The following is a 41,145-nucleotide window of genomic DNA, read 5'->3' as shown; positions in this document are numbered from 1 at the left end:
TTTAATAAATTTATTCTGAATCCTTTGCTTCTTCTTTATCTTCTCTGTCTTCACTGACTTCTTTATCTTTCTTTTCACTTTCCTTTTTGCTAATTATTTGGCGAGCTTCTTCAGAAAGATCAGTGACCTTTATGGAGTCGTCAATGTCTATAGACTCTTCTTCCAATTTTTCTCCATTAAAGATCTTTTCAAAATCATTGGCATAAATTGTTTCCTTTTCCAAAAGTGCATCGGAAAGTGCCAAGAGCTTGTCTAAGTTGTCGCTTAAAAGTTCCTTACACTTTGAGTAGCCTTCATTTATAATTCTAGCAACTTCTTCGTCGATTTCTGCAGCAGTTCTTTCAGAATAATCCTTTGACCTGCCAAGGTCACGACCGATAAAGACTTCATTTTCAGATGAATCATAATTTATGGTGCCAAGTCTGTCGCTCATTCCATATTGAGTTACCATGGCACGGGCAATTTTTGTAGCCCTTTCAATGTCATTTGATGCGCCAGTAGATATGTCATCAAGGACAAGGGACTCTGCAACTCTTCCTCCAAGTAGAGATACAATGGAAGCTTCCATTTTTTTCTTTGTCATAAAGGAAACATCATCTTCTGGAAGATAGGCAGTGAAGCCGCCAGCCATTCCCCTTGGAATAATTGTTATCATGTGGACTGGATCTTCTTCTGGCAGAAGCCTTGACACAATTGCGTGTCCTGACTCGTGAACTGCAGTTAGCTTTCTTTCCTTTTCTGAAACTACACGAGATTTTTTTGCAGGACCTGCTTGCACCTTAATTGATGCTTCGTCAACATCTTCCATGGAAATTTCGCTGTCATTTCTTCTTGCAGCAAGTAGGGCAGATTCATTCATCAAGTTTTCAAGATCTGCTGGAGTAAAGCCAGGAGTTCTCTTGGCAATGACTTCAAGATCAACGTCCTTTGCAAGTTTTTTGCCCCTTGAGTGAATTTCAAGTATTGCCTTTCTGGCACGGACATCAGGCTTTCCTACATAGACAGTTCTGTCAAATCTGCCTGGTCTTAAAATGGCAGGGTCAAGTATGTCTGCCCTATTTGTTGCAGCCATTACTATTACGCCTTCGTTAGTGCCAAAGCCGTCCATTTCAACTAAAAGTTGGTTTAAGGTTTGCTCTCTTTCGTCATGTCCGCCGCCGAGGCCTGCCCCTCTTCTTCTTCCAACAGCATCAATTTCATCTATAAAAATTATACATGGTGCATTTTTCTTTGCATTTTCAAATAAATCTCTTACTCTTGATGCACCAACGCCCACAAACATTTCTACAAAGTCAGATCCACTCATGATGAAGAAGGGAACGCCTGCTTCGCCAGCAACTGCCTTAGATAGATAAGTCTTACCAGTTCCTGGAGGTCCCACCAAGAGAACTCCCTTAGGTATTCTTGCCCCCATGTTTATAAATTTCTTAGGATTTTTTAAGAAATCAACAATTTCTCCAAGTTCTTCCTTCTCTTCTTCAAGACCTGCAACATCTTTAAACTTTACAAGATTTTTTGAATCTTCCTTATTTATGAGTTTAGCCTTGCTCTTGCCAAAGGAATTCATCTTTCCTCCGCCACCGCCAGCTTGTTGCATCATCTTGTACCAGAAGAAAATTAATACTCCCAACATCAATAGAGTTGGAATCCATTCAACAAGAAAAGAAGTTTGCTTAGTTGGTGTGGAGATTACATTTATCTCGCCAGCATCAGATTTTTCCTTTAAATAATCCTTATAAAAAGTATCTGATGCCTCCTTAGGTATTACAGTCCTAAAGGATTCATCGCTTTTTAATTTAACGCTGGCAATAGAGTCAACTCCATTTTGTAGTGTCACACTCTTTACATTTCCCTTGTCCAGTTCTGTGACAAATTCAGTAAAACTTTTTTCATCCACTGTATTTACTGGTGGGCTGAAAAATTTTATTGTAAGCACTAATACTAAAATTAGTACAATATAAAAACCTGCTCCTCCAATTTTTTTATTCAACTATATCACCCCTTCTTATTTTGAATATACAGACTCATCTAGTATTCCAATATAAGGAAGAGCCCTGTATTTTTCGTCATAATCCATTCCATATCCTATTACAAAATAATCTTCAATTTCAAATCCATTGTATTTAACAGGTAAGTCAATTTTTCTTCTACTTGGCTTTGAAAGCATAGTGACAATTTCAATGGAATTTGCACCTCTTGACTTTAACACCTTTGTTAAATAAGAAAGGGTTATGCCAGTATCAATTATGTCTTCCACAATTAAAATATCCTTGCCAACAATTGAAGTAGATATGTCCTTTAAAATTCTAACTTCACCCATGGATCTTGTGCCTTGATAGCTGGACACATCCATAAAATCATATTCAAGGTCTAGGTCTATTTTTCTCATAATATCTGCCATAAAGGGAACGGCGCCCTTTAGTATGCCAAGTAAAAATAGATCCTTGTCCCTGTAATCTTCAGTTATTTTTTCTCCAAGTTCCTTAACCTTATTTTGAATTTCTTCTTCAGTAATAAGAACTTCTTTAATATCTGACATTTTTAACCTCCAAAACGAGTTTATTTAAAGTATTTTCATCTATCTTGACATCTTCAGAAATATCCATGCCAAGAACGTAGATAATCTTTTCATCATCGCAAATAAGACCTATTTCATCCCTCTTTAACCTGTCAACTTTTCTGTCTATAAAATAGTCCTTTAACTTTTTATTATTTTTCATGCCGAGAGGCTTAAACCTGTCGCCCCTTTGTCTCCTTCTAATAAAAAGGCTTCCCTTAATTTTATCACAGTCTATAGTTTTTATAAAGCAGTCTCCCTTAGAAATTGCCCCATCTTTTGAAATAAAAATTTCACCAAAGTCTGTGTAATTATTACCCAATTTTAAGCTTGCTTCTCTCTTAACTGATTCACTTTTTTCCTCTTCAACAAAAACTTTGTCGTAGGATTTTCTGGCAGAGATTTTGCTGCCAAGGTTGATGACTCTTCCGCTTTCACCCAAGATCAAGTCGTAGATACCTAAAATATTGTCCCTACTTAAAATATTTTCACTGTAAAAGTTTTTTGCCAAGTATGATTTAATAATTTCGCAAGCTAGGAATTTGTTAAGCTCTTTCATTTCTTCTACAATAAAATAATTATCCCTGATGCACTTACTATAATTTTCTTCTACAAGTTCTTCTATAAAATCAGAGGCGTCAGAAGCATTTTCTGAAAGTCTGAGAAGGGCGTCAATAATATTTGGATTGAGTTCACTTAATTTTGGTATGAGGCTAAGCCTAATTTTATTTCTCGTGTAAATTTCTTCAAAGTTTGTCTCGTCCTCAACATAGGGCAAATTATTTTTATGTAAATAGTCCTCTATGTCACACCTTTTTATGTCAATGAGAGGCCTGTAAATGTCCTCATTAACCTCACTTATTCCAACTAGACCCCTAATACCTGTTCCCCTAATAATGTTAAATAGGAGAGTTTCTGCACGGTCATTGGCATTGTGGGCAGTTAAAATTTTTCTCCCAAAAGAATTTTCCCTAAAAAATTCATACCTTAAAATTCTTCCAGCTTCCTCTGATGAAAGTTTATAAAGTCTTGCAAATTCATCCATATTCACAGTCTTTGTAAGGCATTTTACCCCATAGTCCCTGCAAATATTTTTTACAAAGTCCTCATCTCTTTTGGCAGTCTTACGAATGCCATGGTTTAAATGACAGACTATTATGTCTAAATCAAAGTCATCTCTTAAATCCATAAAATTGTAAAAAAGATACATGGAATCGGCTCCACCAGAGACTGCAAGACAGAGCTTGTCGTCTTTTTTTATAATATTTAATTTTTTTAAATTTTCAAAAAATAACTTGTCCATAATAAAAAAAGTGGTAGAACTATCAAAGGATAGTCAACCACTTGCTAATTTCTAGAATTCCTCTTCTTTGTCTTTTGATTATATCTAGCTCTCGCTTCATCAAGTTTAGTATTGCTTTCCTTTAAGAATTTGCTCAAAATATCTTCAAATCTTTCATCAACTTTTTCATCCTTGGGCTCTTCCTTTTTTTCAAGGGCATCCTTAATTGATAGGGCAATTTTTCCCTTTTCGTCAATGCTAAGAACCTTGACCTTGACTTCGTCGCCCTCTTTGATGTGATCCTCAATATTTTTAACAAAAGTATCTGCAATCTCTGAAATATGTACTAAACCACTTTTGCCTTCCTTTAAATCAACAAAGGCTCCAAATTTAGTTACCTTGCTAACTACACCTTCAACAATATCGCCTGGCGATAAATCCATAACTTCCTCCTATTTATTTAAATCTTTATTTTTATTATTAGAAACTTTTTCTTCGCTGACAAATTTATCTTTATTTGAAACTTTTTCCTTGTCTTTATCTACATAGATAACCTCTCTAGGTTTAACCATGCCCAATTCTTCCCTGGCAACTTTTTCTACAAAATCTGCAGAAGAAGAATTTTCAAGTTCTGAATTTAAATTATCTATTTCAAGTTTTAAATTAGAAATTTCTTTTTTGTTCCCAGAAATAATTTCAAGTTTTTGGTTTCTTATGGAAATTGATTTGCCGATTTTCACAGAACCATATACAACAGAAAATAAAATTATTAGGGCAAGAGCCACTGGGAATTTTTTTCTTTTAGCCTTCATAAATTCTCTCCAATTTAAATCCAATTACCTTCAGTCAATTCTATCGTAAAGAGTTTCTGCATCCTTTTTGCTGTTGACATCAGAAATGTCCTTAACCTTGACTTTGATTTCTCTTTCGCCAAGTTTTAAAGAAAGAATGTCGTCTACATTGACATCATCTGCTGGCTTAGCAACTTTGTCATTGATTTTGACAAGTCCCTTTTCGCAAGCTTCCTTTGCGATAGTCCTTCTCTTAATAAGTCTTGAGTTTTTTAAAAATTTATCTAATCTCATAATTCACTCCACTATGAATATATCAAAAAAACTAGAATAATTCAATACTTATAAGAAATTTGAGTATAAAAAAAGAAGGCCTCGCCTTCTCTTTTATTACTTATTAACAGCTTCTTTAAGAGCTTTACCTGATCTGAAAACTGGTGCTTTAGATGCAGGAATTTTAATAACTTCTTCTGGATTTCTAGGGTTTCTTCCTTCTCTAGCTTTTCTTTGTCTAACTTCGAAAGTTCCAAATCCAACTAATTGTACTTTTTCTCCTTTAGCAAGAGCTTCTTGAACTGAAGAAATAAATCCGTTTAAAGCTTGTTCAGCGTCCTTTTTAGTAAGACCTGATTTTTCAGCAATGTTTGCTACTAATTCTGATTTGTTCATTTTATATCCTCCTTGAAGATTTTTTATAATCTTTTCTTAGAATTGCAATGTTTCAGAAAACATTAGGCACTCATTGGGCGCGCAAACCTAAGACTGTTACAATTATAACTCATGTTGCGTTTATTTTCTACATTTATTTTAAAAAAATCGCTATTTTATCCAATTTTTTATATATTTCTTCATAAATTTGTCTTAAATCTATTAGACCATCCCTGTCCTTTAACAAAATTAAGAAAAATAAGAGGGATAAAAGATCTTTTTCCTCTTCATAGTCCATGGAAATCGACTTAGATTTTTCTAAAATTTCTTTTTTTATACTTTCAAAATTTTCATCATCTAAATAAATATCTTTTTCACTAATAATAGAAGAAATTTTATTTAAAATCATATTAAAATTTTTGCCACAACTTCTTGGAATGTAGACACAGGACTGGTGGTTGTAGTCATCAAGTCTTGGAAGCTCATAAATTTTTACCTCTCTAAGGATCTCATCTGGGAGGCCTGCATTGGTAATAACATAGGCTAAATCCTCTTCATCATAAACTTCTTGCAGCAAGAGAGATAAATCTGATGCAATTCTCTTGTTGTAAACTTGAGTGATTAGGGTGTCCCTTCTTGTATCAAAGTCAAACTTATCTGCATCTGAATCTAAAAACAAAAGTCCATCTACTGCATCCCTTCCCACTGCTGCCAGAACCGGCTCAATAAAAGAAATGCCATTAACTATATTTATTTCAACTTCTCTTTCTATTAGGAACTTCACAGTTTTTTCTGCAACAAGAGGAGTACCGGGCACAAAATAATTTATGTCTTGATCTTTAGATTTTTCAATTAAAATTTCTACGATTTTATTATAAACTTCATCGAAGCTTTCCATTTCATCGTAGAGATAGTCAAAGGACTCATAATTTATCTTATTTTCTTCAAAAAAAGAAAGAGAGTCATGCCTTTCTGTCCTCAAAAAATTTTTATTTCCATTTTTCATAATTTTTACTGCCTCAAGAGTGAGATCTTTGGCAGAAGTAGACCCAAGTCCAACAACATTTATCATTTTTATCACCTCTTACATTATATCAGCTGTGCTTAAAAAAATCTTTTATTGTCTACACTTTTAGGCATAAAAAAGAGAGGTCGCCCTCTCTTTAAATCTTTATAAAATTTTCTTCGATAAACTAAAAATTAATCAAAGCCAAATTTTTTTCTCATTATTTCAAGTTCTTCATCAGTTAAGTCGCTTTCGTCTACAACTTTTTCTTGTTCTTCTTCAGCCATTTGTTTTTTTCTTTCTTCAACGATTTTGTCATGTTCAGCAATTACGCTGGCAACAACATCTTGTGGAATGTCAATTGATTTCTTTTCTACTTCAGATAGTTCAACTTCTCCACCTACACAAAGCTTTTTGCCATTTTCAAATTCGTAGACAAAAACTTCAAGTTCACCTGCTGGGTTCTTAATGGAAATTTTATAATCTTCATCAAGACCATCTATATCATCTTCAAGATAATTTATTACTGCAACTGTGCCTGAACCGCAAGAAGATTCTCTAAATAAGGTGTCTGAACCTTCTACATAGACAAAGGGTACGATTTCTAGCTTTTCCTTGTCAAGGAAAATTACTCCATAGGCTTCGTCCTTGTAATCTTTTTTAAGAACTTCAAGGGCATCTTGGACAAATTTTTCATCTTCTTTGCCTTCAACAATTAGATGACTTATTCCAGGTAGTTGAATGAGTTTGTAGTCCCCACCCTTAACTTTTACAGTCTTCTTTGCAAGGGGAGCATCCATTGCTACATAAGCCTTTTGATTTTTCACATCAGCTATTACATCAGTAGTTCCTTCATGACCACTTACATAGACTTCAATGTCAACAAGTCCATCAGTGTCATAGAAACCTGCAGAATAAAGTCCATAGGCCCTAGTTGCGTTGGCACAAAATTCTCCACCCATCATGTCCATTCTAAGTGGTGCGCCTTCATAGGCTGGTGAAATAAATCCAACTTGTTCAACATCCTTATCTATTTGTTCAATTATACACTTTGTATAAGCTTTTCTATAGCCTGGATAAACTGGTGCCACTACAAATCCAGTAATATTACCACAAGGGTTAGCCCTAAAATATTTAAAACTTTTCTTCATAATCATCCTCTTCTCGAATCTAAACTTTAACTTACATTTTTATTATAACATACTAAGTTAGTGTTTTTTACTCAACAAGCTTTTTGTACCCGATTTTTTCTTTTTAACTCACTTATTTATTTTAAATATTTTTTTAAATCTTCTACCCTGTCTGTCTTTTCCCATGGAAGATCTAAGTCATCTCTTCCAAAGTGACCATAGGCTGCAGTTTGTCTGTAAATTGGTCTTAGAAGGTCAAGGTCACGAATTATTGCAGCTGGTCTCATGTCGAAGTTTTCCATAATAATTTTTTCGATTTCTTCGTCAGATAATTTGCCAGTGCCAAAAGTTTCTACATAGACTGAAGTTGGTCTGGCAATACCAATTGCATAGGCAAGTCCAATTTCAACCTTGTCTGCAAGTCCTGCTGCCACAAGATTTTTTGCAATGTATCTTGCATAATAGGCTCCAGATCTATCTACCTTTGTTGGATCTTTACCTGAGAAAGCTCCTCCTCCATGTCTTCCAAAGCCACCGTAAGTGTCTACGATTATTTTTCTGCCAGTAAGCCCAGCATCTGCCATTGGTCCACCAATTACAAATCTGCCTGTTGGGTTGATGAAAAATTCTGTGTCCTTGTCAATTAAGCCTTCAGGCACAACTTTTTCTACAACTTCTCTTATTATATCTTCTCTAATTTGTTCCATTGGAACTTCTGGTGCGTGTTGTGAAGATACTACAACATTTTTAAGTCTTAGAGGCTTGTCGTCTTCGTATTCAACAGTTACTTGAGTCTTGCCGTCTGGTCTCAAATAGTCCAGTGTGCCATTTTTTCTCACTTCAGTAAGTCTTAGTGCAAGCTTGTGGGCAAGAGAAATTGGAAGAGGCATTAACTCTTCAGTTTCATTGCAAGCAAAGCCAAACATTATTCCTTGGTCTCCTGCTCCAAAGGCGTCAAGTTCATCAACTCTAGCTTCCTTAAATCTGTCAACGCCCATGGCAATGTCAGAAGATTGTTCTTTAATTGCAGATAAAACTGCACAAGTTCTTCCGTCAAAGCCATACTTAGCTCTGTTGTAACCAATATCTTCTAGGACTTCTCTTGCTGTCTTTTCAAAGTCAACATAAGTGTCTGTTGAGATTTCTCCAGTTATAACTATCATTCCAGTGGATGCCATAGTTTCGCATGCCACTCTCGCCTTTTTATCTTCTGCTAAAATTTTATCTAATATAGCATCAGATATTTGGTCACAAACTTTGTCAGGATGTCCTTCAGTAACGGACTCTGAACTAAATTGCCATTTTTTCATTTTTAATTCCTCCATTTTAAATACCTTTGATTTAATGTATGAATTAATTTTTTGCCTTTATATTTATTTTGAAATACTAATCCATAAAAAAATCCTCACGCAAAAAGTGAGGACCATTAAACCTCATCTTTCAGATAAAAATCTGTGGGATTTAGCACCAACTAGGTTGCCGGGTTTCAAAGTGCCCATTCACTCCACCACTCTCAATAAGGTATTATTTTTATTTGTAGCTTGATTATAACATCAACATTTACTTAGTGCAATAGATTAAAATAATTCATTAAAGAAATTCCTACAGGATAGGTAATAATACTCATGATAAAACTTAAAGTTATTACCTTTGATGCAAATTCATAGTCGGATTTCATTTGCTTTGTGAAAATAAAACAGTTTGCCGCACAAGGTGTCGCCCAAAAGACATAGGCTATGCCCAGTTCCATGTTTGTAAAGCCAAGCTTAACTCCAATTGGTATAAGCAGTGCCGGAGCTATAACTGTCTTAATAAAGGCAGAGATAAACATGAGCTTAAAGTCGGACTTTGAAGATTCAAAATTTAAACTTGCCCCAATTAGTATAAGAGACATAGGCGTTGAAATTTTTGCCACCATCTCTATTGCCTTGTCCACTCCTTGATATACAGGAAGCTGCAAGAAATTAAAAATTGCACCCACAACAACGCCGGCAATCATTGGATTTTTTAAAATTTTTATAAAAATATCAATAAAGGAAATGCTCTTGTCCTCTGCTTCGCTGTAATAAGTTAAGAGAATTATTGCAGATATGTTATAAAGGGTGAGGCCAAAGGCAATTATGACTATCATGTGCTCCATGGAATGCGCACCATTATAAATTATGTCTAAGATTGGAAAGCCAACATAGACAAAGTTTGAGCGATAGGCGCAGTGGACAAAGGCAGATAATTTTTTCTTGTCCTTAATCCTCAAAGCCTTGGCAATAATTATTGAAATAAAAATTACAAAAATTACTCCCAAGAGTATATATGCCACATATTTTGGATGCAGGGAGACAATCCTTGCATTTTTTATGTCGTAAAATAATTTAAAGGGCAGGGCTAGGTAAAAGACTATCCATGTACCCTTGTCCACAAAGTTATTATCTATGTATCCCCTTTTTTTTGCGAAGTAGCCCAGGAGCAAGACAAAAAAAACAGGTGATACAATATTAAATCCCATTAATAAGTTTTCCATTTCATCACCACTATAAATTATAGGTTAAATATTTTCTCTTGTCGAGAGCCATCTTTTAAAATACAATAGACTTGGGAGGTAATAATATGAAAAAAATTCTAGCTGCTGTAGTTTCATCACTTATTTTATTTTCAAGCATAAATGTCTTTGCTGGCGCAAAAGTTTCTAGCCAAAGCATTGTGCTTGACGGCAAAGACACTGGCGTTAAGGGCTACAATATTGAGGACAACAATTATTTTAAACTAAGAGATGTTGCTGCACTTCTTGATGGAAAAGATGCTGAGTTTAGCGTTAGCTACGACCAAGAGAGGGAAACTGTCATCATAAACAGCAAGTCCGACTACACAAAAACTGATTCTGATTTAAGTCCCCTAAAGGATAGTGACAGCGAAGTAAAAAAATCCTTTCACAATATTATTGTAAATGGAGTGAGACATTCTCTTAATGTCTACACTATTGACGGCTACAATTATTTTAAGCTTAGAGAGTTGGGACAAACTATTGGCTTTGTAGTTGACTACGACCAAAAAAACAATAAGGTGACAATTGACTCAAGGTCGATTGAACCCAAGGCCATTTTAAACAATCAAGTTGAAATAAAAATACTTGATTATAGAGCAAGCTATGGAGATAAAAGTCTGGACATCTTAAAGGATCCAATCTTAGATATTGATAAATTTTTAGGAAATATCAATAATAGTATTCTAGCTACCAAGGATGAAGGACAAGTTAACGGCGAGGCGAAATACATTAAGTCAGAAAATATTGTTGAAGTTCTTCCAACTTCAACTAAGTATAATGGCAAATTCACTTACAAGCCTTATATTCAAGTAAGTCAAGGTGAAAAATCTGAAGTCTTCCCTTATGAAGGCAAATTTGAAGTTGCAAAAACTTTGGCTGCCAAGGGTTTTGATTCTACAAGTGAATTTGAAATCTCTCTTGGTGGAAAGACTGAAAATAATTTTATTAAATACTCATCTTTTAAATATAAATAAGATTGGGTATAATCTAATAGGAGGTGTTTACATTGGAAATTAAAAAAGAAATGTTAATTGGAGAAATTCTTTCAAAAAAGCCTGAATCAATTGGCACTTTAATGAGCTTCGGCATGGGCTGTATTATGTGCCCATCTTCTCAAATGGAATCTCTTGAAGAAGCTGCCATGGTTCATGGTATAGATCCTAATATGCTTGTAGCTGCACTTAATAAAGATAGCAAAGAAGAAGCAGAAGCTTAATTTAAGCTAAGTTGAAGGGGCAGAGGCCTCTTCTTTTTTTACATAGATACTTTAATACTTTAATAAGGAGAAAAATATGAATAAGAAATTAATTTTAGCTAGCACTTTACTTTTACTTACAAGTACTTGTTACGCCAGTGTAAATAGAGACCATGCAGTAAATGAGGTCTCCAAATATATTGAAACAGATGAGGCAGTGACCCTTGAAGTTACAGAGGCTGAAAAGAAAAAAGTTGAAGAAATCAAAAAGATTTTTGACATCACTGGAGATTATGAAAGCTTTACTATTTCCAGTGACCCAATGAATAGTGATAGTGGAAGTGAATACTTAAATAAGCTCATAAAAAATAAGTCCATTACTACTTACAGGTGGTCTGACGAAAAGTTAGGCGAAGTCAGCGTCTCCTACACTAGCGATGGAGAATTTATTTCCTATAATAAGTGGAGAAATTCTAGTGATGAGAAAAATAATAAGGAAAAATATTCAAAGGATGAAGCTCTAAAGGCAGCAGAAAATATTTTAAAGAAGGCAATAAAGGATTTTGACAAGAAATATATTTTATCTGACTACAGCATCTATCCTGGCAGCAAAAATATAGATTTTTCTTACCAAAGACTTTTATCTGGCATCCCTCTTGCTGATAATTATTTGAATGTCAGCTTTTCAACTGAAACTGGCGAAATTACTGACATGATGCTCATGGGTTACAATGCCTATGCAAGTACATTTTTAAAGGACAAGGACTTTAAAGAGAAGGCAAAAATTAGTCCTGAAGATGCTGAAAAAATATTTTTAGAAAAATCACCTCTCACTCTCTCCTACAAGGTAAGTAGAGACGGCAAGTCTGTAGAAAAAGTTTTTTCAAGTGAAGTAGTTGATATTGACGCCCTTACTGGCAAAGTTTTTAAAAATGATTTTGTAGATTCTTATGTGCCTTATGCAACTGAAGAAGCAAAGGATTCAGCTGGCTTAAGTGAAGTTGAAGTGAAAAAAATTGACGGTCTTAAAGACTTAAAGAAGAAGTCTCAGGCAAAAAGTAAGGCTCTTGAAATTGTGGGCAAGTCTTATACAGTTGAAAGTATTGCCCTAACTTCTGACAAGGACAATTATTATTACAGAATAATTCTTGAAAAGGAAAAAAATAATGGCTCCATAGTATTAAATGCCAAGACTTTAAAATTAGTGGGCTTAGATATTTGGGCTGACAAAAGGGATGTCAAGACTGTGGTAACTGATGAAGAAGCTAAAAAAATTGCCCTAAGCTTCCTAGAAAAGTATGGCGACAAGACTCAACTTAATTTAGAAAAAATTGATGTAAAGAAATTTGACTACACTACTATCCTTAACATACCAAGGTATGCGAACTCTCTTCCAGTCCTAGATGAAGGCTTAACCATTGCTGTTGACGACGAGAAAAATGTTGTAACTTATCAAAAAGATTTTTCAACAGCAGATTTTAGCAAGGCAAAAGATATAGCTCTTACAAAGGATGAGGCAAATAAAATCTATCTAAATTCTAAAAACTTTGGTCTCAAGTATGAAATGACTGAAAAGGGTCCTAAGCTTCTCTATGGAAAAATAAAAAATGTTGTGCCAATAATTGGCGAAGATAAAATTTTGCGAGACAAATTTGGAGATATAGTTAACTTTAAAGACCAAATATCCTATGAAGACTTTGATAAGGCAAGGGATAAGGATGCAATTAATTCCTTAAAGGACATGGAAATTGGAACAATCGGCAAAAAATTATCTGACAAAATAACTTACAAGGAATTTTTAGGTCTCCTCAATGGAAGATACCAAGGCGACTATTTCGACTTTGACCGCTATGATTTAGATGAGGATAAGGTTAAGGACAAGAAAATTCCTGAAAAAGATGCCATAAAAATTTTAGTAATATACAGGGGCTATGAAGACTTCACAAAGGCAAAGGGAATTTTTAAGGAGGACATCTTTAAAAATCAAAAATCTTTAGGCGACTATGAAAATTATTATATAGTGGCAAAGGGCCTTGGCTACATTGATAAGGAAATAAATCCAGACAAAGAACCAAGTCTTGAAGAAATTTTATACCTTATCTATAACTCAATAAAGTAATTGTAATTCTTTTGTAATTGCAAGTTTACTCCCACTGATGTATATTATCAGTGGGAGGTTTTTTATGACCCAAACAAATTACGATGCAAAGGCTTATGCAAATAAAAATTCAAATTATGATAAGAGAAAAAAATTAAGAAGGCAAAAGGCTAGAAGGCGAAAGAGAATAAGACAGATAATTTCTATTTCAATTTTTGCCCTAATCCTTATTTTTATATTTTCAAAGATCTTTTCTGCCATAAAGAAACCAAAGGATGAAATTTCTCCTGCCCTTATGTGGTACTATGCCAACGAAATAAATAAGGACAGACCGAGAAAATACTATTATGATCCAGAATATATATCAAATGTTGCACTGGATCCCCTCCTTCGCATGGAAGATGAATTTATAGTCAAGGGGTCCAACCACTTGAAAAAAGCTGACAAGTATGCCTATGATGCAAAGGAAATTCGCCACTACATTACGAAAAATAATTATGGCGGGGACAAAAAAATTGTATTCTTAACCTTTGACGATGGACCAAATAATTCTATAACTCCACAAGTTTTGGACATCCTAAAAAAAGAAAATGCTCGCGCAACTTTCTTCTTAGTAGGCAAGTCCATAGGAGATAAAACTGCAGGTCAAGTTCGCCAAATTTTAAGAAATGGAAATTCCATTGCCACTCACTCCTTTAGTCACGACTACGACTATCTCTATCCAGGAAGAGTAGTTAGCCCTGAAAGAGTTTATGAAGAAATTACAAAAACAAATGAAAGGCTAAAAAATATTCTAGGACCTGACTTTCACTCCAGCGTCTTTAGGTATCCTGGCGGCGAAATGTCTTGGCAAAACACAGAGGCAAGTAACGCCCTCTTGGAATCCAATGGCATACACTGGATTGACTGGAACTGCCTTGTCGGCGACGCAGAAAAAAAATCTGTGAGACCAACTACAGTAAATGGTTTTGTAAATTATTTGGACAAGAGTCTTAATGAAAATAAAAATACAAAGATTGCTGTTGTTCTTGCCCACGACGCAAGAAATAAACAGCTAACTGCTGACTCACTAACTTCTGTAATAAAATATTTCAAAGACAGAGGCTATGAGTTTGGAGTTTTAAAATAATTCAAATTTTCTCAAGAACTTCATAAAAAATAAGAGGACTGATTTTTATTTTCAGTCCTCATTTTTATTTCTCTTAAATTTTATCTACTTCAAATTAAAGTGAATTTTTAATTTTTTCTGCTCTTTCAATTAGTTTATCCTTTCCTAAAAGATAAATAATATTTTGCATTTCTGGTCCGTGAACATTTCCAGATATTGCTGCCCTTACTGGCATGTAAAGTTTTTTACCCTTTACTCCAGAGTCCTTTTGAACTTCCTTCATTAGTCCCTTGGCAGTTTCCATGTCTATTTCGTCATGAGATTCTACAATCTTTATAAAAGATTCAAGTAGTCCCTTTACATGATCTTGCCCTAATTCTTCCTTAGCTGAATCTTCTGTTATTTCAATGTCGCCAAATAAGAAGTCAATGTGTTTTGGAATGTCTTCTAATTTGTCGCAGGCTTCTCTTACTGTGTCAATTAAAATCTTATACCATTCAAAGTTGCCTCTTATTTCTTCTTCAGTCAAAAGTCCAGATTTTGTCACAAAAGGAATTGAAAGTTCAGATAATTTTTCTAAGTCATAGGACTTCATATAGTGAGAGTTGACCCAGTTTAGTTTGTCTGTGTCAAAAATCCCTCCAGACTTCCCTACTCTTTCAAAGGAGAACTTTTCTATTAATTCATCCATGGACATAATTTCTTCGCCATCTTCTGGTGACCAACCAACAAGAGCAAGATAATTTACAATTCCTTCAGGTAGGTAGCCCCTATTTCTAAAGTCTTCAACTGAAACATCGCCTTGTCTCTTTGAAAGTTTTTTTCTGTCCTTGTTTAAAACTGTTGGTAGGTGAACAAATTCTGGCGCATCCCAACCAAAACATTCATACATAAAAACATGCTTTGGAGTTGATGGTAGCCATTCTTCTCCCCTTACAATGTGAGTGATGCCCATTAGGTGGTCATCCACAATTACAGCCAAGTGATAAGTTGGAAATCCGTCAGATTTCATCAAAACTTGATCGTCAATTTCGTCTGTGTTTATTGTAACTTTTCCACGAACTGCATCGTGAAAAGTTATGTCCTTGTTTTTAGGAAGTTTTAGTCTAACAACATAGTCTTCGCCAGCTGCAACTCTTTTCTTTGCCTCTTCAAGAGGAATGCCACGGCAAAGTCCATCGTACTTAGGCACCTTTCCCTTAATTCTTTGTTCTTCACGAAGATTGTCTAGTCTTTCCTTAGAACAGAAACAATAATAGGCGTAACCCTTTTCAATTAGTTCATCAACATATCTTTGATAAATTTCTAGTCTGTTTGATTGGATATAAGGACCGCAGTCGCCTACATCTGTAATCTTTCCATCTTTTACAAAGACACCTTCATCGTGAGTGATGCCTGCCCATTCAAGGGATTCAATTAGGTTTTCTATGGCACCTTCCACATATCTTGTCCTATCTGTATCTTCAATTCTCAAAACAAACTTGCCGCCATTTTTCTTGGCAAATAAATAATTGTATAGGGCAGTTCTTAGTCCACCAATGTGTAAATAACCTGTTGGTGATGGTGCAAATCTTACTTTAATATCTGACATTTTTTCTTCCTCTCTCCTTATTTTGCTGTGATTTCTATTACTTGATAGTAGGCCCAATGTTTTCTATCTATATCTTTAAATGGGTTCTTTGAATATTTATCTAAGAAAGATTTATTTATCTTTCTATCTAAAACTTTGTTAAAAATTGTGGCAGCCTCTGCCCTTGTGATCTTATCATTTGGTTTAAATTCATTTTTAGATTTACCAACCATGATGCCCTGACTTGAAAGTGTGTTAATGGCATCTCTTGCCCAGAAGTTCTCCTTTACATCCTTAAAGTCAATGGGATTATTGCCCATTGGAAGCTTCAAATAATTTGCCATCATGCTGGCAAATTGTGCCCTTGTCATGGCTTCCCTTGGTCTAAAAGTTCCATCATCATAGCCAGAAATTAAACCAGCCTTTTCAATAAAGACAATATTATCGTAAAACCAGTCGCTTTCCTTTAAATCTCTAAAGGAAGAAATATCATTGGCAGATGCCTTGTCATCTATTACCCTTTTTAGAACTGAAGCAGCTTCAGCCCTTGTGATTTTTTCGTCGGGAGCGAATTTATCCTTAGCAATACCTGACATATATGGAAGTCTAATTACTTCAATGGACTTTTGAAGTTCCTCAAAGGATTTATTTATTTCATCAGAGGACACTTCACTTTTTACAACAACATATTCAGCTGATGCAATGGCAGCGCGAATTCTTCTTTCATTTTGAATGCTTGCCTTTGCTGTTGAAAGATTTTTTGCAAAATCAACATAATCTGTCAATTTTTCAAGAGTCTTAATAATGCTGTAAAGTTCCTTTTCATCGTTGTTGTCATTAACAAGTTCAGTGGATTTCTTTGACTCAAGCTTTGCCTTGACAATGTAATCTAAGCTCGCCTCTTTTTCCTTATTTGCAGCAACAATTCTAATTAAAGAACCTTCTTTCAAATCTAAATTTTCAATTTTAAAATTGCCTTCCCCATCAGAAATAGCGTTGGCAACAACTTTTTTGTCAATGGCAAGTCTAACCATGGCATTTTTTTCAGTCTTTCCAACAATTTCACTGGAGCCATCGTAAACATCCTTTATAGAAAGAACTCCATTTTGCGTCTTAGTAGAAGACTCAAGATTTTTTTGGTCGCTCTTAGTTTCTCCTGCCTTGTCCACAAAACTTAGGACAAAGGAATTTTTAAGATTGGAACTTGAACCAACATCATTTTTAACCCTAGTGTCGATTTCAAGATTTAATTTGTCACCCTTGATGACAGAAAGGTCGTTGGCATTTATAGTGACAATATTTTGGTCCTTGCCCTTAATAGAAGTCTCTCTAATGTCGAGTTTGCCTTGAGACTCCTCTCCCTCTAAAAGCTTTGTGCCCTTAACCTCAATTGCCTTGTCAAACAAAAGAGTAACAGAGAAAGAAGAATACTTTTCCTTGTAATTATTTGGCAAATTGACAATTAAATTGTACTTCAAGGAGTCGCCACTCTTCACTTCAGAAAGAGCAGGTTGCTCCAAGACAACTTGAATATCTTCAGCTGCAAAAACATTTACAAAAAGTGTAAAAGCCATAAGTATGTATAAAAACATTTTTTTCATTAAAAACGCCCCCTTAATACTTTAATTATACTAAAGGGGCTTAAACAATTCAATAAATGTGTGTTTAAATGTCATTAGCTTAAGTTTTAAAATAAAATTTTAAAGATTTTCATAGTGAGTCCACATACTAATAATTTTTACGACCTTCTCCTCTTCATAAACTTCATAGACAAGTCTATGCTGGATGTTAATTCTTCTGGATATAAGTCCATCAAGGTCGCCCTTTAATTTTTCAAAGGATGGCGGACTTTCATAAGGATTTTTAGAAATTAGTTCAATTAAATTTTTTACTTTACTTTCTAAAGCCTTGTTTCCTTTAATTTTTTCCTTGTCCTTAAGGGCAGCTTTGGTTATTAAGATTTTATAAGTCACCACTTAAGCTCCTGGCAGTCATCAAGGCTTGCCTTTTTTCCATCAATTAATTTTTCCTTCATACCAGGAATTGACAATAAATAGACAGTTTCTACTAAGGAATTATATTCATCTTCGCTTATTACAATAGCATTTCCATTTTTTGTGCTGATATTTATTACATCGCCAAAGGAAACTGCTGAGTTTAAGTATTCAAAAATATTTTTTCTAAAATTCGTTGCATTTACATTTTCCATATAATCACCTCGTACACTTTCATGTACATTATATAAAATTTAAAATTTTTATTCAATATTTTACTTCATCATTCTAAAAATTCTTCAAAAAAAGACCTTAGCAGTAATTGCTAAAGTCTAAAAATTAAAGATTAAAAAGGTAGTATTGGTCTTAAATATCTAAGTGTAAAAATAAGTGCCAAGATATACATTACAGGGCTAACTTCTTTTCCACGACCTGTTGCTACTTTTAATATTACATAAGAAATCATACCAACTGAAATACCTTCTGCAATTGAATAGGCAAAGGGCATTGTAACCATTGTCAAAAAGGCTGGCACTGATTCTGTGTAGTCGTCTAATTTTATTTGGTTAATTGGACTGATCATAAATAGTCCTACCATTACTAGGGCAGCTGATGTTGCTTGGGCTGGCACAATAGAAAATATTGGGAAGAAAAATAGTGACAAAAGGAAGAAGAAGGCACAGGATAGTGATGTAAGTCCAGTTCTTCCTCCGTCAGCTACACCTGATGCTGACTCAACAAAAGTTGTAACTGTAGATGTTCCCAAGAGTGCTCCCACAACTGTACCAATGGCATCAGATAATAGGGCACGACCAACTCCTGGGAGGTTTCCATCTTCGTCAATTAAATCTGCCTTTGTTGCAACTCCAGTAAGAGTTCCCACTGTGTCAAATAAATCTACGAATAAAAATGTAAACATTACTGAAAACATGTCAAAGGTAAATAAATCGCCCCAGTGAAGTTTAAAGGCAACAGGAGCAAGTGATGGTGGAAGTGAAAATAACATTCCTCCTGGAAGATGTGTGACTCCTAAAATAAGTGCAAGAACAGTTCCCGTTACTATTCCATATAAAAGAGCTCCCTTGACATTTTTTGCTGTCAAAAGTGCCATGACCATAAGTGATACTATAAAAACAAAGGATGGTCTTGATGCAATTTCTCCAAGGGCAACAAGAGTTGCGTCGTTATTTACAATAATTCCTGCTGACGTAAGTCCAACTAGGGTTATAAATAAGCCTATACCAACAGATACTGCATTCTTAAGTGACATGGGTATTGAAGTGAATATCGCCTCACGAATGTTGAAAAAGCTCATGACTATAAAGATGACACCTTCTAAGAATACTGCAGTAAGTGCATAGGACCAATCGTGACCCATAGATAGGACTACTGTGTATGTGAAAAATGCATTAAGTCCCATACCTGATGAAAGTGCAAAGGGCAAGTTTGCAAATAAACCCATAAAGAGCATAGCAATAATAGATGCAACAATAGTGGCAGTGAAAACTCCACCCTTGTCCATTCCAGTTTCAGATAACATGTTTGGATTTACAACTAGAATATAGGACATGGTCATAAAAGTTGTAAGTCCTGCCAAAAATTCTGTCTTGGCATTGGTCTTTCTCTCACTTAGAGAAAAATTTCTTTCTAAAAAACTTGAATTTGTTTCCATTTTTTCCTCCTCATATAAATTCATTTTCATTCTATCACATTGAGGGGCAAATGACACAAGTATGGTGAAGTTTTGTTTTATAAATTAACAAATTAAAAAGGACTCTTGAAATCAAAAGTCCTTTGAGTCTATTAATAATTAAAAATCTTTTTTCTCCGCGATGATTCTTGAGGCGGCATAAATTATTATAATTAAAATAATTAAAGATAAGGATAAGGCTATGTTACTACTTCCTTTAATTATTCCCACGAAAAATCCTGCTGGATCTTTTCCAAACTTATCTAATATAGGAAGAAGAGCTGGTGAAGATGTAAACATTGTTCCCATGCCACTTGTTTGCCCAAAGTGAAGATAGATTGGAATACTTATAAGATAGTATGCCATTAAAAATAAGACAAAAAAGAATCCTAGCCTAAAATCAACGCCATTTATTTCAACTTCTCGCATGATATAAGAAATTAAAATTGAATCTATTATAAAAATCATAAGTATCTTTAGAAATTTTACATTTATTAGGTCAGCTCTTCTTGCACCAAGTGTCAAAAGGTAGGGCTTGCTTTTGTCCACTATCATTCCTTCGCTGGATATTATATATAGAACATAGTGAACTAGGAGGGCTGACATAAATAATAGGGCGAAGGCCTTGTCTGCAAAGAAGGAAAATTCCTCAGAGAAAAGTCCAAGAGTCTTTAAGGCAAAAATAATTGCAATAAATATGAAATAGGCGATGATAAATTTTTTTCTAATTTTAAAATCATTTAGTAAGAGTAATTTCATAGGATTCTCCTCTCCCTCAAATATTTTGTGGAAAACTTGTAGTCTAACTTAAAGGACAAGATGCAAATTATTATTGATCCTACTATAAAGGCAGGTCTGTAGTTTAATAAATTTTCGTAATAGGCTGCATAGGTCATGCCAAAAAATATTCCTAAGCCTACAATCAAAATAGTGTAAAGAAATACAACTATTCCCTTTTTATATTTTGTAAAAACAATGTGGCTGAGGCTAAGTGACATAAAGTCTAGGGCTATAAATATGCTTAGATAAAGATTTGTCATAAAATTTTTGTCTTCATCAGTGCTAATAATTATTCCCATTAATAAAACAAGTGAAGTAATTACAAAGATTATTAGGTTTTTTAATATCTTAGCGAGAGAATAGTCCTCAATAGATACTGGCATAGTCACAAACTTTTGAAAATCTTTAAAGTTATCTCCAAAAACACTTTGTGCCCTAATGATAAATATCATTGTAAGAGTCCATTGGCTAAAAAATCTGCTGAAGACTTGTCCTGTTATCAAAAAACCAATAAAAAGTATGGAAGTAATAAATATAACAATTGGTAGGGCAATATTCTTTACAAGTTTAAAGTCATTTATTAATACTGCTTTCATACTATCTCATTCTCCTTTAAAAGTTTTGATGAGAATTTATAATCCACAAAAACTGATATTATTGGTAAGACTATGGAAAGAATTATAAAAATTATTTTGTAATTCAAAAGATACTTTGTGTATTTAAGCATTGGAAGCCCAACTATTAAAACTGATATCATATAAATTATAAAAATAAAAGGTTTTTGATATCTTGAAAAAATTACGTGGAAGATGCTCATTAAGCTAAAATCAATTGCTAAAAAATAAAATATAAATCTTTTTATAATTTCCATTGTAATATTTTCTTTAAAAATTACTAAAGAAAAAAATGCTGTCGATGTTATTACATAAACAATTATATTCCTCATGATTTTTCCAAGGGTATAGTCATTAATAGAAACTGGCATTGTTAGGAACTTACACATATCACTATACTTATCACCAAATATAATTTGACCTCTCAGTGTATAAGTAACAATCGCTATGCAGTAGTTAAGAAGTCTGTTGTCTCCTCCCCTATTATTAATAAAAATTAAGAGTATTAATGCCAATCCTACTATTGATGCTAAAAAATAATACTTAAATATTTTCCACTCATTTATTAATACTGCTTTCATTGTCCACCTCTTGATAAAAATATCATTATATCCTCCACATTTACCTTATCAACAACTTCATTGGGATAAAATTCTTTAAAAACCTGGACATTTTTTATGAGAGCCTCTGTGGAATATTTATTTTTTCTTGTCTTTAGAATAAAATCTCCATATTTTTCTAAATTTTCTTCAGAAGTTTTTAAGATTCCATACTTTTCTATGAGGGCGTCCTTTTCGTCGTATAAGATTAGTCTTCCTTCGTGAATGTAAATTATATAATCGGCGATTTTTTCTATGTCAGACAAGATGTGGGATGAAAATAAAATTGTCTTGTCCCCGTCCTTGATGTAATCAAAGAGAAAACCTATAATCTCGTCACGAATAACTGGGTCAAGGCCCGAAGTTGGCTCGTCAAAAATTAATAATTCTGGCTTATGGCAAATTGCAGAAATTATCTTTAGCTTCATCAAGTTGCCTGTAGAGAGTTCCTTTAATTTTTTGTCCCTTGGCATCTTAAATTTATCTGCACAGTCATAAAATCTTTCTTCATCAAAATTTTTGTAGGCAACTTTTAAAATGTCCACAACATCTTTTATCTTAAAGGTATCGTTAAAGAAGGAGTCAGGTATCACTGCCCCAATTTTTTCAAAGGACTCCTTGTGGATCTCTTCTCCAAAAACTTTTATGTCTCCATCATACCTATAGAGGTCCAAGATGCATTTTAAGAGAGTTGTCTTGCCTGCACCATTTTCGCCAATGAGACCTATAACTGCCCCTTCTGGTATTTCTAAACTATCTATATCAAGTTCAAAGTCCTTAAATTCTTTTCTCAAATTTTTTATTTCTATTACTTTCATACTTCACCCACTTCGTCTAATGTCTTTAAAATTTCTTGCAATTCTTCTATGTCAATGCCTGCAGACTTAGCAACAGTCATTGCGTCAGTAAAATATTTTTCTATCTCTGCAAGAGCATTTTCTCTTACCACTTCTTCATTTAATTTTTTCACAAAAGACCCCTTGCCCGTCATGGAATAAATGTAGCCCTCTTGCTCCAAGTCGTTGTAGGCACGCTTTGTCGTTATGACAGAAACCTTTAGGTCGCTGGCAAGAGTCCTCATGCCTGGAAGAGCTTCGTCTGCCTTTAAGTCTCCCGAAACAATTTGAGCCTTGATTTGATTTTTTATTTGCTCGTAAATTGGAAGACCGCTATCATTTGAAATAATAATTTTCATATCACACCACCCTTAAGTGTATATACTTTATATCTACACTATAGTCCCGTCAAATAATTTTGTCAAGGCTTTTAAAAAATTTTCTCCAATAAAAAATGCCGGCAGAGAATTTCCCCTGTCGGCTTTACAATTAAATTATTTATTTTTTCTTAAATCTAACTTTCTTTTGAATTTCTCCAGCTACTAGTGGTATAAGTGATGATCCAAGAACTACTGCGATTTCTCTTGGTCCAAGATCCATGAGTCCAAAGGCGTCGTTTAAGACTGGCACATAAATTACTACTAGCATTAGCATGAAAGAAAATAGAGTCGCAAACACTAATTTTTTGTTTGTGAAAACTCCAATTTCAAAGACAGTTTTGTCAATTGATCTTGATGAGTAAGCTCTTAGAAGTTCACAAATAATTAGTGTTGAAAATGCCATTGTCCTTGCGTGGTGTAGTCCTTCCGCTTGTCCATACCACTTAAGTCCAACTAGGTATGCAAGAAGTGTTGCCACAGTTATGGCAATAGATTGAATTGCAACTGTGATTTTTATTTCTGTATCTAGAATTGGCTCGTCAGGGTCGCGAGGTGGCTCATTCATTATGTCGGCTTCTCCTCTTTCAACTCCAAGTGCTAGAGCTGGGAAAGAGTCTGTCACAAGGTTAAGCCAAAGTAGTTGAATTGGAATAAGTGGCACTGGCAAGTTCATCAAAATTGAAATTAAAACTATTAGAACTTCTCCCAAGTTACAAGAAAGAAGATAAGCCACGAATTTTTTGATGTTGGAATAGATTATTCTTCCTTCTTCAACTGCGTTTACAATTGTGGCAAAGTTGTCGTCTGTCAAAATTACTTCAGCAGTGTTTTTTGCAACATCTGTGCCTGTAATTCCCATAGCAATACCAATGTCTGCCTTTTTAATTGCAGGTGCGTCATTTACACCGTCACCAGTCATAGCTGTTATGTGACCATTTTGTTTTAGGGCTGTAACAATTTGAACTTTATTTTCTGGTGAAACTCTAGTGTAGACAGATTTTTCCTTTACGATTTCTCTAAGTTCTGCCTCAGACATTTCGTTAAGTTCTCTACCCATTATTGCTTCATCGTCATGCTCAGCAATGCCAAGGTCCTTTGCTATAGCAAGTCCTGTTTCAAGATAGTCGCCAGTAATCATAATAGGTCTAATGCCAGCTGACTTACATTCTTTTATGGCTGTCTTGGCTTCTGGTCTTGATGGGTCAATCATTCCAGTAAGTCCAACAAAGACCATGTCCTTTTCTATGGCATCTGATGTGATTTCACTTGGCATATCGCTGTGTTTTCTATAAGCATAGCCCAAACATCTTAGGGCTGATCTTGCAAATTCACTGTTCTTTTCTAAAATTTCTTTTCTTAATTTTTCGTCAAGTTCAACTTCTTTTCCATCAATTAAAACTTTTTCGCATCTGTCAAGGACAACATCAGGTGCTCCCTTGGTAAAGGATGCAATTGCATCAAAAATTTTGTCATGGAAAGTTGTCATCATCTTTCTGTCAGAGTCAAAGGGAATTTCTTCCAATCTGTCAAAATTTTTATAAAGATTATCCAGTCCATTTCCAGCTTTTTCTGCAAAAGTAAGAAGGGCTCCTTCAGTAGGGTCTCCAGTGATAGAAGCTTCGCCATCCTTTAGCTTTAATTTTGCATCATTAGTTAAGGCTGCAATTGATGATAAAACCTTTAAATTTTCATCTTCATCAATTGTTACAATTTCATCTTTTTTAGTGACATCCCCTTCTGGAGAGTAACCAGTTCCAGATACATGATAAACTTGTCCGTCAGTAAAAACTTTTACAACTGTCATTTCATTTTGTGTAAGTGTACCAGTTTTATCAGAACAAATTACTGTTGTTGTACCTAGAGTTTCCACTGCCAAAAGTTTTTTTACTATGGCATTTTTTTCTGCCATCTTGCCCATGCCAATTGAAAGTACAATAGTTACAATGGCAGGAAGTCCTTCAGGAACAGCTGCAACTGCAAGGGAAATTGCAGTCATAAACATATCTAGTGGGTCATGCTTGTAAATTAAGCCAACTCCCATTACCACTGCACAGATAACTATTACTAAAATTCCAAGAGTTTTGGAAAGTTTTGCAAGTTTTCTTTGAAGTGGAGTTTGCTCATCAGAAACTGTTGCAATAGAAGTTGCAATTTTACCAATTTCTGTCTTGTGGCCAGTTTCTATAACTACTCCCATGCCTCTTCCATAAGTTACAATAGTTGAAGAATAAGCTAAGTTTTCTCTATCGCCAATTTCCATTTTGCCATCATAAACTACATCAAAGTGTTTTTCAACTGCCACAGATTCACCAGTAAGTGAAGACTCGTCGATTTTTAAATTTGATGATTCAATTAATCTTAAATCTGCTGGGACAATATCTCCCGTTTCAAGAACAATAATATCTCCTGGCACTAATTTATTTGAGTCAACTTCTTCATGGTCGCCATCTCTTATGACCTTAGCCTTTGGAGAAGACATCTTCTGCAAGGCTGCAATGGCCTCTTCTGCCTTGCCCTCTTGATAAATTGAAAGAAAGGCATTGACAATAACAATGGCAATGATAATTCCTGCATCAAGGCCTTCTCCTACGAAGACAGATACAAGGGCTGCTGCAATTAAAATAATTATCATTGGGTCAAAAAATTGCTCCTTTAGTTTTTCGCCAAAGGATTTTTTCTTTTCTTCTGCTAGAGCATTTTCCCCATACTCTTCTAGCCTTTTTTTGGCTTCATCTTCTGTTAGTCCCCTCTCCTTTGTGGTGGAAAGATTTTTTTGGACTTCATCAGGCGACTGATTATACCAATTTTTTTCCATAATTCCTCCTTATAAATGCTAAATAAAAATATTTAATAAAAAAGAGACCGATTGTTACATCGGTCTCACATACTTAATAATAAGCTTTCCAGCCGGGCTATGCCGTAATGACGACTGAAAATTTAAAAGTTACTCCCCAAAGCCAATAAATTATATCAAATTATTTTGCCTAAAACAATCTAAGTATATATTACCCAAATAAATTTAATTAAAGTGTTTTTTAGCAAATTTTATTTATTTTTTGGCACAATTTTTTCCATGCCGCCCATATACATTTGTAGTGGCTTAGGAATTTTAACGCTGCCATCTTCTTGTAGAAGATTTTCTAAGAAGGCAATTAACATTCTTGGTGGTGCAACTACTGTGTTGTTTAGAGTGTGAGCAAGATATGTGCCATCCTTGCCACGAAGTTTGATGTTAAGTCTTCTAGCTTGTGCATCGCCAAGGTTTGAACAAGAACCAACTTCAAAATATTTATTTTGTCTTGGAGAAAAGGCCTCAACATCAAGGGACTTAACCTTTAAGTCTGCCAAGTCACCAGAACAACATTCAAGAGTTCTTACAGGAATTTCTAGTGAACGGAAGAAGTCAACTGTGTTCTTCCACAATTTTACAAACCATTCTTTAGAATCTTCTGGCTTACAAATTACAACCATTTCTTGCTTTTCAAATTGGTGAATTCTGTAAACTCCTCTTTCTTCGATGCCGTGAGCTCCAACTTCCTTTCTAAAGCAAGGAGAATAAGAAGTAAGGGCAAGAGGCATTTCTTCTTCTGGAGTTATTGTGTTGATGTATTTACCAATCATTGAGTGTTCTGATGTACCAATTAAATAAAGGTCTTCACCTTCGATTTTATACATCATATTTTCCATTTCAGCAAAACTCATTACGCCAGTAACAACATCTGATCTGATCATAAAAGGTGGAATGTGATATTCAAAGCCACGATCTATCATAAAGTCTCTTGCATAAGATAAAATTGCAGAGTGAAGCCTTGCAATATCGCCCTTTAAATAATAGAAACCTGCGCCAGAAGTATTTCTTGCTGAATCTAAATCAATTCCGTTAAAAGTTTCCATGATATCAACATGATAAGGCACTTCATAATCTGGAATTACTGGTTCGCCAAATCTTTCGATTTCAACATTTTCGCTGTCGTCCTTTCCTATTGGCACTGAGTCGTCAATCATTTGTGGAATAACTTGCATTCTCTTTTTAAGTTCTTCTGCAAGGTCTCTTTCAGCTGCTTCTAGTTCTGTGATTTCTTCATTTATTTCAGCAACTCTTTTTTTAGCTTCTTCGGCTTTGTCCTTTTCGCCCTTTTGCATAAAGCCACCAATTTCTTTTGAAGTTTGATTTTTTTCTGCACGAAGGTTGTCGCCCTTAGTCTTAGCTTCCCTAAGTTCTTCGTCGATTTTTATAACTTCATCAACTAATGGAAGTTTGTCATCTTGGAATTTCTTTTTAATATTTTCCTTTACTGCTTCTGGGTTTTCTCTTACAAATTTAATGTCTAACATAAATCCTCCCTTAAATTAAAAAAAGCCCCTCAATCCCTAAAGGGACGAGAGACCCGCGTTGCCACCCTAATTAACCAAATGGTTCACTTAAAAATACATAGACTATGAGGTGGATTCATTTTATGAGTTTACAGATTTGCACCAGCCACCTGCTCTCTAAAAAACTTTCTAAAATTACTATTCTCAATTATCGCCTTTTTTAGTTTTTTTTATTATACCATAAGGAAAAATAAGTTCAAGCTTTTTGGCTAATAAAGTAAAGTCAATTGATTGATTTGTTTCGAAAGATTATAATATGTATGAGGACATACAGATGGTCGCCCAATTTAATTATTGGGAGGTGCTTTTATGAGTGATTATGAAATTTTAAGTATAATGCTTAAGTTTTTAACACTTATAATCGCCATCCTAACACTTTGTAAAAATAAGTAGTTAGAAAAAACCACCTGTATCGTCACTACAGGTGGTTTTATAAATTATACTGCAGGGCGACCGTCGCTTGTGCCCGAATGGGTATTAACGGTGTCCTCTTTATCATTATTATACCATATCCTTTTTATTTTTAAACCCTTCGCGGGTTTTATTTTTTAGAATTGTTGCTAATTAATTGATGAGAATTTGTAAAACATGTATAATGTAAGTGAGGACATACTAAGGTGGTTAGCCTTCTATAAAGAGGGGGTGGTGCTATGAGTATATTTGAGACTCTGTCTTTAATGATTGCTTTTGGCACGCTTATAACCCTTATCATTAAAAAAGATAAGTAAGATATGAGAAAGCCACCTGTATCACTACTACAGATGGCTTAATTAAAATTTAGTCATTAAAGGGTGACCGCTTTTAACGGTGTCCTCTTTATCTATATTATACCATATCCTTTTTATTTTTAAACCCTTCTCGGGTTTTATTTTTTTAAGTATTTTATAAGGGCAAGGATTAAAACTATTATAAGGACAAAAATTGCTAATCTAAATAGCACCGAGAATGTAAGCACTAAATACATAAAACCTGCAAATTCTTTATTCATGAATTTACCTCCTTAAGCAAAAACTATTTTTTTAAGTATTTTATAAGGGCAAGGATTGCCAAAACTACCAAAACTATAAGTAAAAAAATTCCTACATAGACCCCAACAACTAAAATAAAATCCATAAGTAATCTAGGTGTAAAAGCCAAAAGTATTTCTCCTTTCATTCTTTATTCTTTATTCATGAATTTAAGCTCCTTAAGCAAAAACTATTTTTTTAAGTATTTTATAAGGGCGAGGATTGCCAAAATTATAAGTACAAAAATTCCCACATAGACCCCAAAACCTAAAATTAAAGCAATAAGTGATTTAGATGTAAAAGCCATAAGTATTCTCCTTCCTTCTTTACTACATTATAACAATAACATCTTCCTTTTACAAAATTTATTGTCCACACATAATCCACCTTTTTGTTATAATACATTTGAGGTGATGAAATGAGAGAGTTTTTACTTTCACAAGGCGTTTCAGAAGATCTACTTAAGGGAGTAGACAAATTTATAGAAAAACATGATTTAAATAAAGAATATGAATATAGAATTCCAAAAATAAAATACAAATATTATGGCAAAAAAACTTGGGAGAAGGCAATTGCTGCAATTTTATCTGGCGACAACATCCTTCTATCTGGACCAAAGGCGACAGGCAAAAATGTATTGGCAGAAAATCTTGCCTACCTCTTTAAGAGACCCCTTTGGACAGTTTCTCTTAACATTGCATCAGACCCATCAAGTTTAATTGGCTCTGATACCTTTAAGAACAACGAAGTAACTCTTAAGAAGGGTCCCGTATATGAGGCAGCAGAGCAAGGTGGCTTTGCAGTTTTTGACGAAATAAATATGGCAAAAAACGAAGCCCTTTCTGTTGTCCATTCAACTCTTGATTACAGAAGAGTCCTAGATATTTCTGGCTATGACAGACTAAATCTTCACGATGCAACGAGATTTATTGCCACAATGAACTACGGCTACATTGGCACTCGTGATCTTAACGAGGCTCTTGTCTCAAGATTTTTAGTAATCGACATGCCAACAATTGCAGAAAGTGACTTGGCAAAATTGTTTAAAGAAAATACAAATTTAAAGGATAGCGCCATAAAAATTTTCACAAAATTATTTTTAGACTTGCAAGAAAAATCTCTAAATTCAGAAATTTCTTCCAAGGCAATTGACCTTCGTGGACTTCTTTCTTCTATTGAGCTTATGAATAGGGGCCTAGGCATAAGAGATTCCCTTGAGCTTGGCATTGTGGATAAGACTTTTGACTCCTATGAGAGAGAAATTGTCAAAGATGTAATTGACACCCTCTTTGCAAGGGACACTAAGAGAGCTGATTTATTTGAGGGATGAAAATAGATTAAAAAATATTTTTTGGACTCTTTCAGATTTTTACGATTTTGATATTTTTAATTTTTCCCTAAAACCAAGGGACGCCTACGAGGCTTCAATCCTTGGCTACGGATCAAGGCACTTTGATTTTTATGTAATAGACGATTTTTTCAAAAAATATATAAATAATTTAAACAACAAAAAGGACCTGTGGGAAATTTCAAAACTCATAATGGAAAATATTTTTTCAAAAGAAATGATTTTGGAAAGACCTGGCACCCTTGATTTTAAAAAGTCCCATGGCGAAGAAATCTTAAAAAAATTAAATAGGCGAGAAATTATTTTGACGACGGAGCTTAAAATTGGCTACATCAGAAAAGAAAGAGGAAAGTATCCAAAAATTCAAAGAGTTTTAGAAGAGATGTTAGATGAAATTTATAATTTTAAGGAAAAAGACACCTTTATGTATCTCGACTTCTTAAAATATCTCTTCAAAAAATACTTTCACATTAATAAAGATCTTCCCAAGGACCTTGATGAGACCTATGAGGAGTTTAAAAAAGAAAAAAAGTCCAATTCATCTTCCAAGAAAAGTGCCCCATACAAGAGAAAAAATTTTGTAGACAAGGCCTTCCTGGAGAGGTACAACATTGAATCTGCAGAGTTCACTTTTTTTAACGACGACTATAGGGACATCAATGTAAGGGAAGATAGCTTAAAAAATAATTTTGGCGACCAAAATATTTATGAAGCCCTGGAAAAACACTACGGCATAGAAAAAGTAAAGAGATATGTGTCTGATAAAATTTCTGAGGAAATTTCCACAGGCATACACAGAGACATTAAACTTTATTTCCCCAGCGGCCAATTTAAAAATAAAAATTCCTACTTTGCCCAGGAAGAAAAAAATAATTACCAGGATAACCTAAAATTTTACCAGGACAAGAAGCTTCAAAATCAGCGAGCCATTCGTGAGCTTGCCGGCGTCATAAAAAATTCTCTCTTAAAGGAATCTGAAGATGAAATTGTAAAATCAAATTCAGGAAAAATTATTCCATCAGAAATTTGGAAGTCAAAGGAATTAAATGAAGACAGAATTTTTAGAAAAATAAATAGAAAGGACTCCAACGAAATTTTCGTGGACATCCTCCTTGACTCCTCTGCATCGCAAAATGACAGAAAAGAAATTGTAGCAACAGAATCCTACATCATAGCAGAGGCTCTAACAAGCCTAAATATAAAAACTAGAATTTTTTCCTACAATAATTTTTACAATTATCTGGTCATAAAAAAATACAGGGATTACAAGGACCCATCTTCCAAGAACAAGGACATCTTCAAGTATTCCCCAAGCGGGTCTAATAGAGATGGCCTTGCTATAAAATTTATGCGCCACTTGATTTCAAAAAATCAGGACGCAAGAAGATTTTTAATAGTTTTAACAGACGGCCTTCCCTTTGACGAAATCGACATAGGAATAGTTGGCGCCTCAAAAATTCCTGGAGAAAATTATAAAGAGGATGAGGCAGTAATGGACACATCAAAGGAAGTGCTTTTAACAAGACTAAAGGGCATTAACTCCTTTGGAGTCTTCACTGGCGAGGAATCAGAAAGCACAAACATCAAAAAAATTTACGGCAGCGACTATGCCTATATCACAGACATGGCTCGATTCCACAAAGTCGTTGGCATATTTTTAAAAACTTATGCAAATAAAATAGAGTAGGCTCTTTTTGAACCTACTCATTTTTTAATGTTTTTGTTATATTAAATCCTGCCTTCACGAGAGCCACAGAATAAATTATTCTTAAAATCAAATCGCCATTTTTTTCAGTCCCTGAGAGTAAAATTGACGCCGCTGCAAAAATAAGAATATTTAAAAGTATTATTAAAAATTTTCTCATTCTCAAAAATTTTATTTATTCATGAAGTGCTTGCAGGCTTTTTCCACCCTGTTTAAGCCTTCAACAATGTCTTCATAAGAAGATGCGTAGGAAAATCTTACAAAGCCTTCTCCTGCACTTCCAAAGACAGTGCCAGGAACAATTGCAACGCACTCTTCGTCGAGAAGATACTGGCAAAATTCTTCTGAAGAAACTCCAAGGTCCTTGATGTTAATAAAGGCATAAAAAGCACCGTCAGGAGCATTTAGGCTAAGTCCCTCAATAGAATTTACTCTTTCTACAATGTAGTCGCGTCTTCTCTTGTATTCCTTCACCATTTCTTCTGCGCCTTCTCTTCCTTCTTTTAAGGCAGTAATGCCTGCATGTTGAACAAAGGAAGTTGCACAAGAAGTGTTGTGTTGGTGGACAATATTTAAAACTCTAATAAATTCTTCTGGTGCTGCAATATAAGCAAGTCTAAAGCCAGTCATGGAATAAGTTTTTGAAAAACCATTAATAGTAATAGTTCTCTCCTTCATTCCATCAATTGAAGCCATAGAGATATGTTCCTTGTTTCCATATACAATTTGTTCATAAATTTCATCGGCAATTATAAGTAGGTCCTTTTTCTTGGCAAAGTCAGATAGTTTTTCAAGAGTTTCCTCAGAAAGCATTGAACCAATTGGGTTTGATGGAGTGATAATTACCATAGCCTTAGTTTTTTCTGTGACAAGTTTTTCTAGCTCATCAAAGTCAATTTGAAAATCATTTTCTTCTGCTAAGCTGTATCTAATAGGATTTGCCTTCATAATGTGGGCAATGTTGACATAATTTGGCCAGCATGGATTTGGAAGAAGGATCTCGTCGCCTTCTTCTAAAATTACAGAATAAGTATCGTAAATTGCCTCGCTTGCCCCTGCAGTTATTAAAATTTCTTTGGCAGAATAGTCTAAATTATTTTCATCTCTAAGTTTTTCAGCCACAGCCTCTCTTAGTGGCATAATGCCAAAGTTTGAAGTGTAAAAAACATCTCCTGCCTCAATGCTTTTTATAGTTGCATCCTTAATCACCTTTGGAGTATCAAAATCAGGTCTACCAACTTCAAAATGGTAGATTTTCTTGCCAGCTCTTTCCATTTCAATAGTTTTTTCGTTGATCTTTCTTATACCTGATGGTGCTACCTTATTAAATTTGCTACAAATAAAATCCCTCATAGCTTCCTCCCTCATGAATTAATTATTTTTTCAATTGAGCTGGCTTCCACATTGCCCCCTGTGATGATTAGAACCAGCTTGTCCCTGTCATCATATTTTATTTTGCCCTCAAGGATTGCTCCAAGACCAATAGCAGAAGATGGCTCAACAATTAATTTCTCTTTATTATACAACAAATCAAGTGCTTTTTTAATATATTTATCTTGGCAAGTTACCACATGATCAACAAGATCCCTTACAATTGGAAATACATGATCACCAGGCTTAACAGAAAGAAGTCCATCAGCAAGAGTTTCTCCTCTTTCCACATCAATTGGTCTTCCTTCCTTTAAAGAAGCAGTAAATCTTGCCACATTTTCTGGCTCAACACCAATTACCTCAGCCCATCTAGTTACACCCTTAGTGTACATGGCAATGCCAGAAATAAGTCCGCCACCACCAATGGGCACAATCATCTTCAAGTGATCCATCTTATTTAAAATTTCAACAGCTATAGTGCCTTGACCTTCAGACACATCTAAATCGTCAAAGGGATGAATAAAAGTCATGCCTTCTTTTTCAGAAATTTCTTTTGCAACTTCAAATCTTTTTTCCACTGTTGTAATTACAACTTCAGCGCCAAGATCCCTTATCATCTGCCTCTTTAATTCAGTAGAAGTATCTGACAGGACAATCTTTGCGGGAATTCCAAGCATCTTAGCACAAGTAGCAATTGCCTTGCCGTGATTGCCAGAAGAAGCAGTTACGACACCCTTTTCTAGCTCTTCAGTGGAAAGCTTTCTAACCTTATTTAGAGCTCCCCTAATTTTAAAAGAATTTGTCCTTTGCATATTTTCCATTTTGGCGTAGACAGAAGTACCTAAGGCTTCGGAAATATAGTCAAGCCTAATAAGAGGTGTGTCATAAACATAATCCCTAATTCTCTCTCTCGCCTTTATTGTGTCCTTGTATCCATTTCTATAATCCATTTATTTCTCCTTAAAAATTCACTAAATTAAATACTAATTATTAAGATTATAATATGCTAAAGTGAATTTGTAAAATATATTTGCCCCTTCTTATTAAAAAGCTATCCAAACTTTAAGTATTATTTTTTTATTTCACATCAATCCTATAAATTTTTTCAAGAAAAATTGGAACAGAATTTTCTGGCTCAATATTTTTAATTTCTCCGCCAAAATAAACTTCAACAGTTTTACCTTCAAGACCTTCTGTAGTAACTTTTCCATCTTTAGAATTATCTAAATTATCTATTGATAGAGAGATGGGCTTTGTCATTATTTCTTTAAAATAAAATCTGTCATCAATTTGAGTCGCTTCGACCATAAGTGAGTCTTCTTCTGCCTTTATGACCTTACCTGTAAAGTGAGCAACCCACTCAGGAATTTCTCTGCTTTCATCTTTTAGGTCAAGGTCCCTAAATAAAATCCACCTATTGTCAATTTGAACATTTATATAGCCCTCCTCCCAAGTTTGGTAGCCATAGCCCTTGCCAAAATTAGATTCATCGTCCTTACTAGGCATCTCTCGCCCATCAACAGTAGTTTTTATTTGACCGTCTGCTGTGCCGCATGTGACCATAGCATTTTCATAGCCTGTGTCAACATAGGTTTTGCCCTTAACCTTAACCATAGGCGGATAAGTGCTTTCAGCTTTATTTTCACTTGGACCTGTCTTATTGCAAGCAGGAAGTACAAACATTAGGCACGCCATTAAAAGTAAAAAATATTTTTTCATAGAACCCTCCTTTTTATGTAGCTTTTAAAATTTTGTAAATAAATTTTTTGCCAATAATTATATAACAAAAATTTCTGCACATTATTATATCCAAGAAAAATTTCCGCAAATTATTATATCTACAAAAATATTATATAATATTTTTCAAGTTACAAGGCAAGAAAAAATCGGCACAAAGATTACTTCATGCCGAATAATTTTTTAGATAGTGAATCCATCTTAAGGACTCCTAAAATTTTAAGTTTTTAAAATTATTTAACTTCATTTAAAAAATTTAAGGCAATTTCGTACATAAGGGCAGCTCCCCTATATAGAATATCTTCATTTAAATAAAATTTATTACTATGAAGAGGATAATTTTTCTCTCCTTCTTTGCCAATTCCAACCCAGTAAAAAGCTCCTTTTATTTTTTGAAGATAGAAGGCGAAGTCTTCAGCTGTCATAGCGGGCTTTTCTATTTCTAAAATTGAATCTTCTCCAAATAGCTCAGCTACGCTCTTCTTAACTATTTTTACTGAATCTTTCTCATTCATTACTGCTGGATATCCAAAACCATAATTATACTCACAATCACCATGATTCACTTCTGCAATTGCTTTTGCAAGATTTCCCATATCTTTAAAAATTCTCATCCTATCATCATGTGAAAAAGTTCTGCAAGTTCCATCAATTAGGGCTTCTTCTGGCATAACATTATACCTTGTCCCTGATATAAATCTTCCAACAGTTAAAACTGCAGAATTCATTGGATCAGTATTTCTGGATATTAATGTTTGCATTCCATTTACAAATTGTGAACCCATAACAATGGCATCAACACCTTCGTGAGGTTTAGCTGCGTGAGACGATGCGCCAATAAATTTTATAGTGAAATGATCAGAGTTAGCCATCATAGGACCTTCTTTTATAGCAATCTTTCCAAAAGGAAGATCTGGCCATACATGTGAGCCAAAAATTGCATCTACATCATCAAGAAGCCCTGACTCTAAGATTTTAGGTGCTCCACCAATTGGCGAAAGCTCCTCCGCTGGTTGAAATACAAGTTTTACTTTGCCTTTTATTTTGTCCTTGTTGTAATTTAAAAGCTTAGCTGCCCCAAGAAGAAAAGTCATATGGGAGTCATGCCCACAAGAATGCATTACATTTTTATTCTTAGATTTAAAATCAATGTCATTCTCTTCCTCCATTTCAAGTGCATCCATGTCAGCTCTTAATGCAACAGTTTTTCCTGCCTCATCTCCAACAATTTCAGCCACAATTCCATGACCGCCAACTTCACTTTTATATGGAATATTAAACTCGTCAAGATATTTCATTATTATCTTTGATGTTTCAACTTCATTTTGTGAAGTTTCTGCATTCATGTGGAGTTCTCTTCTTATTTTAACTAAAAGCTCTTGGTTGTTTTTTGACTCTTGTAAAATGCCACTCATATCAATTCATCCTTGGCCTTACTCCGTCTGGAATTGGTGAAATGAATTTTTCTCCACGAACCTTAATAAATTCTTCACGAGCCTTCTCGATGAGTTCAGGATTATCAAGGAAGCTCATAGCTGCCCTTGCCATTACATCAGATGCCTTTAGCATTCCCTTCATTGCAATTGAAGATTTGCCTTGAGCAACTTCTTGCCAAGAGTGTGCAGTTGTTCCTATGGCATAGCATGCTGTTATTATTTGAGCTGTTGGCACAACATTAGAACAATCACCGACATCAGATGAACCCATCATTATATCATTTGATTGTTTGTAATCTAAAATTTTGTCATACAAAATATTTTCTTTCAAATAACTTAATTCTGCATTTTTATCTTCTGAAAATCCTATTGTAGTTTCGCTTTCAATATTTTCAATTGGATAAGTTTCTCTAAACTTTTTAGCATATTCTATTTCTTCTTCTGTAAATTCTATTGGTCCCTCTTCCAAGAAGGCCTTGTAAAGTTCTTCTTCGATTACAGGGTTAGGAATTACATTGGAACAAGCCTTGTCAAAAATAATTTCTGGTTCAGTTTCAGTCATAAGACCTGCGCCCTCAACTATTTTTTCAAATCTTTCATAAAGTCTATTTACATGTTCAGTATCCTTTGACCTCAACAAATATATTCCTTCAGCATAAGGCTGAACAACATTTGGAGATGCAGAACCAGGATCTATTATTGAGTAGTGTATCCTTTCAAAGTCTTGCATGTGCTCTCTCAAAAATTGTACGCCAATGTTTACAAGTTCAAGACCATCAAGAGCAGACCTTCCTAGGTGTGGAGACCCTGCAGCATGGGCTCCCCTGCCCCTAAATTTTACATAAACTTGCTTATTAGCTAGAAGAGAACCTGTGAAGATTGCATTTCCATTAAAGGGGTGCCAAGTTATTGCAATATCTAAATCATCAAAGCAACCAGCCTTCGCCATAAAGGCCTTTCCACTTCCCCCTTCTTCTGCTGGACAGCCAAAGTAAATTACTCTAGCCTTAAGATTGTTTTCATAAATATAATCTTTTAGTTTAAGCGCTGCACCAATAGATGCTGTCCCCAAGAGGTGGTGACCACAACCATGACCACATGCACCCTCAATCATTTCCTTTCTCTCAGCTAAGTCTTCAACTTGAGAAAGTCCAGATAGGGCGTCAAATTCACCTAAAAATCCAATTGTAGATCCCTTAGAATCTCCGTATTCTGCACTAAAGGCAGTTGGCAAATCTGCCAAGTTGTCATTTATTTTAAAACCATGCTTTTTTAAAATTTCTTTTTGGGCTTCAACGGATTTATATTCCTTCCACTTAATTTCCGCATATCCCCAAATATTTTTAGCAAGTTCCATAAGTTCATCGTTATATTTGTCCATATTACTCTCCTTAAAAAATCATTTTCCAATATCTCAATCTTTTAAAAGTAACTTAGATGAAATAATTGTTGCAATTATTCCAATTACTGTAAGTCCACTTGTCAAAATAAAAGCAGTACCTGGACCCTTTGCCAAAATAATATTTAAAATTAACGGCATAATGGCAAAGGTTACAGCAGATATTATTGAGAAGGAAATTGAATAATTTCCTAGTGCTGTACTTTCTGAATCTGGATCGCAAATCTTTAATAGCAAAAGACCAGTTAAAAATACTCCAGTAGACATACCAAGAGTTGCTATCATGTGTTCAAACCAGTCTACTTTTAGGTATCTCTTGCATAGGAATAAAAGAATTCCTACAGTTCCAATATACCCCAATATAACCATTACCATAATAGGCACAAAATAAGTAAATACCGTTTTTAGAGGAAGTGATGCAACAGCACCAATAACTGCAAATTCAGTTAGAGATCCTGTTATTTTCCCTTTTACATTTGAGTCAATTAAGAAGTCTAGATTTAGCTTTTTAATAACTGCCCAAATAACAAACATTACTAAGATACCATAAGCCCAAACTGATATTGATTTAAGTCCTGGAATATTGTATTTCTTAGAAACTGCTAAAATCCCATAGGCAATAAGACATCCTAAAAATATTACTGCTGCGTGAAATGTAACTGTATCCATAGATGCAGACTTTGTTGTTTCTCTACCAAGAGAAGCTTGTTTAGTAACATCCTTTTCATAACCGATTTTAACATCTTTCGGAATGTCTCCAGGTTCTTTAAGTATAGCTGTTTCGCCCTTTCTTGCAGCCCAGTTAATCAATACCATACCAATTAAGATACCACCAACTAGACCAAAAGTAGCCATTGTAACCGCAACACCTTGTGCAGTTTCCCAATAAGGAATATTAAGTTCACTAAGCATATTTCCGAGAATACCTGCAGTACCGTGACCACCAGTATAACCAATACAAAGTTCCCATCCAAAAGTATCATATAAATCTTGACCCATTGATCTAAATAGCTCGTTAGTACCAAAACCAATAGCATTTTGAAGATAATAAGCTGCAAACATTATAAAAAATAGTGGAACTGCTGGCTTAAACTTCTTCATTCCATTTTTTCCACCTAAATCAAGACCAAGTGGTGTAGCTGTAACAACTGGTACGATTAAAATACCTGGTATAAGTGACCAGATTTTAATCCATTCTTCTGGAATTGGAAGAATACCAAAACCTATTGGTCCAAGTAATAAAAGGATAAATCCTCCAATTACGCTGGCTGGTATAAAAGTTTCTTGAAAAGCTTTAATTTTCGCCCTCAAGAAAAATCCTATTAATAAAAATAGTGCTAGAAAGCAAACACTCTGAAATAAAGTAGTTAACATTGCGCCTGTCATATAATCATCTCTCTTTCTTTTTTATTTCATAAATCTCTCTTTAATAATAACCCAATTTTAATTCTCTTGAAATCATCTCTAACATCTTAACTCCAACAACTGAATTTCCTGAGCTGTCTAATCCTGGGCAGAAGGTGCATAGACCAATATCTTTATTAGTAGCTGCCATTATGCCTCCGCCAACTCCACTTTTTGCTGGAATACCAATATTAATTGCAAAATCTCCTGAATAGTCATAAGTTCCACAAATTGACATAAGTGTCCTTAAAATTCTCGCATGGTCTTCCTCCATTACTCTTTTACCATCAAGTCCTATTCCATTTCTAGAAATAATAGATGCTAAAACAGCTAAGTCTCTTGTGTTCACCATGAGGCAACATGCTAAGTTGTAAATATAAAGGACGTCTTCTATTTTTGTTTCTTTATCAATACTACCATGCTTCTTTAATATATAAGTGAGAGCTAAATTATTATCTCCACCATTGCCTGCTATTTTAAATAGCTCTCTAGCATAATCAATATCTTCATTTCCTGTTAAAATTTTTGCCTTTTCAAAGAGAACATCTATAGATTTTTCTTTAAATTTTTTGAAAATTAAATAAGAAGACATTATTGCCCCTGAATTTATAAAAGGATTTACTGGCTTTCCATTTTCCATTTCCAGGTCTAAAATTGAATCATAGGGTTTTGAAGAACCCTTAAAGCCAATATATTTTTTTATTTCTTCGATTTCATAATTTTCAAGGACAATTTCGAAAAGTATTACTTTTACAATGGACATTATTGCAAATTTTTCTCGAGATTTTCCTGCTTCATAAACTCTTCCGTCTTTGTCAATAAGGCACACTCCCATAGCAGTCTTATCTGCGTCTTTTAATATTGGAATGTAGTCCACCAATTTTCCTTCATCAACGAAATTTTTTCCATATTCTATTACTGAATTTAAAAAATTATCCATAATTATTTTTCCTTCTTTTCTAATTTAACAATACCTGACTTAAAAAAAGCGTATGAAATTAAAAGCGTTACAACTAACATAATTAACATTGCATATCCTTCTTTTCCTGCTATTGGCATTACTAAAAAGTTAAAGGCATAAACTATTGCTAATGCAACAATTGCTATAAGTGGTTTTTTTGGAGCCTTGTATTTTGCACCTGCACTAGTTGAAACAAAAGCAGAAATTCCCATAGATCCGTAAAGTGCTGGTAGGATATACATCGTCGCTGTTGCAACTGATTCTGTTTGAAGGATTGGCTTAAGTGGTGTAAGTAAAACTACTCCAATAACTATAGTAATCATAGAAACCATTCCTGAAACTGTTACTGCTATCATTCCCATAACATCGGCTTCTTCTGTACCAGGAGTTGCGTCAACTGTTGCTATTGCTGATAAGTAGCAAGGAAATTTAATATTCATTACATTTCCTAAAATTGAATTTAGATAACATGTTGTTCCACCAATAGGAATCATTGTAAGTTGTTCTGCAAGTGCTGTTGGCACGAAAAGTGCAAGTAAAGGTCCTGCAACTGATCCAATTAAAGACCATTCAGGCCACATTCCATAAATCGTACACATAATAGCTGGTATGCCAAGCATTAGTGCCATGGCAAGTAGCGTTGCGATAATACCATACCTATAAGTATTCTTCATATAATTTGACATTTGCATAATTAACCTCCTATTCCCATGTTAGTAAATATGACTGATGCTGCCATTGCGCCTATAAGTGCAAAGGACATAGTAAAATCATTTAACCAAGTTACCTTGTACTTAGTTGCAATTTTTTGACAAATTAAAGTTATTGCCATGCTGACAAGAATTGTCAACAAGTGGATAGTTGACTTAACAGATTGTACAGGAACAAATACTGACATCATTCCTATTACAAGAACAGATAGAGCTAAGTCAACAAAAGGAGTGTCCTTTTCTCCTGCCTTTAGTACGCCCGTATGTACCCTCTTAAGTGCAAAGATATTGAATACCATTCCTGCCATAATAGAAATACTCATGACAAACATTATTGCTCCAATAACAGTTGGTGTTCCATTTGCCAAGAAGTCTTCAAAGCCTGTGAATCCTGCTCCCTTAACAGAAAGGTCGGCTGCCATTAGTTCATAAGGTAAAGAACCTACTACTGAAAGTCTAAACCATGGCCAAGGCACTCCAAGGATTGGTGCAAGTGTAATAAGTCCAATAATAACAGAAACTGATGGTACTATTGAAAAGACTACAGAAGCCCTTATTACTGACTTGATCTTGTCATCTGAAATGTCTAGTTCTCTTGCTCTCTTAATTGCTCTTCTGCAAAAAAAGATACACATAACAAAAATAATTGCTAGTGATACGCCTACTAATAAATAAAGTGGTTTTGAATTTAAAATACTTAATAAATCCATAAAATCATCTCCTCTTTTTTTATTTACCTACTTATGTAAGGAGCAATTTACAAAATAGATATATAAATATTATATCTAATTTCGAGCATAAATAAAGTAATATTTTATCAAAATGAACTAGTAGAGCACTATTTTGATTAATTGTACTAATTTTGTTTTTTATGGC

The 41,145-nt window shown here is 34.5% G+C and carries 43 protein-coding genes, 1 riboswitch and 1 other annotated feature; of the genes, 8 read left to right on the top strand and 35 right to left on the bottom strand.

The window, feature by feature from the left end; all coding sequences use genetic code 11:
- Positions 1-10: 10 nt before the first annotated feature.
- The 11 genes from ftsH to HGPG_RS00315 all read right to left on the bottom strand — a co-directional run bounded on the left by ftsH (position 11) and on the right by HGPG_RS00315 (position 9,932).
- Positions 11-1,990 (bottom strand): ATP-dependent zinc metalloprotease FtsH, encoded by a 1,980-nt coding sequence (ftsH, locus tag HGPG_RS00365; RefSeq protein ID WP_019124094.1) that lies wholly within the window; start codon positions 1,988-1,990, stop codon positions 11-13.
- A 15-nt stretch (positions 1,991-2,005) separates the two neighbouring features.
- Entirely contained in the window at positions 2,006-2,539 is a 534-nt protein-coding gene (hpt, locus tag HGPG_RS00360; RefSeq protein ID WP_019124093.1) for a hypoxanthine phosphoribosyltransferase, read from the bottom strand.
- Positions 2,526-3,860, bottom strand: coding sequence for a tRNA lysidine(34) synthetase TilS (tilS, locus tag HGPG_RS00355; protein ID WP_019124092.1), 1,335 nt, complete (start codon positions 3,858-3,860; stop codon positions 2,526-2,528). Before tilS ends, hpt begins: the two co-directional genes overlap by 14 nt.
- Positions 3,861-3,904: 44 nt before the next feature.
- Entirely contained in the window at positions 3,905-4,282 is a 378-nt protein-coding gene (locus HGPG_RS00350) for a S1 RNA-binding domain-containing protein (RefSeq protein WP_019124091.1), read from the bottom strand.
- Positions 4,283-4,291: 9 nt separating this feature from the next.
- Complete coding sequence (locus tag HGPG_RS00345) at positions 4,292-4,651, bottom strand: FtsB family cell division protein (protein ID WP_019124090.1); 360 nt, start codon at positions 4,649-4,651, stop codon at positions 4,292-4,294.
- Positions 4,652-4,681: 30 nt separating this feature from the next.
- Entirely contained in the window at positions 4,682-4,924 is a 243-nt protein-coding gene (locus tag HGPG_RS00340) for an RNA-binding S4 domain-containing protein (protein ID WP_019124089.1), read from the bottom strand.
- Between the two features lie 96 nt (positions 4,925-5,020).
- On the bottom strand, positions 5,021-5,299 hold the full coding sequence (locus HGPG_RS00335; protein ID WP_019124088.1) for a non-specific DNA-binding protein Hbs: 279 nt from the start codon (positions 5,297-5,299) through the stop codon (positions 5,021-5,023).
- Between the two features lie 133 nt (positions 5,300-5,432).
- The gene (locus tag HGPG_RS00330) at positions 5,433-6,350 is read right to left on the bottom strand and encodes an SAM-dependent methyltransferase (RefSeq protein WP_019124087.1); all 918 of its coding nucleotides are present in this window, start codon (positions 6,348-6,350) and stop codon (positions 5,433-5,435) included.
- A gap of 128 nt (positions 6,351-6,478) precedes the next feature.
- Positions 6,479-7,435 carry a histidine racemase CntK family protein gene (locus HGPG_RS00325; RefSeq protein WP_019124086.1) on the bottom strand — a complete coding sequence of 319 codons (957 nt, stop codon included), beginning with the start codon at positions 7,433-7,435 and terminating at the stop codon, positions 6,479-6,481.
- 116 nt (positions 7,436-7,551) lie between these two features.
- Positions 7,552-8,724, bottom strand: a complete 1,173-nt coding sequence (metK, locus tag HGPG_RS00320) for a methionine adenosyltransferase (protein WP_019124085.1) — start codon at positions 8,722-8,724, stop codon at positions 7,552-7,554.
- 120 nt (positions 8,725-8,844) lie between these two features.
- Positions 8,845-8,937: riboswitch (SAM riboswitch) on the bottom strand.
- 41 nt (positions 8,938-8,978) lie between these two features.
- Positions 8,979-9,932 (bottom strand): AEC family transporter, encoded by a 954-nt coding sequence (locus HGPG_RS00315; RefSeq protein ID WP_019124084.1) that lies wholly within the window; start codon positions 9,930-9,932, stop codon positions 8,979-8,981.
- An 86-nt stretch (positions 9,933-10,018) separates the two neighbouring features.
- Between HGPG_RS00315 and HGPG_RS00310 the strand changes: the two genes are divergently transcribed.
- The 4 genes from HGPG_RS00310 to HGPG_RS00295 all read left to right on the top strand — a co-directional run bounded on the left by HGPG_RS00310 (position 10,019) and on the right by HGPG_RS00295 (position 14,375).
- Positions 10,019-10,927, top strand: coding sequence for a stalk domain-containing protein (locus HGPG_RS00310; RefSeq protein ID WP_019124083.1), 909 nt, complete (start codon positions 10,019-10,021; stop codon positions 10,925-10,927).
- Between the two features lie 32 nt (positions 10,928-10,959).
- Positions 10,960-11,169 (top strand): DUF1858 domain-containing protein, encoded by a 210-nt coding sequence (locus tag HGPG_RS00305; protein ID WP_019124082.1) that lies wholly within the window; start codon positions 10,960-10,962, stop codon positions 11,167-11,169.
- Positions 11,170-11,245: 76 nt separating this feature from the next.
- Positions 11,246-13,267: a YcdB/YcdC domain-containing protein gene (locus HGPG_RS00300; RefSeq protein WP_019124081.1), complete on the top strand. Its 2,022-nt coding sequence runs from the start codon at positions 11,246-11,248 to the stop codon at positions 13,265-13,267.
- Between the two features lie 64 nt (positions 13,268-13,331).
- Complete coding sequence (locus HGPG_RS00295) at positions 13,332-14,375, top strand: polysaccharide deacetylase family protein (protein WP_019124080.1); 1,044 nt, start codon at positions 13,332-13,334, stop codon at positions 14,373-14,375.
- Between the two features lie 94 nt (positions 14,376-14,469).
- Here the strand turns inward: HGPG_RS00295 and gltX are convergent, their stop codons facing one another.
- The 12 genes from gltX to serS form a co-directional block, all read right to left on the bottom strand.
- Positions 14,470-15,945 carry a glutamate--tRNA ligase gene (gene gltX, locus HGPG_RS00290; RefSeq protein WP_019124079.1) on the bottom strand — a complete coding sequence of 492 codons (1,476 nt, stop codon included), beginning with the start codon at positions 15,943-15,945 and terminating at the stop codon, positions 14,470-14,472.
- Positions 15,946-15,962: 17 nt separating this feature from the next.
- Positions 15,963-17,525 (bottom strand): S-layer homology domain-containing protein, encoded by a 1,563-nt coding sequence (locus HGPG_RS00285; RefSeq protein WP_019124078.1) that lies wholly within the window; start codon positions 17,523-17,525, stop codon positions 15,963-15,965.
- 99 nt (positions 17,526-17,624) lie between these two features.
- Positions 17,625-17,897, bottom strand: a complete 273-nt coding sequence (locus HGPG_RS00280) for a Txe/YoeB family addiction module toxin (protein WP_019124077.1) — start codon at positions 17,895-17,897, stop codon at positions 17,625-17,627.
- Complete coding sequence (locus HGPG_RS00275; protein ID WP_019124076.1) at positions 17,894-18,133, bottom strand: type II toxin-antitoxin system Phd/YefM family antitoxin; 240 nt, start codon at positions 18,131-18,133, stop codon at positions 17,894-17,896. The genes HGPG_RS00280 and HGPG_RS00275 overlap by 4 nt, the downstream gene beginning before the upstream one ends.
- Before the next feature lie 131 nt (positions 18,134-18,264).
- The gene (locus HGPG_RS00270) at positions 18,265-19,590 is read right to left on the bottom strand and encodes an NCS2 family permease (protein WP_019124075.1); all 1,326 of its coding nucleotides are present in this window, start codon (positions 19,588-19,590) and stop codon (positions 18,265-18,267) included.
- A gap of 138 nt (positions 19,591-19,728) precedes the next feature.
- Positions 19,729-20,367 carry an ABC-2 transporter permease gene (locus HGPG_RS00265; RefSeq protein ID WP_019124074.1) on the bottom strand — a complete coding sequence of 213 codons (639 nt, stop codon included), beginning with the start codon at positions 20,365-20,367 and terminating at the stop codon, positions 19,729-19,731.
- On the bottom strand, positions 20,364-20,984 hold the full coding sequence (locus tag HGPG_RS00260) for an ABC-2 transporter permease (RefSeq protein ID WP_019124073.1): 621 nt from the start codon (positions 20,982-20,984) through the stop codon (positions 20,364-20,366). Before HGPG_RS00260 ends, HGPG_RS00265 begins: the two co-directional genes overlap by 4 nt.
- A complete protein-coding gene (locus HGPG_RS00255; protein WP_019124072.1) occupies positions 20,981-21,583 on the bottom strand; it encodes a hypothetical protein in 603 nt (200 codons plus the stop codon). Before HGPG_RS00255 ends, HGPG_RS00260 begins: the two co-directional genes overlap by 4 nt.
- Positions 21,580-22,419: an ABC transporter ATP-binding protein gene (locus tag HGPG_RS00250; RefSeq protein WP_019124071.1), complete on the bottom strand. Its 840-nt coding sequence runs from the start codon at positions 22,417-22,419 to the stop codon at positions 21,580-21,582. Before HGPG_RS00250 ends, HGPG_RS00255 begins: the two co-directional genes overlap by 4 nt.
- Positions 22,416-22,796 carry a GntR family transcriptional regulator gene (locus HGPG_RS00245; protein WP_019124070.1) on the bottom strand — a complete coding sequence of 127 codons (381 nt, stop codon included), beginning with the start codon at positions 22,794-22,796 and terminating at the stop codon, positions 22,416-22,418. The genes HGPG_RS00250 and HGPG_RS00245 overlap by 4 nt, the downstream gene beginning before the upstream one ends.
- A gap of 139 nt (positions 22,797-22,935) precedes the next feature.
- The gene (locus HGPG_RS00240) at positions 22,936-25,632 is read right to left on the bottom strand and encodes a cation-translocating P-type ATPase (protein WP_019124069.1); all 2,697 of its coding nucleotides are present in this window, start codon (positions 25,630-25,632) and stop codon (positions 22,936-22,938) included.
- Positions 25,633-25,862: 230 nt separating this feature from the next.
- Positions 25,863-27,152 (bottom strand): serine--tRNA ligase, encoded by a 1,290-nt coding sequence (gene serS, locus HGPG_RS00235; protein WP_019124068.1) that lies wholly within the window; start codon positions 27,150-27,152, stop codon positions 25,863-25,865.
- Positions 27,153-27,189: 37 nt separating this feature from the next.
- Positions 27,190-27,352 (bottom strand) — a binding site (T-box leader).
- A 148-nt stretch (positions 27,353-27,500) separates the two neighbouring features.
- Between serS and HGPG_RS10655 the strand changes: the two genes are divergently transcribed.
- Both HGPG_RS10655 and HGPG_RS10650 read left to right on the top strand, forming a co-directional pair.
- Entirely contained in the window at positions 27,501-27,584 is an 84-nt protein-coding gene (locus tag HGPG_RS10655) for a putative holin-like toxin (RefSeq protein ID WP_353934073.1), read from the top strand.
- Positions 27,585-27,841: 257 nt separating this feature from the next.
- Positions 27,842-27,919: a putative holin-like toxin gene (locus HGPG_RS10650; RefSeq protein ID WP_147629743.1), complete on the top strand. Its 78-nt coding sequence runs from the start codon at positions 27,842-27,844 to the stop codon at positions 27,917-27,919.
- Between the two features lie 137 nt (positions 27,920-28,056).
- On the opposite strand, the gene HGPG_RS10560 is transcribed toward HGPG_RS10650, so the two are convergent.
- Complete coding sequence (locus HGPG_RS10560; RefSeq protein ID WP_019124067.1) at positions 28,057-28,179, bottom strand: hypothetical protein; 123 nt, start codon at positions 28,177-28,179, stop codon at positions 28,057-28,059.
- Between the two features lie 23 nt (positions 28,180-28,202).
- Positions 28,203-28,346 (bottom strand): hypothetical protein, encoded by a 144-nt coding sequence (locus HGPG_RS10390; RefSeq protein ID WP_019124066.1) that lies wholly within the window; start codon positions 28,344-28,346, stop codon positions 28,203-28,205.
- 270 nt (positions 28,347-28,616) lie between these two features.
- Here HGPG_RS10390 and HGPG_RS00230 point away from each other — a divergent pair, with 270 nt between their 5' ends.
- Complete coding sequence (locus HGPG_RS00230) at positions 28,617-29,528, top strand: AAA family ATPase (protein ID WP_019124064.1); 912 nt, start codon at positions 28,617-28,619, stop codon at positions 29,526-29,528.
- Positions 29,518-31,233, top strand: coding sequence for a vWA domain-containing protein (locus HGPG_RS00225; RefSeq protein ID WP_019124063.1), 1,716 nt, complete (start codon positions 29,518-29,520; stop codon positions 31,231-31,233). The genes HGPG_RS00230 and HGPG_RS00225 overlap by 11 nt, the downstream gene beginning before the upstream one ends.
- A gap of 13 nt (positions 31,234-31,246) precedes the next feature.
- Here the strand turns inward: HGPG_RS00225 and HGPG_RS10385 are convergent, their stop codons facing one another.
- The 10 genes from HGPG_RS10385 to HGPG_RS00180 all read right to left on the bottom strand — a co-directional run bounded on the left by HGPG_RS10385 (position 31,247) and on the right by HGPG_RS00180 (position 40,979).
- The gene (locus HGPG_RS10385) at positions 31,247-31,411 is read right to left on the bottom strand and encodes a hypothetical protein (protein ID WP_019124062.1); all 165 of its coding nucleotides are present in this window, start codon (positions 31,409-31,411) and stop codon (positions 31,247-31,249) included.
- An 11-nt stretch (positions 31,412-31,422) separates the two neighbouring features.
- On the bottom strand, positions 31,423-32,604 hold the full coding sequence (locus HGPG_RS00220; protein WP_019124061.1) for a pyridoxal phosphate-dependent aminotransferase: 1,182 nt from the start codon (positions 32,602-32,604) through the stop codon (positions 31,423-31,425).
- An 11-nt stretch (positions 32,605-32,615) separates the two neighbouring features.
- Positions 32,616-33,572: a threonine ammonia-lyase gene (locus HGPG_RS00215; RefSeq protein WP_019124060.1), complete on the bottom strand. Its 957-nt coding sequence runs from the start codon at positions 33,570-33,572 to the stop codon at positions 32,616-32,618.
- Positions 33,573-33,699: 127 nt separating this feature from the next.
- Complete coding sequence (locus HGPG_RS00210) at positions 33,700-34,341, bottom strand: hypothetical protein (protein WP_019124059.1); 642 nt, start codon at positions 34,339-34,341, stop codon at positions 33,700-33,702.
- A gap of 251 nt (positions 34,342-34,592) precedes the next feature.
- Positions 34,593-35,774 carry a M20 metallopeptidase family protein gene (locus tag HGPG_RS00205; protein ID WP_019124058.1) on the bottom strand — a complete coding sequence of 394 codons (1,182 nt, stop codon included), beginning with the start codon at positions 35,772-35,774 and terminating at the stop codon, positions 34,593-34,595.
- 1 nt (position 35,775) lies between these two features.
- Complete coding sequence (locus HGPG_RS00200) at positions 35,776-37,176, bottom strand: amidohydrolase (protein WP_019124057.1); 1,401 nt, start codon at positions 37,174-37,176, stop codon at positions 35,776-35,778.
- 33 nt (positions 37,177-37,209) lie between these two features.
- The gene (locus HGPG_RS00195; protein ID WP_261794306.1) at positions 37,210-38,568 is read right to left on the bottom strand and encodes a sodium/glutamate symporter; all 1,359 of its coding nucleotides are present in this window, start codon (positions 38,566-38,568) and stop codon (positions 37,210-37,212) included.
- A gap of 52 nt (positions 38,569-38,620) precedes the next feature.
- A complete protein-coding gene (glsA, locus tag HGPG_RS00190; RefSeq protein WP_019124055.1) occupies positions 38,621-39,538 on the bottom strand; it encodes a glutaminase A in 918 nt (305 codons plus the stop codon).
- Positions 39,539-39,540: 2 nt separating this feature from the next.
- On the bottom strand, positions 39,541-40,251 hold the full coding sequence (locus HGPG_RS00185; protein ID WP_019124054.1) for a hypothetical protein: 711 nt from the start codon (positions 40,249-40,251) through the stop codon (positions 39,541-39,543).
- 2 nt (positions 40,252-40,253) lie between these two features.
- Entirely contained in the window at positions 40,254-40,979 is a 726-nt protein-coding gene (locus HGPG_RS00180) for a DUF5058 family protein (RefSeq protein WP_019124053.1), read from the bottom strand.
- Positions 40,980-41,145: the final 166 nt, after the last annotated feature.

Source organism: Peptoniphilus grossensis ph5 (genome assembly GCF_000311825.1).
Lineage (GTDB): Bacteria > Bacillota > Clostridia > Tissierellales > Peptoniphilaceae > Peptoniphilus_A > Peptoniphilus_A hominis.
The sequence above is the reverse complement of the archived record's forward strand: the minus strand, read 5'-3'. Positions and strand labels throughout refer to the sequence as shown.

What these genes read in the sequence shown, in the direction of transcription:
- hpt (WP_019124093.1), bottom strand. Translation starts at nt 2,539, where the DNA reads ATGTCAGATATTAAAGAAGTTCTTATTACTGAAGAAGAAATTCAAAAT.
- tilS (WP_019124092.1), bottom strand. Translation starts at nt 3,860, where the DNA reads ATGGACAAGTTATTTTTTGAAAATTTAAAAAAATTAAATATTATAAAA.
- HGPG_RS00350 (WP_019124091.1), bottom strand. Translation starts at nt 4,282, where the DNA reads ATGGATTTATCGCCAGGCGATATTGTTGAAGGTGTAGTTAGCAAGGTA.
- HGPG_RS00345 (WP_019124090.1), bottom strand. Translation starts at nt 4,651, where the DNA reads ATGAAGGCTAAAAGAAAAAAATTCCCAGTGGCTCTTGCCCTAATAATT.
- HGPG_RS00340 (WP_019124089.1), bottom strand. Translation starts at nt 4,924, where the DNA reads ATGAGATTAGATAAATTTTTAAAAAACTCAAGACTTATTAAGAGAAGG.
- HGPG_RS00335 (WP_019124088.1), bottom strand. Translation starts at nt 5,299, where the DNA reads ATGAACAAATCAGAATTAGTAGCAAACATTGCTGAAAAATCAGGTCTT.
- HGPG_RS00330 (WP_019124087.1), bottom strand. Translation starts at nt 6,350, where the DNA reads ATGATAAATGTTGTTGGACTTGGGTCTACTTCTGCCAAAGATCTCACT.
- HGPG_RS00325 (WP_019124086.1), bottom strand. Translation starts at nt 7,435, where the DNA reads ATGAAGAAAAGTTTTAAATATTTTAGGGCTAACCCTTGTGGTAATATT.
- metK (WP_019124085.1), bottom strand. Translation starts at nt 8,724, where the DNA reads ATGAAAAAATGGCAATTTAGTTCAGAGTCCGTTACTGAAGGACATCCT.
- HGPG_RS00315 (WP_019124084.1), bottom strand. Translation starts at nt 9,932, where the DNA reads ATGGAAAACTTATTAATGGGATTTAATATTGTATCACCTGTTTTTTTT.
- HGPG_RS00310 (WP_019124083.1), top strand. Translation starts at nt 10,019, where the DNA reads ATGAAAAAAATTCTAGCTGCTGTAGTTTCATCACTTATTTTATTTTCA.
- HGPG_RS00300 (WP_019124081.1), top strand. Translation starts at nt 11,246, where the DNA reads ATGAATAAGAAATTAATTTTAGCTAGCACTTTACTTTTACTTACAAGT.
- HGPG_RS00295 (WP_019124080.1), top strand. Translation starts at nt 13,332, where the DNA reads ATGACCCAAACAAATTACGATGCAAAGGCTTATGCAAATAAAAATTCA.
- gltX (WP_019124079.1), bottom strand. Translation starts at nt 15,945, where the DNA reads ATGTCAGATATTAAAGTAAGATTTGCACCATCACCAACAGGTTATTTA.
- HGPG_RS00285 (WP_019124078.1), bottom strand. Translation starts at nt 17,525, where the DNA reads ATGAAAAAAATGTTTTTATACATACTTATGGCTTTTACACTTTTTGTA.
- HGPG_RS00275 (WP_019124076.1), bottom strand. Translation starts at nt 18,133, where the DNA reads ATGGAAAATGTAAATGCAACGAATTTTAGAAAAAATATTTTTGAATAC.
- HGPG_RS00270 (WP_019124075.1), bottom strand. Translation starts at nt 19,590, where the DNA reads ATGGAAACAAATTCAAGTTTTTTAGAAAGAAATTTTTCTCTAAGTGAG.
- HGPG_RS00265 (WP_019124074.1), bottom strand. Translation starts at nt 20,367, where the DNA reads ATGAAATTACTCTTACTAAATGATTTTAAAATTAGAAAAAAATTTATC.
- HGPG_RS00260 (WP_019124073.1), bottom strand. Translation starts at nt 20,984, where the DNA reads ATGAAAGCAGTATTAATAAATGACTTTAAACTTGTAAAGAATATTGCC.
- HGPG_RS00255 (WP_019124072.1), bottom strand. Translation starts at nt 21,583, where the DNA reads ATGAAAGCAGTATTAATAAATGAGTGGAAAATATTTAAGTATTATTTT.
- HGPG_RS00250 (WP_019124071.1), bottom strand. Translation starts at nt 22,419, where the DNA reads ATGAAAGTAATAGAAATAAAAAATTTGAGAAAAGAATTTAAGGACTTT.
- HGPG_RS00245 (WP_019124070.1), bottom strand. Translation starts at nt 22,796, where the DNA reads ATGAAAATTATTATTTCAAATGATAGCGGTCTTCCAATTTACGAGCAA.
- HGPG_RS00240 (WP_019124069.1), bottom strand. Translation starts at nt 25,632, where the DNA reads ATGGAAAAAAATTGGTATAATCAGTCGCCTGATGAAGTCCAAAAAAAT.
- serS (WP_019124068.1), bottom strand. Translation starts at nt 27,152, where the DNA reads ATGTTAGACATTAAATTTGTAAGAGAAAACCCAGAAGCAGTAAAGGAA.
- HGPG_RS10655 (WP_353934073.1), top strand. Translation starts at nt 27,501, where the DNA reads ATGAGTGATTATGAAATTTTAAGTATAATGCTTAAGTTTTTAACACTT.
- HGPG_RS10650 (WP_147629743.1), top strand. Translation starts at nt 27,842, where the DNA reads ATGAGTATATTTGAGACTCTGTCTTTAATGATTGCTTTTGGCACGCTT.
- HGPG_RS10560 (WP_019124067.1), bottom strand. Translation starts at nt 28,179, where the DNA reads ATGAATAAAGAATTTGCAGGTTTTATGTATTTAGTGCTTACATTCTCG.
- HGPG_RS10390 (WP_019124066.1), bottom strand. Translation starts at nt 28,346, where the DNA reads ATGAAAGGAGAAATACTTTTGGCTTTTACACCTAGATTACTTATGGAT.
- HGPG_RS00230 (WP_019124064.1), top strand. Translation starts at nt 28,617, where the DNA reads ATGAGAGAGTTTTTACTTTCACAAGGCGTTTCAGAAGATCTACTTAAG.
- HGPG_RS10385 (WP_019124062.1), bottom strand. Translation starts at nt 31,411, where the DNA reads ATGAGAAAATTTTTAATAATACTTTTAAATATTCTTATTTTTGCAGCG.
- HGPG_RS00220 (WP_019124061.1), bottom strand. Translation starts at nt 32,604, where the DNA reads ATGAGGGATTTTATTTGTAGCAAATTTAATAAGGTAGCACCATCAGGT.
- HGPG_RS00215 (WP_019124060.1), bottom strand. Translation starts at nt 33,572, where the DNA reads ATGGATTATAGAAATGGATACAAGGACACAATAAAGGCGAGAGAGAGA.
- HGPG_RS00210 (WP_019124059.1), bottom strand. Translation starts at nt 34,341, where the DNA reads ATGAAAAAATATTTTTTACTTTTAATGGCGTGCCTAATGTTTGTACTT.
- HGPG_RS00205 (WP_019124058.1), bottom strand. Translation starts at nt 35,774, where the DNA reads ATGAGTGGCATTTTACAAGAGTCAAAAAACAACCAAGAGCTTTTAGTT.
- HGPG_RS00200 (WP_019124057.1), bottom strand. Translation starts at nt 37,176, where the DNA reads ATGGACAAATATAACGATGAACTTATGGAACTTGCTAAAAATATTTGG.
- HGPG_RS00195 (WP_261794306.1), bottom strand. Translation starts at nt 38,568, where the DNA reads ATGTTAACTACTTTATTTCAGAGTGTTTGCTTTCTAGCACTATTTTTA.
- glsA (WP_019124055.1), bottom strand. Translation starts at nt 39,538, where the DNA reads ATGGATAATTTTTTAAATTCAGTAATAGAATATGGAAAAAATTTCGTT.
- HGPG_RS00185 (WP_019124054.1), bottom strand. Translation starts at nt 40,251, where the DNA reads ATGCAAATGTCAAATTATATGAAGAATACTTATAGGTATGGTATTATC.
- HGPG_RS00180 (WP_019124053.1), bottom strand. Translation starts at nt 40,979, where the DNA reads ATGGATTTATTAAGTATTTTAAATTCAAAACCACTTTATTTATTAGTA.